Origin of the sequence: Streptomyces lateritius (assembly GCF_014649715.1) — a bacterium.
Taxonomy (GTDB): domain Bacteria; phylum Actinomycetota; class Actinomycetes; order Streptomycetales; family Streptomycetaceae; genus Streptomyces; species Streptomyces lateritius.
The window spans coordinates 412117-458903 of the sequence record NZ_BMTO01000001.1 but is presented as its reverse complement, the minus strand read 5'-3'; the positions used below and the strand labels follow the sequence as shown (position 1 = coordinate 458903).

The following is a 46787-nucleotide window of genomic DNA, read 5'->3' as shown; positions in this document are numbered from 1 at the left end:
GCCCGAGCGGCGGGGGGCGGAGGCCGCGGACGAGGGGCGGCCGCCGGTGGCCGAGCGGCCGCCGGTGGACGTGCGGCCGGTGCCGGTGGTCGTGCGGCCGGTGGTGGAGGTCGTGCGGGAGCGGCCCGCGCTCGCGGCGCCGCCGTTGGCGCCGCGGCGGGAGCGGCGGGCGCCGGTGGAGGCGGCGGGCTGGGGCGGCTGGGGGACCTCGATGACGACCGCTATGCCGGACGGCTCCCGCGCGCCGGTGAGCCGGGTCAGCTCCTCGTCGCTGGACTTGATCTGGGCCGTACGCGGGGTGATCCCGGCGTTCGACATCAGACGGCTCATGTCCCGCTTCTGCTCGGGCAGCACGAGGGTCACGACGCTGCCGGACTCGCCGGCCCGGGCGGTGCGGCCGCCACGGTGCAGGTAGTCCTTGTGGTCGATCGGCGGGTCGACGTTCACGACGAGGTCGAGGTCGTCGACGTGGATGCCGCGGGCCGCAACGTTGGTCGCGACCAGCACGGTGACCTGGCCGGTCTTGAACTGGTCCAGGGTGCGGTTGCGCTGGGGCTGGGAGCGGCCGCCGTGCAGACCGGAGGCCCGTACACCGCTGGCGAGGAGCCGCTTGACCAGCCGGTCCACGGCCCGCTTGGTGTCCAGGAAGAGGATCGTGCGGCCGTCGCGGGCCGCGATCCGGGTGGTGACGGCCTTCTTGTCGGTCTCGTCGGCCACGTAGAGCAGGTGGTGCTCCATCGTCGTCACCGCGCCGGCCGAGGGGTCGACGGAGTGCACGACCGGGTCGGTGAGGAACATCTTCACCAGGCGGTCGATGTTCTGGTCGAGGGTGGCCGAGAACAGCATCCGCTGACCGTCCGGCTCGACCTGCTTGAGCAGCGCGACGACCTGCGGCATGAAGCCCATGTCGGCCATCTGGTCGGCCTCGTCGAGAACGGTGATCGCGACCTGGTCGAGTCGGCAGTCGCCGCGCTCGATGAGGTCCTTCAGCCGGCCGGGGGTGGCGACGAGGACCTCGGCGCCGCGGCGCAGGGAGTTGGCCTGCTTGGTGATGGACATGCCGCCGACGACGGTCGCCACCCGCAGCTGCACCGAGGTGGCGTACGGGGTGAGGGCGTCGGTCACCTGCTGGGCGAGCTCGCGGGTGGGCACGAGGACCATGGCGAGCGGCGCCTTGGGCTCGGCGCGGCGGCCCGCGGTGCGGGCGAGCAGGGCGAGGCCGAAGGCGAGGGTCTTGCCGGAGCCGGTGCGGCCGCGGCCGAGGATGTCCCGGCCGGCGAGCGAGTTCGGCAGGGTGGCGCCCTGGATCGGGAACGGCTCGGTGACGCCCTGGGCGGCGAGCGTCTTGACGAGCGCCGCGGGCATGTCGAGGGCGTCGAAGGACTCGACGGAGGGCAGGGCCGGCGTCAGCGTCTCGGGCAGGGTGAACTCACGCGGCGGCGGAGGCGTGGCCGGCCCTCGGCCGCGTCCGGCACCCCCCTTGCCCCGGGCCGGGCCGGAGCCGCGGCGCGCGCCGCCGTTTCCGCCGGCGTTACGGGTGCTGGTGCCGCCCGAGCCGTCGCGGGCGCCCGAGCCGCGCGCGGGGCGGCCCGATCCATTTCCGGACGGGGTGCCGGAAGTGGAGTCCGCGGCCCGACGGGGCCGCCTTTCGGAGCGAGTCATAAGGGGAGATGCCTTCCTGGCCTGAGCACAGCGCGAGCCGGGACCCGCACCTGCGCGGTGCGGGTCCCGGCTGCGAGAAAACGCGTTACGGCAATCAGGCGGGGAGGATGTTCTCCGCCTGCGGGCCCTTCTGGCCCTGCGTGACGTCGAAGGTGACCTTCTGGCCTTCCTGCAGCTCACGGAAGCCGGAGGTCGCGATGTTCGAGTAGTGGGCGAAGACGTCGGCGCCGCCGCCGTCCTGCTCGATGAAGCCGAAGCCCTTTTCCGAGTTGAACCACTTCACGGTTCCAGTAGCCATGTGAATCTCCTGAATAGGTAGGGTCCCCATCCCGGAGAGTCCGGAAAACAAAATTGCGCCTGAAGGAACATTCCCGTCAGGCGCACATAAAGTTCATGGGTACCAAAACTAGCAACAGGGAAAGACTAGCACGCTGTCCCGCCCGTTCGGGCGGGACAGCGACGAGGATCACAGTCGCTCGATGATCGTGACGTTGGCCTGGCCGCCGCCCTCACACATGGTCTGGAGCCCGAACCGGCCGCCGGTGCGCTCGAGTTCGTGCAGGAGGGTCGTCATCAGCCGTACTCCGGTCGCGCCGAGCGGGTGGCCGAGGGCGATCGCGCCGCCGTTCACATTCACCCGATCGGGGTCCGCGCCGGTCTCCTTCAGCCAGGCGAGGACGACCGGGGCGAAGGCCTCGTTGATCTCGACCAGGTCGATGTCGTCGATCGACATGCCGGTCTTCTTCAGGGCGTGGGCGGTCGCCGGGATCGGTGCGGAGAGCATCCGGATGGGATCCTCGCCGCGGACCGAGAGGTGGTGGACGCGGGCGCGGGGGGTCAGTCCGTGCGCGGCGACCGCGCGCTCGCTCGCGAGGAGCATGGCGGCGGCGCCGTCGGACACCTGGGAGGAGCAGGCCGCGGTGATGGTGCCGCCGTCGACGACCGGTTTCAGGTTCGCCATCTTCTCCAGGGTGGTGTCCCGGCGCGGCCCCTCGTCCACGGTCACGTCGCCGTGGGCCACGGTCTCGCGGGCGAAACGGCCCTCGCCGATCGCGCGCAGCGCCCGCCGGTGGGAGCGAAGGGCGTATTCCTCCTGGTCACGGCGGGTGATGCCCCATTTCGCGGCGATCAGTTCGGCGCCGTGGAACTGGTTCACGGGCGCGTTCGCGTACCGGGCGCGCCAGCCCTCGGAGCCCCCGTAGGGACCGTCGGTCAGGCCGAGGGGTTCGGCGGCCTGCCGGGAGGCGAAGGCGATGGGGATCATGGACATGTTCTGGGTGCCGCCCGCGACGACGAGGTCCTGGGTGCCGGACAGGACGCCCTGCGCCGCGAAGTGCACGGCCTGCTGGGAGGAGCCGCACTGGCGGTCGATCGTGACGCCGGGCACCTCTTCGGGGAGGCCTGCCGCGAGCCATGCCGTACGGGCGATGTCGCCGGCCTGCGGGCCCACCGTGTCGAGGCAGCCGAAGACCACGTCCTCGACGGCGGAGGGGTCGATGCCGGAGCGTTCGACGAGCGCCTTCAGTACATGGGCGCCGAGGTCGGCGGGGTGGACGGCGGCCAGGCCGCCCCTGCGGCGGCCCACCGGGGTGCGGACCGCTTCGACGATGTAGGCCTCGGCCATGACTGCTCCTCCATACGGTCAGGGACGTACGGCGATTCCGTCCAGGACCATCGACAGGTACTGGCGGGCGATCTCGTCCGGGCTGTGCTGTCCGCCCGGGCGGTACCAGGACGCGGCGACCCAGACGGTGTCGCGCACGAACCGGTAGGTGAGCCGGATGTCGAGGTCGGCCCGGAAGACCCGGGCCCGGACCCCGCGCTCCAGCGTGCCGAGCCACGCCTTCTCGAACTTCTGCTGCGAGTCGGAGAGGTAGTGGAAGCGGGGCTGGGCGGCGAGGTGCTTGGACTCCTTCTGGTAGATGGCGACGGCGGCGCGGTGCCGGTCGATCTCCCGGAAGGACTCGGTGACGAGGGCCTCGATGGTCTCCCGGGGGCCGAGACCGGCGGCGAGGACGGCGTCGTACCCCTCCCACAGCTCGGTCAGGAAGGTGGAGAGGATCTCGTCGAGCATCGATTCCTTGGAATCGAAGTGGTAGTAGAGGCTGCCGGCGAGCATGCCGGCGGCGTCGGCGATCTTGCGGACGGTGGTGGCGTTGTACCCCTGGGCGGCGAACACCTCGGCCGCCGTGTCGAGGAGTTCTCGACGCCGCTCGGGCGAGGCGGTCACCTGGGTCTTCTTCTTGCTGGGGGTCTGGGCAGTGTTCGGCACACGTCCATTCTGGTCCTACGCGTGCTGGCTGCTGACCGAGACGGTCTCGCCGGTCATGTAGGAGGAGTAGTCGCTGGCGAGGAAGACGATGACGTTGGCGATCTCCCAGGGTTCGGCGTACCGGCCGAAGGCCTCGCGTTCGGTGAGTTCGGCGAGGAGTGCGGCGGAGGTGACCTTGACCAGGTGGGGGTGCATGGCCAGCGAGGGCGAGACGGCGTTGACGCGGACCCCGTGGGGGGCCGCCTCGATCGCGGCGCAGCGGGTGAGCGCCATGACGCCGGCCTTGGCGGCGGCGTAGTGGGCCTGGCCTGCCTGGGCGCGCCAGCCGACGACCGAGGCGTTGTTCACGATCACGCCGGGGTCGCCGGAGTCCTTGAAGCACCGCAGGGCGGCCCGGGTGCAGCGGAAGGTGCCGTTGAGGGTGACGTCGAGGACGCGGGTCCACTGCTCGTCGGTCATGTCGACGAGTTCCGCGGTGCCTCCGAGTCCGGCGTTGTTGACGACGACGTCCAGGCCGTCGTGGAGCCGTAAGGCGGTGTCGAAGAGCCGTCGTACCTGGGTCTCGTCGGTGACGTCGCAGGGAAGCGCGGCGATCCGGCCGTCGCCGAACTCGGCGGCGAGGGCGGTGGCGGTCTCCTCGAGGCGGCGCTCGTGGGCGTCGCTGACGAGCACCCTGGCGCCCTCCTCCAGGAATCTGCGGGCGGTGGCGCCGCCGATGCCGGCTCCGGCGGCGGCGGTGACGACGGCGCTGCGGCCGGTCAGCAGCCCGTGTGCCTTGGGGTACGGAGGCGGTGTCACGGGCGCGGCTCCTTGGGGAGGCCGAGCACCCGCTCGGCGACGAGGGTGCGCTGGATCTCGCTGGATCCGGCGTAGATCGTGTCGGCGCGGGAGAAGAGGAACAGCCGCTGCCACGCGTCGAGTTCGTACGGTTCGCCCGCGGCGAGCGTGGCGGCGGCGCCGCGGATGTCCATGGCGAGTTCGCCGAGGTCGCGGTGCCAGTGGGACCGGTACAGCTTGGCCACGGAGGGGTCCGTGCCGCGCAGGGCGCTCGCCCGCATGACTTCGAGGCCGGTCCAGGAACGGGCGAGCCGGTCGCGGATCAGGGGGTCGTCGAGGGCTCCGGTGCGGCGGGCGAGAGCGAGCAGCCCTTCGAACTCGCGGCGGAATCCGACCTGTTGGCCGAGGGTGGAGACACCGCGCTCGAATCCCAGGGTGGCCATCGCGATCCGCCAGCCGTCGCCGGGTGCGCCGACGACATGGCCGGCGTCGGTCCGGGCGCCGTCGAAGAAGACCTCGTTGAACTCGCTGGTGCCGGTGAGCTGGACGATCGGCCGGACCTCGACGCCCGGCTGGTCCATCGGCACGAGGAGGTACGAGAGTCCCGCGTGCCGGCGCGATCCGGGCTCGGTGCGGGCCAGGACGAAGCACCACCGGGACTCGTGGGCCAGCGAGGTCCAGATCTTCTGGCCGGTCACCACCCAGGCGTCGCCTTCGCGAGTCGCGCGGGTGCGGACGGCGGCGAGGTCGGAGCCGGCGCCGGGTTCGCTGTAGCCCTGGCACCAGAGCTCCTCGACGGCCCGGATCGGGGGCAGGAAGCGGGCCTTCTGCTCCTCCGTGCCGTGGGCGAGGAGGGTGGGGCCGAGGAGCTGTTCGCCGATGTGGTTGACGCGGGCGGGGGCGTCGGCGAGGGCGTACTCCTCGTGGAAGGCGATCTGCTCCTCGAGGCTCGCGCCGCGTCCGCCGTACTCCTTCGGCCAGCCGACGCAGGTCCAGCCGTGCGCCGCCAGGTGCCGTTCCCAGGCGAGGCGTTCGGTGAACGCCTCGTGTTCCCTGCCCGGGCCGCCGAGGCCCTTGAGGCGGGCGTACTCGCCGCCGAGGTGAGCCTTCAGCCACTCCCGTATCTCGGCGCGGAACTCCGGGACGCTGTTCGCGGGGCGGCCTGCGGTACCGGCCGGGGCGCTGTCCGTGGCGCTGCTCATGGCCGTACGTTAACCTACCAAACACTTGTTAGGGAAGGATGCTCCCATGGATCTGACGCACACCGCCCAGGAGGAGGACTTCCGCGCGGAGGCCCGGGCCTGGCTGCGCGCCCACGTCCCGGCCGAGCCGCTGCCGTCCCTGGAGACCGAGGAGGGCTTCGCGGCCCATCGGGCCTGGGAGGCGGAGCTCGCCGCCGACCGCTGGTCGGTGGTGTCCTGGCCCGAGCGGTACGGAGGGCGGGGCGCGGACGTCTTCCGCTGGCTGGTGTTCGAGGAGGAGTACTACGCGGCGGGGGCGCCCGGCCGCGTCTCGCAGAACGGCATCAACCTGCTCGCCCCGACCCTCTTCGACCACGCCGCCGAGGAGCAACGGGCGCGGGTGCTGCCCTCGATGGCGACCGGCGAGGTCGTCTGGGCGCAGGCGTGGTCGGAGCCGGAGGCCGGCTCGGACCTGGCCGCGCTCAGCTCGCGGGCGGTACGGACGCCGGGGGGCTGGCTGCTGTACGGGCAGAAGACCTGGTCCTCCCGGGCCGCCTTCGCCGACCGGGCCTTCGGCATCTTCCGCACCGACCCGGCGGCCGACCGCCCGCACCGGGGGCTGACGTATCTGATGTTCGACCTGCGGGCGCCCGGTGTGACCGTCCGGCCCGTCGGGCGGCTCGACGGGAAGCCCGCCTTCGCCGAACTCTTCCTGGACGAGGTCTTCGTGCCCGACGAGGACGTGATCGGGGCGCCTGGCCAGGGCTGGCGGATCGCGATGTCCACGACGGGCAACGAACGCGGTCTGACGCTCCGCTCCCCCGGCCGCTTCCTCGCGGCGGCCGAGCGGCTCGTACGGCTGTGGCGCGCGACCGGCGAGGACCGGGGGCTGCGGGACCGGGTGGCGGACGCGGTGATCGGCGCGCGGGCCTACCAGCTCTTCACGGCGGCCGGTGCCTCGCGCTTCGCGGCGGGGGCGACGATCGGGGCGGAGTCGAGCCTCAACAAGGTCTTCTGGTCGGAGTACGACATCGCGCTGCACGAGACGGCGCTGGACCTGCTGGGCGGCGAGTGGGCGGAGTCCGGGGCGGGCGGCTGGTCGGACGGCGAGTGGGCGGACGGGGCATGGGCCGAAGGGTTCCTCTTCTCCCTCGCGGGCCCGATCTACGCGGGTACGAACGAGATCCAGCGCGACATCATCGCCGAGCGGCTGCTCGGCCTGCCGAAGGGACGCCGCTGATGAGGTTCCGGCTCACCGACGAACAGCGGGACTTCGGACGGTCGCTGGACGCCCTGCTGACGGCCGCCGACACCCCGGCGGCGATACGGTCCTGGGGCGCGGGTGACCCGGGCCGGGGGCTCGCCCTGTGGGCGCGGCTCGCGGAGGCGGGGGTCTTCGCGCTCGCGGTGCCACAGGCGTACGAGGGGGCGGGCGCCGGGTCCGTGGAAGTGGCCGTCGCCCTGACGGAGCTGGGACGTCACGGGGTACCCGGCCCGGCGGTGGAGACGGTGGCCGCGTCGGCCCTGCTCACCGAGCTGGCCCGGCGGGGCGAGGCGGACCCTGCCGAGCGCCTGCTGCCGGGCATCGCCTCGGGCGAGACCGTGACGACACTGGCGATACCCGCGAGCACGGCCACGTCCACGTCCACGCCCTCGCCCGGCGCGGGCGGCACATCGGGTACCTCGGGGACGACCCCGGGCACCCCCTCGGCCCGACTCCGTGCGGGAGCCGCTTCGGGCACCCCCCCGCCCCGGCCCGGCGCGGGCGGCACATCGGCGTCCCCAGCACCGCGGGGCTTCGGCCCGCGCCCCGGGCGCGGAGAGGCGGTGGACTCCACTGCGTACGCGCTGGACGCGGACGTCGCCGGGCTCACGCTCGTCGTCGCGGGCGACGAGCTGCGGATCGCCCGCGGGCACGGGCCCGTACGGGTGTCGGCGGATCCCGCGCGACGGTTCGCCCGGCCAGGCGGCGGGGAGCTGCTGGCCGCCGGGCCCGCCGTCGTGGCCGCCGCCGAGCACGCCGCCCGCTGGGCGATGCTCGCGACCGCCGCCCAGTCGCTCGGGGTCGGCCTCACCCTGCTCGACCGGACCGTGGCGTACGCGAAGCAGCGCACTCAGTTCGGGACGGCGATCGGCTCGTTCCAGGCGGTGAAGCACCGGCTGGCGGACACTCTGATCGGCCTGGAATTCGCCCGGCCTCTGCTCTTCGGAGCGGCGCTCACCTTCGAGAGCACCGATCTAGCCGCGGCGAAGGTCGGTGCGGGCGAGGCGGCCTACGCGGCCGCCCGCACCGCCCTGCAGATCCATGGCGCCGTCGGCTACACCGAGGAGCTGGACCTCTCCCTCTGGCTGCGCAAGGCACGGCCCCTGCGGGATGCCTGGGGCACTCCGTCCAGGTGCCGTGCCCTGGTCCTCGGCGCGTCGTGACCCATCATCAGGAGTCCTCGCGCGGCGGGCTGTCGTCGTTGCCGCGCCGGATCGTCCTCACCGGCCGTCCGGGCGCCCAGCTGCGCACGACCAGCTCGTCGTTCTCGACGCTGGTGCGGACGACCTCGGTCGGCTCCACCAGGAAGAGATGGAACGGCGGCGGCGCGCCGACCTCCTTGGCGAACCGCTCGAACGTCTCCGGGTCGGTCACCTCGACCGCCCGTCCGGAGATCCGGACGTCCCCGCCGTCCATGTCCGTCCCGCCGCCCGGATTGGCGAGCAGCGAGAGCCGCGGATCGCGCAGCAGGTCATGCGCCTTGCGGGAGTTCGGCATCATCGCGAGCCACAGCTCGTCGAGGCGGAAGTTCACCTCGAGGCCGGTGAGCCGCGGCGAGCCGTCCTTCCGGACGGTCGCCAGGACGTGGTGCGTGTAGCGGCCGAAGCGCTCCCGCACGGTGGCGGCGAGATCGGGCTCGGCGGCGGCGAAGCCGGACCAGGTGTACGTGAGGGCGTCTTCGGCGTGCGGGGCGTGTGCGGCGTCTCCGGTGTTTCCCATGGTTCAAGGAAACACCGGATACCCGACACCTTCCGTCCGGATTACTCCGGGCGCTCGGAGACGGAACGCTCGACGCAGAACTCGTTACCCTCCGGGTCGGCCATCACCGCCCACCCCCTGCCGTCCGGGGTCCGCCGGTCGTCGACCAGGGTGGCCCCCAGCTCGAGGAGTCGCTCGACCTCCTCGTCGCGCGTGCGGTCCTGCGGCTGCAGGTCGAGGTGGACCCGGTTCTTGACCGACTTCTTCTCGGGCACGGTCACGAAGAGGAGGCCGGCGCCGGGCGTCTCGACGAGCGCGTCCTCGTCACCCGGCTGGTCCTCGTCGGACACCTTGGCGTCAAGGACCTTGGCCCAGAAGGTGGCCAGGGCGTACGCGTCGGAGCTGTCGATCGTCACATGTCTCACCAGGGATCCCATGGCGCCACTATCACCCCCGCACCGCCCGCGCTGCCAGCCGATATGTGTCAGGAGCGCACGATGCCCCGCGCCCGGGCGGCCGCCAGCCAGGCGGGGAACTGGGAGACGATCCGGTCGTAGAGCTCCGCGTCCGGGACCCGGCGCGGGTCCTTCCCGGCGTGGAAGAATCCGGCGTTGTCGACCGGACGCTTGTCCGGGACGGCCAACTCGTCCAGTTTGCGCAGGAATTCGAACTGGCGGCTGTCCGGGTCGCCGAAGCCGATGAACTGCCAGAAGATCGGAAGCTTCGCCGCCTTGCACACGTAGCGTTCGGCGGCCGGCTTGTTGATCGGTCCGCCGTCCGTCTGGAAGACGACCAGTGCGGGGGCGGAGGCGCCGCTGTCGATGTAGTGGTCGATGACGGCGTCCATGGCCAGGTGGTAGCTGGTCTTGCCCATGTGACCGAGCCCGGCGACGATCCGGTCGATCCGCCCCTCGTGGCCGGCGAGCGAGATGTCTGTCTCGGCGTCGATGTCGGTGGAGAAGAAGACCACCGGCACCCGCCCGTCGTCGTCCAGGTTGGCTGAGAGCCCCAACACCCGGTCGGCCAGGGCCTGGACGCTGCCGTCCTGGTAGTACGGCTTCATCGACCCGGAGTAGTCGAGGACCAGGTACACGGCGACGCGCTGATCGCCCATGCCGTGCTTCCGCAGGGACACCCCCGCCGACTTGTAGAGACTCACCAGCGCGGGCGCGGACTCCTCGACCTTGCGCAGACTCAGGGCCACGGACGGCTCCCCTCCCTCATCCCGTACGGAATGCCGAGGGTACGTGATCGCCGGCGAGGGACGCCCTGGAAGACTGACCGGCATGCGTCTCGGCTCACGTCTCGGCCCGCGTGCCGGCACACCGGCCCTGACGCCGGGCCGTCCGGGGCCGGTGGACATGACGGCGACGATCGAGTGGCTGGAGCGGCTGCGCACCGGCCGGTACGCGACGCCCGGCGCGCCGACGGCCGTCGACGGTTCGGTGGGCGGGCCGCTGCTGTGGCCGGTGGACGAGGCGTGGCCGATGTGCGCGGAGCACGGCCGGGTGGCAGGGGTACGGCCGGAGCGGGCGCGGGTGTACTGCGCCGTCTGCGGTGCCGGGATACGGCTGCCGCTCACCCTCGACGCCGGTCCCGGCGCCCGCGGTTGGCGGCCGTTCGACGAAGGGCACGACACCCGGGACGGCACGCGGCCACCCTCCCTCCACGGGCCGGCCGGGATCAGCGCGGCGCGTGACGAGTACCTGGCCTTCGTCTGCCCGGCGGGCCCCTCGCACCCGCACCGGACGAGCAGCCGGTAGCTCCGGCAGGACGCGCCGCGGCGCCCACCCAGTCGTCCGGTCGGGGACATTCGGGGGGCGCCGCGCTCAGTTCCGTACGTCGTTGTACGGGACGTCTCAGGGTGGTGCGGGTCGGACCGCCGGCCGGTTCGGGCCGGCGGGTCGGTCAGGCCGTCAGGGCACGGTCCGTCGGACGGATCGGGGCGGGGAGCTCGCTCTCCCCCGTGAGGAAGCGGTCGACCCCGCGCGCCGCCGAGCGGCCCTCGGCGATCGCCCAGACGATCAGCGACTGACCGCGACCCGCGTCGCCGGCCACGAACACGCCGCCGACGTTGGTGGCGAAGTCCGCGTCCCGGGCGATGTTGCCACGCTCGTCGAGCTCCAGACCGAACTGCGAGACGAGACCGTTCTCGACGTCCGTGCCGGTGAAGCCCATCGCCAGGGTGACCAGCTGGGCGGGGATCTTGCGCTCCGTGCCCGGCTTCTGGGTCAGCTTACCCTCGACGAACTCGACCTCGACCAGGTGCAGGAACTGGACGTTGCCGTCCTCGTCGCCCTCGAAGTGGGTGGTGGAGACGGAGTAGACCCGCTCGCCGCCCTCCTCGTGGGCCGAGGTGACCTTGTAGAGCATCGGGAAGGTCGGCCAGGGCTGGCCGGCCGTCCGCTCCTCGCCCGGACGCGGCATGATCTCCAGCTGCGTGACCGAGGCCGCACCCTGACGGTGGGCGGTGCCCACGCAGTCCGCGCCCGTGTCGCCGCCGCCGATGACCACGACGTGCTTGCCCTCGGCCGTGATCGGCGGGGCCACGAAGTCACCCTCGACGACCTTGTTGGCGAGCGGCAGGTACTCCATCGCCTGGTGGATGCCGTTCAGCTCCCGGCCCGGGACGGGCAGGTCGCGTGCGGTGGTGGCACCGGCCGCGATGACCACGGCGTCGTACCGCTTGCGCAGGTCGGTCGCCGTGATGTCGCGGCCGATCTCCACCCCGGTGCGGAACTTGGTGCCCTCCGCGCGCATCTGCTCGATGCGGCGATTGATGTGCCGCTTCTCCATCTTGAACTCGGGGATGCCGTAGCGCAGCAGGCCGCCGATGCGGTCGGCGCGCTCGAACACGGCGACCGTGTGGCCGGCCCGGGTCAGCTGCTGGGCGGCGGCGAGACCCGCCGGGCCCGAGCCGATGACGGCGACGGTCTTGCCGGACAGGCGCTCGGGAGCCTGCGGCTTGACGTCGTTGCTGTCCCACGCCTTGTCGATGATGGAGACTTCGACGTTCTTGATGGTGACGGCCGGCTGGTTGATGCCGAGCACGCACGCGGCCTCGCACGGAGCCGGGCACAGGCGGCCGGTGAACTCCGGGAAGTTGTTCGTGGCGTGCAGCCGCTCGGAGGCCTGCGCCCAGTCCTCGCGGTAGGCGTAGTCGTTCCACTCGGGGATGAGGTTCCCCAGCGGACAGCCGTTGTGGCAGAACGGGATGCCGCAGTCCATGCAGCGGCCGGCCTGCTTGCTGATGATCGGCAGCAGGGAGCCGGGAACGTAGACCTCGTTCCAGTCCTTGACTCGCTCGCCCACCGGGCGGGTCTTGGCGACCTCGCGCCCGGTGGTCAGGAAGCCCTTGGGATCAGCCATGGGTCGCCGCCTCCATCATCTTCTCGGTGGTCTCCTGCTCGGAGAGACCGGCGAGCTCAGCGGCGTCCTTGGCGGCGAGCACTGCCTTGTACGTGGTGGGGATGATCTTGCTGAAGCGGTCCACGTTCGCGGACCAGTCGGCGAGGAGCTTCTCGGCGACGGTCGAGCCGGTCTCCTCGTGGTGGCGGCGCACGACGTCGTGCAGCCACGCCCTGTCGGTGTCCGACAGGGCCTCGATCGCCTCCAGGTTCCCGGAGTTGACGTTGTCCCGGTCGAGATCGACGACGTAGGCGACGCCGCCCGACATGCCGGCCGCGAAGTTGCGGCCGGTCTCGCCGAGGACGACCGCCGTGCCACCGGTCATGTACTCGCAGCCGTGGTCGCCCACGCCCTCCGAGACGACCAGCGCGCCGGAGTTGCGGACGCAGAAGCGCTCGCCGGTGCGGCCGCGCAGGAACAGCTCGCCGCCGGTCGCGCCGTACGCGATGGTGTTGCCCGCGATGGTGGAGTACTCCGCCAGGTGGTCGGCGCCCCGGTCGGGGCGGACGATCACGCGGCCGCCGGAGAGGCCCTTGCCGACGTAGTCGTTGGCGTCGCCCTCCAGGCGGAGGGTGACACCGGCCGGCAGGAAGGCGCCGAAGGACTGGCCGGCGGAGCCGGTGAAGGTGATGTCGATGGTGTCGGCGGGCAGACCCGCGCCGCCGAACTTCTTCGTCACCTCGTGGCCGAGCATGGTGCCGACCGTGCGGTTGATGTTGCGGATCGCGACCTGGGCCCGGACCGGCTGCGCCTCCTCGGCGGTGGCCGCGCCCAGCGCCTCGGCGGCGAGCTCGATCAGCTCGTTGTCGAGGGCCTTCTCCAGACCGTGGTCCTGCTCGATCAGGGCGTGACGGACCGCGCCCTCGGGCAGCTCGGGTACGTGGAAGAGCGGGGCCAGGTCAAGGCCCTGCGCCTTCCAGTGCGTGACCGCGCGGCTGGTGTCGAGCAGCTCCGCGTGGCCGACGGCCTCTTCGAGCGTACGGAAGCCCAGCTCGGCGAGGAGCTCGCGGACCTCCTCGGCGATGAACTCGAAGAAGTTGACGACGTACTCGGCCTTGCCGGAGAACCGGTCGCGCAGGACGGGGTTCTGGGTGGCGATGCCGACCGGGCAGGTGTCCAGGTGGCAGACGCGCATCATGACGCAGCCGGATACGACGAGCGGCGCGGTCGCGAAACCGAACTCCTCGGCGCCGAGGAGCGCGGCGATAACGACGTCACGGCCGGTCTTGAGCTGGCCGTCGGTCTGGACGACGATCCGGTCGCGCAGGCCGTTGAGCAGCAGGGTCTGCTGGGTCTCGGCGAGGCCGAGCTCCCAGGGGCCGCCCGCGTGCTTGAGGCTCGTCAGGGGAGACGCGCCCGTACCGCCGTCGTGGCCGGAGATGAGGACGACGTCCGCGTGCGCCTTGGAGACACCGGCGGCGACCGTGCCGACGCCGACCTCGGAGACCAGCTTCACGTGGATGCGGGCCGCCGGGTTGGCGTTCTTGAGGTCGTGGATCAGCTGGGCCAGGTCCTCGATGGAGTAGATGTCGTGGTGCGGCGGCGGCGAGATCAGACCGACACCCGGGGTGGAGTGCCGGGTCTTGGCGACCCACGGGTAGACCTTGTGGCCGGGCAGCTGGCCGCCCTCGCCGGGCTTGGCGCCCTGCGCCATCTTGATCTGGATGTCGTCCGCGTTGACCAGGTACTCGCTGGTCACACCGAAGCGGCCGGAGGCGACCTGCTTGATGGAGGAGCGGCGCGCCGGGTCGTACAGGCGCTCCGGGTCCTCGCCGCCCTCGCCGGTGTTGGACTTGCCGCCCAGCTGGTTCATGGCGATGGCGAGGGTCTCGTGCGCCTCGCGGGAGATGGAGCCGTAGGACATGGCACCGGTCGAGAACCGCTTGACGATCTCGGAGACCGGCTCGACCTCGTCGAGGGGGATCGAGGGGCGGTCGGAGGTGAAGCCGAAGAGGCCGCGGAGCGTCATCAGGCGCTCGGACTGCTCGTTCACCCGGTCCGTGTACTTCTTGAAGATGTCGTACCGCTTGTTGCGCGTGGCGTGCTGCAGGCGGAAGACGGTCTCCGGGTCGAACAGGTGCGGCTCGCCCTCGCGGCGCCACTGGTACTCGCCGCCGATGTCGAGGGCGCGGTGCGCGGAGGGAACGCCGGAGGCGGGGTACGCCTTGGAGTGGCGGGCCGCGACCTCCTTGGCGACGACGTCGAGCCCGGCGCCGCCGATCTTGGTGGCGGTGCCGTTGAAGTACTTCGCGACGAAGGCCTCGTCGAGGCCGACGGCCTCGAAGACCTGGGCGCCGCGGTAGGAGGCGACGGTCGAGATGCCCATCTTCGACATGACCTTGAGGACGCCCTTGCCGAGGGCGTAGATCAGGTTGCGGATGGCCTGCTCGGGCTCCAGGCCCTCGATGAAGGTGCCGGCGCGGACCAGGTCCTCGACCGACTCCATCGCGAGGTACGGGTTGACGGCGGCGGCGCCGTAGCCGATGAGGAGCGCGACGTGGTGGACCTCGCGGACATCGCCGGCTTCGACCAGCAGACCCACCTGGGTGCGCTGCTTGGTGCGGATGAGGTGGTGGTGGACGGCCGCGGTGAGCAGCAGCGACGGGATCGGCGCGTGCTCGGCGTCGGAGTGCCGGTCGGACAGGACGATCAGGCGGGCGCCGCCCTCGATCGCCGCGTCGGCCTCGGCGCAGATCTCCTCGATGCGGGCGGCGAGCGCGTCGCCGCCGCCGGAGACCCGGTACAGGCCGGAGAGGGTGGCGGCCTTCATGCCGGGCATGTCGCCGTCGGCGTTGATGTGGATGAGCTTGGCCAGCTCGTCGTTGTCGATCACCGGGAACGGCAGGGTGACCGAGCGGCAGGAGGCCGAGGTCGGCTCGAGCAGGTTGCCCTGGGGGCCCAGCGAGGAGCGCAGCGAGGTGACGAGTTCCTCGCGGATGGCGTCCAGCGGCGGGTTCGTGACCTGAGCGAAGAGCTGGGTGAAGTAGTCGAAGAGCAGCCGGGGGCGCTCGGAGAGGGCCGCGATCGGGGAGTCCGTACCCATGGAGCCGAGCGGCTCGCCGCCGGTGCGGGCCATCGGGGCGAGGATGACGCGGAGCTCTTCCTCGGTGTAGCCGAAGGTCTGCTGGCGGCGGGTGACCGAGGCGTGGGTGTGGACGATGTGCTCGCGCTCGGGAAGGTCCTCGAGCTCGATCTCGCCGGTCTCCAGCCATTCGGCGTACGGCTTCTCGGCGGCGAGGCCGGCCTTGATCTCGTCGTCCTCGATGATCCGGTGCTCGGCGGTGTCGACGAGGAACATCTTGCCGGGCTGCAGGCGGCCCTTGCGGACGACCTTGGCGGGGTCGATGTCGAGGACGCCGACCTCGGAGGAGAGGACGACGAGGCCCTCGTCGGTGACCCAGTAGCGGCCGGGGCGCAGACCGTTGCGGTCGAGGACCGCGCCGACCTGGACGCCGTCGGTGAAGGTGACGCAGGCCGGGCCGTCCCAGGGCTCCATCATCGTGGAGTGGTACTGGTAGAAGGCGCGCCGGGCCGGGTCCATCGTCTCGTGGTTCTCCCACGCCTCGGGGACCATCATCAGGACCGAGTGCGGCAGCGAGCGGCCGCCGAGGTGGAGGAGCTCCAGGACCTCGTCGAAGGAGGCGGAGTCCGAGGCGTCCGGCGTACAGACGGGGAAGATGCGGTCGAGCTTGCCCTCGCCGAACAGCTCGGAGGACAGCTGGGACTCGCGGGCCACCATCCAGTTGCGGTTGCCCTTGACCGTGTTGATCTCGCCGTTGTGCGCGACGAAGCGGTACGGGTGGGCGAGCGGCCAGCTCGGGAAGGTGTTGGTGGAGAACCGGGAGTGGACCAGGGCCACGGCGGTGGCGCAGCGGCGGTCCGACAGGTCCGGGAAGAAGGGCTCCAGCTGGCCGGTGGTCAGCATGCCCTTGTAGACGATGGTGCGGGCGGAGAGCGAGGGGAAGTACGTCCCGGCCTCGCGCTCGGCGCGCTTGCGCAGCAGGAACGCCTTGCGGTCCAGTGCGATGCCCTCGCTGCTGCCGTCGGCGACGAAGAGCTGCCGGAAGACGGGCATGGTGGAGCGGGCGGAGGCGCCGAGCAGCTCGGGGGCGACGGGGACCTCGCGCCAGCCGAGGACGGTCAGGCCCTCTTCGCCGGCGATCGCCTCGATCCGCTCGACGGCCTGTGCGGGGCCGTCGGCGGGAAGGAAGGCGATACCGACGGCGTACGCGCCGGCGGCGGGGAGCTCGAAGTCGGTGACCTCGCGCAGGAAGGCGTCCGGGACCTGGAGCAGGATGCCCGCGCCGTCTCCGGAGTCGGGCTCGGAGCCGGTGGCGCCGCGGTGTTCGAGATTGCGCAGTACGGTCAGCGCCTGCTCGACCAGTGCGTGACTGGCTACACCGGTGAGGGTGGCCACGAACCCGACACCACAGGCGTCGTGTTCGTTACGGGGGTCGTACATCCCCTGCGGAGCGGGGCGACCGTCCATGGGCGACCAGGCGTCGGAACGCATCGGCACTCCCGTCGTCGTCGTGGCATATGCAGCAGCCGAGGGACGACGTTGGCCCTCCGCGAAATTTCGTGCAGGTTACATGATGGCTGGCTTCTCGCAGGACGGATAGCGCATTCCAGCATGCGGACACCGCTGATACGGAGCGGTGGCGATGGTTCACGTGTGGACAGGTCGATCTTGTGCGATTCGAGCGGATTCGACGACCCGTCGCGGAGCGAGCCTCATTGCCCGCAGCGCTTACGCCTCATGCCCGATGGTTAAGGATTCGAAACCAGCGAGTAACGGCTAGATATGTAGCGCTGCGCATAGTGTCTCACCGGAGCGGCGGATCCGCCCAGGGATATACGTCACAGCAGCGTCGGCCAGACCCGGACACATGCCCCAAGAATGCCCGAAAGGCCCCCGGCATGCGACGGGGGCCTTGAGGGGGAACGAATGCGGCGATGGCGGACCGCGGCGGTACCGGGGGCTACGCAGCGGGCCGGGCCGGGGCTACAGCGCGGCTCCGAAGGCCATCCCGAGGCCGTACGTGACGGCCGCGGCCGCGCCACCGAGGACGAGCTGGCGCACTCCGCTGAACCACCAGCTGCGGGCGGTCACCCGGGCGACCAGCGCGCCGCAGCCGAAGAGCCCGACGAGCGCGAGGAGCACGGCGGGCCACAGCGCGGTGGCGCCGAGCAGGTACGGCAGGACGGGCAGCAGCGCGCCGAGCGCGAAGGAGGCGAACGAGGAGACCGCGGCGATCGTCGGCGACGGCAGGTCGTCCGGGTCGATGCCCAGCTCCTCGCGGGCGTGGATCTCCAGCGCCTGCTCGGGGTCCTTGGAGAGCTGCATCGCCACCTCGCGGGCGAGGGCGGGCTCGACGCCCCGGGACACGTACAGCGCGGCGAGCTCCTCCATCTCGTCGACGGGGTGCTTGCGCAACTGCCGGCGTTCGACGTCCAGTTCCGCCTGGACGAGCTCGCGCTGCGAGGCGACCGAGGTGTACTCGCCGGCCGCCATGGAGAAGGCGCCGGCCGCGAGCCCGGCGAGGCCGGTGATGACGATGGCCTGCTGGGAGACCGCGCCACCGGCGACACCAGTCATCAGGGCCAGGTTGGAGACCAGGCCGTCCATGGCACCGAAGACCGCCGGGCGCAGCCAGCCGCCGTTCACATCGCGGTGCGTGTGGTTGTCGCGGTGGGCCTCGTGAAGTGGCGCCTCGGTTTCGATGATGGACATGCTTCTCCCCTGTCGTTCCGGCGGGTCGGGCCGACCCCGCCGCCGCCCTCAACATCCTCGAAAATACGCGCGATGTAAGGGGTGCGCCAGCAAGGCAGGCCGTACTTACTAAGGTCCACCTGACCTTTCCGCTGCGGCGTCAGCCGGGTGACAGAGACGTTTCTTCGCACGGTTCGCGCTCTCGCGTGGCACAGATCCAGGAACCGGGAAAGGGAGCGAGATGGTGAGCGAGACCGAGTCGATCGCTTGCGACACGCGCGAGCGGGCCAGGGGCGCGCTGCTCGGCCTCGCGGTCGGCGACGCGCTCGGCGCCCCCGCCGAGAACATGCGTCCCTCGGAGATCCGCCGCCGCTGGGGCCGGATCGAGGGCTTCGTGGCGGACCGTCCGGCCGGCACGGACGACACGGAGTACGCGATCTTCTCCGGGCTGCTGCTCGCCCGCCACGGCTCCGCGCTGACCGTCCAGCATGTGGAACGGGCCTGGCACCACTGGATCGCCGACCTGGACGAGGGCCCGTTCAGGGGGGCCGGATTCAGCGAGCGCGGCACGCTGGAGAACCTCCGCCGGGGCCTGGCCGCCCCCATCTCCGCCCAGCACCGGCACGCCTGGTCGGACGGCCTGGCCATGCGGGCGGCCCCGTTCGGGGTGTTCGCGGCGGGCCGTCCGTCGGAGGCGGCCCGCCTGGTCGCCATCGACGGCAGCGTGAGCCACGACGGCGAGGGGATCTACGGCGGCCAGGCGGTCGCGGCGGGCGTCGCGGCGGCGATGGGCGGAGCCTCGGTCACCTCGGTCATCGCGGCGGCGCTCTCGGTCGTGCCGATGGACTCCTGGACGGCCCGCTCGATGCGCCGCGCGGTGGTGGCGGCCCAGCGCGTCCAGCCGGACGCCCTGACCAGGGAACGCACGGTCCGCTCGGCGGTGGTCATCGGCGGCTACCCGTGGACGGACCTGGCCCCGGAAGCGGTGGGCCTCGCCTTCGGCGCCTTCGCGGCGGCCCGCGGCGACTTTCGTACGGCGGTCCTGACCGCGGTCAACATGGGCCGCGACGCGGACACCACGGCGGCGGTGGCGGGTGCCTTGGCCGGGGCGGTGGCAGGCGCGTCGGCGATCCCGGAGGAATGGTCGACCGCCATCGGCCCGGTAAGGGGCAGCTGCCTCCCGTCGATGCGGGGCTACCACGTCCTGGACATCGCGGACCTCCTCACCACGGACGACGAGGAGGCGGCATGACCCCCACCAACCCCACCCACCAAGCCTTCGGCTCCACCCCCGTCACCCCCGCCACCGGGCCGAACACCCCGGCCACCGCGACAAGCCCGGGTGAGCCGGGCGGGCCGGCCACCCCGACCGGCCCGGGTGAGCCGGGCGGGCCTGCGCGGCCGGCTGCCCCCGTCGTACCGACCACGCCGGCAGGCCCGGCTGGGCCCGGGGTGCCCGCGTTGCCTGATGTGCCCACGCTGCTCGACGGGCCTGCCCGCCCGACGGCCCCCGCCACGCCGCCCACGCCGGCGAGCCCAGCCTGGCCGGCCGCGGGAACCCGCTCCGCACCCGCTGCTGCTGCCGCTGTGGGCAATCGTTCCGCAGAGGTGGGGTCACCTCCCGGGCGAAGCTCCGGGGCAGGGTGGGCACAGCCCACGGGACATGGTGGCCGTGACAAGGGCGGCGCCCACACGGGCCTGGCGGCCGCGCACGGGGTCGGCCCCGCGCAAGGGGACCTGCGGGTGGCGCCGGGACCGGGCGCCCGTACCGCCAAGATCGAGGGCCTCCTCCTCGGCCTCGCCGCAGGCGACGCCGCCGGCTGGCCCGCGGCCAGACACAGAGCCGCCCGCATGCCCGAGTGGACCCGCCGCCTCACCCGCGAACTCGACACCTTCGCCGAGCAGAACGCCACCACCACCCTCCCCGTCCCCATCGCCCTCAACCAACCCCCCGAACCCCTCCGCCTCGGCCCCTCCGACGACGCCGAGTGGGCCGTCTTCACCGCCGAGGCCTTCCTCGCCGCCTCGGGCCCGCTCTTCACCTCCCTCTCCCCCGAGCGCCGCCTCCGCGCCGCCGTCGACATGGCCTGGAACTCCCTCGCGAGCCAGATCGCCGCCGCCGCCGACCGCGCCCCCGAGGTCGAGTCCGCCGTCCTCCCCCTCCGCGCCCGGATCTCCGTACGGGCGGGGCTCGGCAATCTCGCCACCGGCCTGCGTCCGCCCGCGACGGGGCACGACAACCCGCACTACTTCGACGACGCCGCCTGCGGCCGGGCCGCCGTCCTCGCCCTCGCGCACCCGGGAGACCCCGTCGCCGCCGCCGAACTCGCCGAGTTCGACGCCCGCTACACCCAGGACGGGGACGGCGTACACGGCGCCCGCGCGATGGCCGCAGCCGTCGCCGCCGCGCTCGGCGGGGCGACGGTCGACGACGCCGTCGCCGCCGCGCTCGCCCAGCTCCCGCCCGCCACCGAGATCGGCCGCAACGCCCGCCAGGCCGTGAAGATGGCCGAGGAGGCCGCGACCGCCTTCGAGCTCGTCCCCCTCCTGGAGCACCAGATCGTCGACCACGTCTACAGCTACGGCATCGCCGCGGCCGAGACCGTGCCCGTCGCCCTCGCCCTCGCCACCGCCGCACGGGGCGAGGTCTCCGCCGCCGTCCCGGCCGCCGCCTGCCTCTCCCGTGTCGCGGACTCCGCCCCGGCGCTCGCGGGCGCGCTCACCGGCACGCTCGGCGGTGGCGACTCGGTGCCCGCCAGCTGGCGCGAGGCCTGCCGTACGCTCGCCGGCTGCGCGCTTCCCCGCCTCGCCGGCACGGACCTCGTCGAACTCGCCGAACTTCTCGGAAACACGGAACTGGCCGCCCCGGGTGGACAATTCCGACATGACACCCACACTGGATGACCGGATCGCCGGCAGCCTCATCGGTGCCGCTGTCGGCGACGCCCTCGGCGGCCCCGTCGAGGGCTACACCCCGGAGCAGATCGTGGAACGCCACGGCGGCCGCGTCACGGGGATCGTCGGCCCCTGGAACGGCGAGGCCTGGCGCACGGCCCGCCCCATCGCCCCGTACCACAAGGGCGACGGGCACGTCACCGACGACACCTTGATGACCCACGCCCTGATCAGAGTGTACGAGAAGGTCCGCGACCACCTCGACGCGCACGCGGTGGCGGACCACCTGGTCCCCGACCTCATCGGGAACCCCGTCTGGATTCCGGAGCTGGAGACCGAAGCCCTCCCCCTCCAGCGGATCTTCCTCGCGGAGAAGTGGATCGTCACCCGGCTCCACTACGGCCATGTCGACCCGCGCGAGGCGGGCAGCGGAAACATCGTCAACTGCGGTGCGGCGATGTACATGGCTCCGGTGGGGCTGGTCAACGCGGCGAATCCGGCGGGCGCCTACGCGGAGGCGCTGGACGTCGCGGGCGCCCACCAGTCCTCGTACGGAAGGGAGGCGGCGGGCGTCCTCGCCGCGGCGGTGGCGGCGGCGTGTAAGCCGGGCGCGACGCCGGAATCGGTGGTCGACGCCTCTCTCTCCCTCGCCAAGGACGGCACCCGCTCGGCGATCGAGGCCGTCGCCGAAGTGGCGGCTCGCCACTCGGACTTCGAGTCCGCGCTGATCCCGCTGCGGAGCGCGGTGGCTCCCTTCGACACGGTAGGCCCCGACTACCGCGCCCCGTCCCTGGGCGCCCGCCGCCCGTCCCGGCTCCACGCGATCGAGGAACTACCCGTCGCCCTGGGCATGCTGCTGGTCGGCGGGGGCGACTACCGGCGTACGGTGCTCGGCTCGGTCAACTACGGCCGTGACTGCGACTCGATCGCGACGATGGCGGGGGCGTTGGTGGGTGCGCTCCGGGGGGAGGCGGCCGTTCCCTCCGAATGGTCGAAGCAGGTCGCCGAGGCGAGCCGTCTGGACCTGCACGCCCCGGCGGCGGCGCTGACCGCCGTCGCGCACGAGGTCTTCGCCCGCGACACGGCACGGCGCCGCGCGCACGAGGCGGCGTACGCGGCCCTGACGCGCGCGGCCCGATGAACCTGCGCGTCACCTGGGTCCAGCCGGAGGACCTCCTCGGCCACGAACTCCGCCAGGCGGCCGAGGACGGCCGCGACGCCTCCGTGATCGCCGCCCGCTGGCGAGCGGCGGGCGGCCTGCCCGCCCCCGGGGCGGCCGGCGCCTCCCCCGACCCGGCGCCCCCGCACCTGCGGGCGCTCGCGTGGACCCTGCTGGACGAACTGTCCGCCCTCCCCCGCCCACTGACCGCCGACGAACCCACCTCCCTACCCGCCCTCCAGGCCGGCGCCCCCCACCTGCCGCCCGTGGACGTGGCGCCCGGTCTGTACGACCGGCTGCACGCCGCCTGGCTCGGCCGCGCCGCCGGGTGTCTGCTGGGCAAACCCGTCGAGAAGCTGCCCCTGCCCGCCATTCGCGTCCTCGCCGGCGCCGCCGGCAACTGGCCCCTCTCCTCCTGGTTCACCGCCGTGGGCGTGCCCCCCGCGCTGCTCGCCGCCCATCCCTGGAACCGCCGGTCCGCCACCACCTCCCTCGCCGAGAACATCGACGGGATGCCCGAGGACGACGATCTCAACTACCCCCTCCTCAACCTCCTCCTGCTCCAGCGGTACGGCCGCGACTTCACCACCGCCGACGTCGCCCGCCTCTGGCTCGACGAACTCCCCGCCGGCCGCACCTTCACGGCCGAGCGCGTCGCCTACCGCAACCTCCTCGACGGCATCGAGCCGCCGCTGACCGCCGTCCACCGCAACCCCTTCCGCGAGTGGATCGGCGCCCAGATCCGGGCCGACGTCCACGGCTGGACCCACCCCGGCGATCCGGTGGCCGCCGCCGCGCAGGCGTACCGGGACGCGGCGCTCACCCACACCGCCAACGGGATCTACGGCGCCATGTTCGTCGCCGCCACCCTCGCCACGGCCGCGACCGGCACCGCCGACGTCCACCAGGCCCTCGCCGCCGGGCTCGCCGTGGTCCCCCCGCGCTCGCGGCTGGCCCGGGCCGTCCGCCTCGGCATCGGTTCGGCCCGCACCACCCCCGACTTCGACCTCGTCGTGGACCGGCTCCATGCCGCGCTCGGCGGGTATCACTGGGTCCATGCCGTCCCCAACGCCGCCCTCCTCGCCGCCGCGCTCACCCACGCCGACGGCGACTTCTCGCGCTCCATCTGCGCGGCGGTCTCCGGCGGCTGGGACACCGACTCCAACGGCGCCACCGCCGGTTCCGTCGCCGGTCTCCTCTCCGGCCGGCCCGACCGGCTGCCCGAGCGCTGGACCTCCCCCCTCAAGAACCGCCTCTCGACCTCGATCCCGTCCTTCGACGGCACGGGCTTCGACACCCTCGCCGAACTGACGCACATGGAGGCAGTACGCCCATGACCAGCATCGTGGTGCTCGGCAGCACCAACATGGACCTCGTCGCCTTCGTGCCCCGGGCCCCCGGGCGCGGAGAGACCGTCACCGGCCGGGAGTTCCGGACGATCCCCGGCGGCAAGGGCGCCAACCAGGCCGTCGCCGCCGCCCGGGCCGGTGCCGAGGTGGCGATGATCGGCGCGGTCGGCACCGACGACTTCGGCGTACGCCTCCGGGCCGCCCTGGACGGCGCCGGCGTCGACACCGACCTCCTGCGCACCGCCGAAGGCGCCTCCGGCACCGCGCACATCGTCGTCGACGACGAGGGCGGCAACGCGATCGTCGTCGTCCCCGGCGCCAACGGCACCGTCACCTCCCTCACCCACGGCGACGAGGCCCTGATCGGCACCGCCGACACCCTGCTCCTCCAGCTCGAAATCCCCCTCCCCGTCGTGACCGCCGGCGCTGTCACCGCCCGCCGGCTCGGCGTCCGTACCGTGCTCACCCCGGCCCCCGCCCGGCCCCTGCCCGCCGAACTCCTCGCCGCGACGGACCTGTTGGTCCCCAACGAGCACGAGGCCACCGCCCTCACCGGGATCGCCGACCCGTACGAGGCGGCGGCGGCGCTGCTGCGGGACGTGCCCGAGGTGGTCATCACCCTCGGCGCGGCCGGCTGTCTCCACGCCGCCCGCGGCGGCGAACCGTTCACCGTGCCCGCCCCGCGGGTCCGGACCGTGGACACCACGGCCGCGGGCGACACCTTCGCCGGTGCGCTCGCCGTCGCCCTCGGCGAGGGCCGCCCCGTCCGCGAGGCCCTGGCCTGGGCCTCGACCGCCGCCGCCCTCTCCGTCCAGCGCGAGGGCGCCTCCTCCTCCATGCCGTACCGCTCGGAGATCGACGCGGCCCACGGCTCCCTCACCACCGGCCAGGAGGTCGACGCCGTATGAGCCGTCCCGCCACCGACTCCGCCGCTCCTCCCCTCCAGGGTCTGCGTGTCCTCGATCTCGCCACGCTCTTCGCCGGGCCGCTCGCGGCCATGATGCTCGGCGACTTCGGCGCCGACGTCGTCAAGATCGAGCACCCCCGCAAACCCGATCCCTCCCGCGGCCACGGCCCCGCGAAGGACGGGGTCGGTCTGTGGTGGAAGGTCCTGGGCCGCAACAAGCGGACCATCACCCTCGACCTCTCCACCCATGGCGGCCGCGACACCCTGCTGCGCCTCGCCGCCGACGCCGACGTGATCGTGGAGAACTTCCGCCCCGGCACCCTCGAACGCTGGGGTCTGGGCTGGGAGGAACTCTCGACCGTCAACCCGAAGCTCGTCCTCGCCCGGGTCACCGGCTTCGGCCAGTTCGGCCCGTACTCCCACCGCCCCGGCTTCGGCACGCTGGCCGAGGCGATGAGCGGCTTCGCCTCGATCACCGGGGAGCCCGACGGCCCGCCCACCCTGCCCCCCTTCGGCCTGGCCGACTCGATCGCGGCCCTGGCGACGGCGTACGCGGTGATGACCGCGCTCACCGCCAGGACCGCCACCGGACGCGGCCAGGTCGTCGACATGGCGATCATCGAACCGATGCTCTCCGTCATCGGGCCCCACCCCCTCTGGTACGACCAGCTCGGCTACGTCCAGCCCCGGACCGGCAACCGCTCCCGCAACAACGCCCCACGCAACACCTACCGCACCGCCGACGACTCCTGGGTCGCCGTCTCCACCTCCGCCCAGTCCATCGCCGAACGCGTGATGCGGCTGGTCGGCCGCCCCGAGCTGATCGACGAGCCCTGGTTCGCCGACGGAACCGGCCGGGCCGCGCACGCGGACGTCCTCGACGAGGCGGTCGGCTCCTGGATCGCCCGCCACACCCGCGACGAGGCCCTGGCAGCCTTCGAGAAGGCGGAAGCGGCGATCGCCCCCGTCTACGACGTCCGGGACGTGATGACCGATCCGCAGTACCGCGCCCTGGACACCATCACCGAGGTCCCGGACCCCGAACTGGGTCCGATCCGTATGCAGAACGTCCTCTTCCGGCTCTCCGAGACTCCCGGCGCGATCCGCTGGACCGGTCGGCCGCACGGCGCGGACACGGCCCAGGTCCTCGCCGAACTCGGCCTCACTCCTGCCGAGATCGGAGCCCTACGGGGCGAAGGAGCCGTATGACCTTCCCCCTCACCTGGCTGTACGCCCCCGGGGACCGCCCCGCCGTCGTCCGCAAGGCCCTGGTCTCGGGCGCGGACGTGGTGATCGTCGACCTGGAGGACGCGGTGGCCCCTGACCGCAAGGCCTACGCCCTGGCCGCCACCGCCGATCTCCTCGCCGACACCCAGCCCGTACCGGTCCATGTGCGCATCCACTCGCCGCGCGACATCCCATGCCTGGCCCCCCTCCCCGGCCTGTCCGGTTTCCGTGTTCCCAAGGTGACACACGCCACTGACATCCACCGGATCGCCCAAGCCGTCCCGGGCATCCCGCTCTTCCCGCTCCTGGAGAACGCCCTGGCGGTCGAGCACGCCTACGCCATCGCCACCGCCCACCCGTCGGTGCGCGGCATCGCCCTCGGCGAGGCGGACCTCCGCGCCGATCTCGGGGTACGGGACGACAGCGGCCTCGACTGGCCGCGCAGCCGAGTCGTCGTCGCCGCCCGCGCGGCGGCCCTCCCGCCCCCGGCCCAGTCGGTCCACCCCGACATCCGGGACCTGGACAGCCTGGCGGCCAGCTGCGCACGGGGCCGCGCCCTGGGTTTCCTCGGCCGGGCGGCGATCCACCCCCGCCAGCTCCCGGTCATCGAGCAGGCGTACCTCCCCACCCCTGACGAGGTCGCCGCCGCGGAGGAGGTCGTCAAGGCGGCGGAGACGGAGGAGGGCGCCCTGGCCCTCCCGGACGGCCGCTTCGTCGACGCGGCGGTCGTGGAGGGCGCCCGTCGCGTCCTGACCCTCGCGACGAGGGGCTGAGGCACACCGGCACGCGGACGGGGGCGGTCCGGACCTCTCGGTCCGGGCCGCCCCCGGCGCAGATGTGCGGGACGTCCCCGGTCAGCCCTTGCCGGCGCCGTTCCCGGCCCGCTCGTCGTCCGGACTCCGCGGCCGGTCCACAGGCTCGTCGGCAGGCTCGTCGACGGCCTCGTCCGCCGTGGCGGAACCGGCCTCGGTGTCGTCCGCGGGCTCCGAGTCGCCCTCGTCCTTCGCGTCCCCGGCCGGCTTGTCGGCCGCCCGCGCCGCCGGCTCCACGACCTCTTCCCGGCCCGGACGGACCCGCGCGGAGATCACGATGTAGGCGACGGCCAGGACGAAGACGACGATCGCCGTCCATACGTTCAGCCGCAGGCCGAGCACGTGGTGCGCCTCGTCGACGCGCATGTACTCGATCCACGCGCGGCCCGCGCAGTACGCGGCGACGTAGAGCGCGAAGGCCCTCCCGTGGCCGAGCTTGAACCGGCGGTCCGCCCAGACGACGAGCAGCGCGACACCGATGCACCACAGCGACTCGTACAGGAAGGTCGGGTGGTAGAGCCCCGCCTCGCGGTTCGGGCCCTCCGTGATCTTCAGCGCCCACGGCAGATCGGTGGGCCTGCCGTACAGCTCCTGGTTGAACCAGTTGCCCCAGCGGCCGATGGCCTGGGCGAGGGCGATGCCGGGCGCGATGGCGTCCGCGTACGCCGGCAGCGGGATGCCGCGGCGGCGGCATCCGATCCAGGCGCCCACCGCACCGAGCGCGATGGCGCCCCAGATGCCGAGGCCGCCCTCCCAGATCTTGAAGGCGTCGACCCAGTTCTCACCTTCGCTGAAGTAAAGCTGGTAGTCGGTGATCACGTGGTAGAGGCGGCCGCCGACGAGACCGAAGGGCACCGCCCAGACGGCGATGTCGGCCACGGTGCCGGCTTTGCCGCCCCGGGCGAGCCAGCGCTTGTTGCCGTACCAGACGGCGACGAAGACACCGATGATGATGCAGAAGGCATAGCCGCGCAGCGGAACCGGTCCGAGGTGGAGGACGCCGGTCGACGGGCTGGGAATGTAGGCAAGGTCCATGGCAGGACCGACGCTACCCTGCCGGGCGGGCGCGGCGGCAGCCCACCCGGCAACGTCTGCGTAACTACCGCTCTCAGCCGCCGGACGCCGGTGAGGCGGTCCCCGCCTTCTTGCCCTTGTTGGCCTCGGCGACCCACTTCTTGAGGTTCTCCGGGGAGATCTGCTCGTTCTCCTTCTGCGGGAAGATCGATTCTCCGTTGAGGAGGACCGACGGAGTGCCGCGGAATTCTCCCTTCCGGAAGGCGTCGTTGGACTTCGCGATCCAGCTGTCGTGCGTGCCGCCCTCGACACAGCTGCGGAAGGCGGGCGTGTCGAGCCCCGGCACCTTCCCCGCCAGCTCCAGCAGCTTGTCGTTCTTCGCGAAGGCGTCGTCCGTCTCCGCGGGCTGGTTCATGTAGAGCACGTCGTGGTACGGCGTGAACTTTCCGGCGTCCTGGGCGCACGCGGCGGCGTTCGCCGCACGCAGGGAGCCGCTGCCGCCCATGTTCCCGTCGATGATGGTGACGAGGTGGTACTCGGCCTTGAGGGCGCCGGTCGCCTCCAGCTCGTGGATGGTGTCCCGGAACGCGTTCTCGAAGGAGGCGCACGCCGGGCAGCGGAAGTCCTCCCAGATGGTGAGCGTCGACGGGGCGTCCGGCTTGCCCGTGGGGACGGCCGGCTTGTCGTCTCCGACGGCACCGCTCGGAGCGACCACGGGACCCGCCTTGTCGGAGCCGCCGTCCTTGCCGCTGTTCGCGGCGATCACGCCGACCACGGCGGCCAGTCCGAGGACGCCGACCACCGCCGCCGACACGATCAGGACGCGTCGCTGCTTCTCCCGTGCCTTCTCTCGCTCGCGCTGCTGCTGGAGGCGCTCGCGCGCGCTCCGATTACCGTCACGGTTCTTCTCGCTCACGCCCTCAGCAACGAACCGGGGAGGCGCGTCCGCGCCTCCCCGGTCCCAGAACCACCCGATCGGACTACGAAACGCGGCGCACGCCCTCGGCGAGTTCGCCCGCCAGTTCCCTTACGGCGGCGAGCCCGGCGGCCTCGTCCTCCGCGTCGAGCATCCGCTTGACGAAGGCCGAGCCGACGATGACGCCGTCGGCGAAGCTCGCGACCTCCTTGGCCTGCTCGGCGTTGGAGACGCCGAGTCCGACGCAGACCGGGAGGTCCGCGGTGGCCCGGGTACGGCGGACGAGATCGGCGGCCTGCTCGCCGACCGACTCGCGCGTACCGGTGACGCCCATCAGGGAGGCGGCGTAGACGAAGCCGGAACCGGCGGCGGTGATGGTGGCGAGCCGCTCGTCCCTGCTGCTCGGCGCGACGACGAAGACGGTCGCGAGACCGTGCTTGTCGGCGTGCTCACGCCAGGTCGCGGACTCCTGGACCGGCAGGTCGGGCAGGATGCAGCCCGCACCGCCGGCCGCCGCCAGCTCCTCTGTGAACCGCTCGATGCCGTAGCGGTCGATCGGGTTCCAGTACGTCATGACCAGCACCGGCTTTCCGGTGGCGGCGTGCGCCTCGCGGACCGTGCGCATGACGTCGGCGATCCTGACGCCGCCGCGCAGGGCGATGTCGTCGGCGGTCTGGATGACGGGGCCGTCGAGGACCGGGTCGCTGTGCGGCAGGCCGACCTCGACGATGTCGGCGCCGCCGTCGAAGACGGCCTTGATCGCCTCGATGCCGCCGTCCACGGTCGGGAACCCGGCCGGGAGGTAGGCGATGAGGGCGGCGCGGTTCTCGGCCTTGGCCTCGGCCAGGGTGTCGCTGAGGAGTTGGCCCTTGCTCTTCATCGGTACAGCCCCGCTCACTTGGTGTCCCTCTGGATCTCGGCGGCGCCGTTCTCCGCGGAGGCGTCGGCCTCGACCCGGGCGGTTTCGGCGTCGGCGTCGTACAGGCCGAAGTACCGGGCGGCCGTGTCCATGTCCTTGTCTCCGCGCCCGGACAGGTTGACGACGAGCAGCCCGTCCTTGCCGAGCTCCTTGCCGACCTCGATCGCGCCGGCCAGCGCGTGCGCCGACTCGATGGCCGGGATGATGCCCTCGGTACGGGAGAGCAGCCGCAGCGCCTGCATGGCCGCGTCGTCGGTGACGGCGCGGTACTCGCCCCGGCCGGTGTCCTTGAGGTACGAGTGCTCCGGACCGATGCCCGGGTAGTCCAGACCGGCCGAGATGGAGTACGGCTCGGTGATCTGGCCCTCGTCGTCCTGGAGGACGTACGACCGCGAGCCGTGCAGGATGCCGGGCTCACCGGCGGTCAGGGTGGCGGCGTGCTCGCCGGTCTCGACGCCGTGCCCGGCCGGCTCGCAGCCGATCAGACGGACGTCGGCGTCCGGGATGAAGGCGTGGAAGAGGCCGATGGCGTTGGAGCCGCCGCCGACGCAGGCGATGGCCGCGTCGGGGAGGCGTCCGGCGCGCTCCAGGATCTGGCGGCGGGCCTCGACGCCGATGACGCGGTGGAAGTCGCGCACCATGGCGGGGAAGGGGTGTGGTCCGGCGACCGTGCCGAAGAGGTAGTGGGTGCGGTCGACGTTGGCGACCCAGTCGCGGAACGCCTCGTTGATGGCATCCTTCAGGGTGCGGCTGCCGGAGGCAACGGGGATCACCTCGGCGCCGAGCATGCGCATCCGGGCGACGTTCAGCGCCTGGCGCTGGGTGTCGATCTCGCCCATGTAGATGGTGCATTCGAGCCCGAAGAGGGCGCAGGCGGTGGCGGTGGCGACGCCGTGCTGACCGGCTCCGGTCTCGGCGATGACCCGGGTCTTGCCCATGCGCTTGGTGAGCAGGGCCTGGCCGAGCACGTTGTTGATCTTGTGCGAGCCGGTGTGATTGAGGTCCTCGCGCTTGAGGAAGACCCGGGCGCCACCGGCGTGTTCGGCGAACCTGGGCACCTCGGTGAGGGCGCTGGGACGACCGGTGTAGTGGACCATGAGCTCGTTGAGCTCACGGGCGAACTCGGGGTCGGCCTTGGCCTTGTCGTACTCGACGGCGACCTCGTCCACGGCGGCGACGAGGGCCTCGGGGATGAACTTGCCGCCGTAGGCACCGAAGTAGCCCTCGGCGGTGGGGACCTGACTTTCGGGGTCCGGAATGAAGAACTCGCTGGACATGCGACTGCTCCTCGCGGGGCGGGGCGCCCCGGATGACGTTGCGGTTGATGGTCACGATATGCGCGCGGTCTCGTCGCGTACGGCAACGCCCAAGCCCGGCCTCTGCCCGTGTGGCATCGTCCGCACGGCCTGACAGGCCCGGATTTCGTCCGTGGGCGTTCGTTCCGCCAGGGCCCCCAGGGCGAAGCTCTGGGAGGAGGAACGGGTGGGCACGCGGGACGCGCCCTCGCGGGTGCTTCCGCTCCTGGTACCCGGTGCCCACGAGGGCGGCCGCTCGTCACGTTCCTGAGAGGTCCCCCACCACGTGGCGGGGCAGGCACAGGGGCGGAACGCGCCCGCAAGGGCGTCGTCCGTCGGGCCCACCTGTTCCTGCCCGGAGCTTCGCCCTGGGCCCTCGAACGGAACGAATGCCCACAACGGAGCTGGTCAGGCGGCGGTGGCGTTCGTGAAGGTGCGCGCGGGGCGCGGGCGCCATCGCATGCCGTTGACCTGACCGGGCTCGCTGCCGATCACGTACCGCACCCGGCGGCCGTGGACCCGCCGGGCGGGCGCCCGGCAGCCGCGCGGCCGGCACCCGCGGGCCAGCGGAGCGTGCGGGTCGCGCGCGGGCGCGGCGACCGCGGTCGCCGCGCGCACGCCGGAGCGCCCCCGGGCGGAGCCCAGGGGGGTCGGCGTGGTGCGGCGGGCGGGCATGGGGCGGGTCAGCTCCGGCCGTGACGGAGGGCCGGGTGGGCGCCTGCGGCGACCAGGTCCGCGACGGCCGCCTTCGGGTCGCGGCCGGTCACGAGCGACTCGCCGACCAGGACCGCGTCGGCGCCGGCGTTGGCGTACGCGATGAGGTCGTGCGGGCCCCGGACGCCGGACTCGGCGACCTTGACGATGCTCGCGGGGATCTCGGGGGCGACCCGCTCGAACGTGGAGCGGTCGACCTTGAGGGTCTTGAGGTTCCGGGCGTTGACGCCGATGATCCGGGCGCCCGCGTCGACCGCGCGCTCGACCTCGTCCTCGTCGTGGACCTCGACCAGCGGCGTCAGGCCGATGGACTCGGCGCGCTCGATGAGGGAGACCAGGGCCTCCTGCTCGAGCGCGGCGACGATCAGGAGCGCCAGATCGGCTCCGTACGCCCGCGCCTCCCACAGCTGGTACGCCGTGACGATGAAGTCCTTGCGCAGGACGGGGATGTCGACCCGGGACCGTACGGCCTCCAGGTCGGCGAGGGAGCCGCCGAAGCGGCGCTCCTCGGTGAGCACGGAGATGACGGCGGCGCCGCCCGCCTCGTAGTCCGCGGCGAGCCCGGCCGGGTCGGCGATCGCGGCGAGCGCGCCCTTGGACGGGCTGGAGCGCTTGACCTCACAGATCACCTTGACGCCGTCCCCGCGCAGTGCGGCGACACCGTCCTTGGCCTGCGGCGCCTTGGCGGCGCGCTCCTTGAGCTCGTCGAGGGAGACCCGCGCCTGCCGCTCTGCGAGGTCGGCGCGCACGCCTTCGATGATCTCGTCGAGCACACTCACGCGAGAGGCCCCCTTCCGGGAGGGTGATGGTGACGGTGGTGAAGATGAAACAGGTTCAGCCATGTCGATGGTATCCGCAGGACGGCGTGGGGCCCGCATCCGGCTGACGTGCGTCCCACCTGCTGGGACTTCACGGCGCGAGGGCTGAGCCGAAGGGCAGGTTCCGCACCAGGGTGAAGAGAGCCAGGACGGCGGCCAGGCCCCATCCCCAGACCGGCGTGATCACGAGTCTCATGGGCGTGCCGCGTACGGCGCGAACCAGCCAGACGGTCATGAGGAGGGCGAAGAGTCCGTAGCCGAGGACGGCGAGGGCGTTGGCGCCGAGCGCGGCGCCGAGATCGCCGTGGACGAAGGCGTGGGCGCTGCGCAGTCCGCCGCAGCCGGGGCAGTAGACGCCGGTGAAGCGCAGGAGGGGGCAGACCGGGTAGTGGCCGGGTTCGTTCGGGTCGACGGCGCCGACGTACGCGAAGGCGGCGGCGACGCCGACGAGCGTGCCGAGGGGCGCGACCAGCCGCCTTGCGAGGCGGCGCGGCGCCGGCGCGGCGCCCCACGCCGGGTGCCCGGGGTGCCCGGCACCATCCCGGCCTCCCGCCGTGGGGGCGACCCCGGAGCCGACGGCCGAGGCGGGCTCCGTCGAACCGGAGGGACCGGAGGGAGCCGAGGGACCGGAGGGAGCGCCGGGAGCGTCAGACCTGTCCGACGGGGCCGGCGCGGCAGGTACGCCTGCCGCGCCGGAAGCAGGTGGCACGGCCGAACCACCCGCCTCGTCAGACACGTCCGGCACAGCGGGCGCGCCCGCCCCGGCGGGCGCATGCAGCCCAGCAGACAGGTCCGGCTGGGCCGATACGCCGGCCTCGACAGGGACGGCGGGCACCGCCGGTCCCCCGGCCTCGGCGGACCGGGTTGGCGCAGCGGGTACGCCACATACGCCAGGTGCGGCAGAGACAGCAGGTACGCCGGTCTCACCCGGTACCTCCCGTGCGGCGGGCAGCTCCGGCACCTCCGGGCCGCCCTCCCCCGCACGTGCGGCAAGCGCGTCCGGGGCCCCGGAGGCGGGCGGGGCGGCGGGCACGGTCGCGGGCGGCGGCTTCGCGTTCACGCGGTGATTCTCGCCCGTGACGCGCGAAGGCGCAGCCCGGCCGTGCCGGGCTGCGCCTTCGCGCGTGTCGTGGGTCAGCCCCGCGCCTTCGCGGACGCCGCCGCGCGCGCGGAGGCCACCTCCTCCGACTCCTTCGGCATGCCCAGGCCCGCGACCTTCATCGCGAGGCCGACGGCACCGCCGAGGGCGATGACGGCCATGCCGGCCCAGAAGCCGGTCACGTTGGCCGCCACCATGAAGACTCCGGCGATGCAGAAGCCGATGAAGGAGATGATGACACCGGTCCAGGCGGCCGGGGTGTGTCCGTGGGCGCTGCCCGCCATGAGTTGCTCCTCGTTGCTGTTGCTCGGTGGTGGCTCGGGTGAGGTCTCGCATGCGAGGACGCTCGTGGCCACATTGTCCCGCACATGGCCCCGCGAGGATGAATCGGGGGTGGCGCGGTCCCGCACATGGCCCCGCGAGGATGAATCGGGGGTGGCGCGACGATCACGCGTCGTTCGCGCGCTCCGCCGGCCCGCTCCCGCTCAGTCCTCGTGCGTCGGGTCCTCGCCGCGGTCCAGGGCCTTCCACAGGTCCTCCGGACGGTCGGAGGCGGCCGCCGCGGACGCCTTGCGCTCCGGGCGGGGCGACGCGGAACGCTCGTAACGCCCGCCCATCGCCGGCCAGCTCCGGCCGAACCGCAGGGCGAGGAGGCCGGCGGCGAGGATGAGCAGCGCTCCGGCGGCGGTGACGTACGGCCAGGGGGTGTGGGTCAGGTGCGCGACGGAGGCGGCGGAGTCGCCGGTGATGCGGGCGGCCTCCGTGTCCAGGGCGGCGTCGTCGGACGCGCCGAGGAAAGCGGCGAGCGCAGCGCCCGCGCCGCTGAGCGCGAGGAGCCCGGAGACGAGGGTGCGTCCGGCGCGGCGGACGGCGAAGACGGCGACGAGCGCGGCGAGGCCGACGATGGCGAGCGCCGTCGGCACGCCGGTGACGGTGCCGCCGTCGGCCTCGACGGGCACGGCGCCGCCGCCGACCGACGCGGTGCCCTCGGCCCAGGTCTGGCCCGTGGACAGCAGCACGACGGTGGCACCGAGGGCGCCGAGCAGAAGGGCCGCCGCCAGGCTGCGACGGCCGCCGGAAACGGTGGCCGCGCCGCCCGCGCGCGCGGCTCGGGGCTGGGGTACGGGAACAGCACTCACGTACCCCACTATCCCTTACGTCCTCATGCGCCGTTCATCCGGTTGGCGGTGTGGACGGCGCGCAGGACGGCGGCCGCCTTGTTCCGGCACTCGTTGTCCTCGGCGACGGGGTCGGAGTCGGCGACCACACCGGCTCCCGCCTGCACGTACGCGGTGCCGTCGCGGAGCAGGGCCGTACGGATGGCGATGGCGGTGTCGGAGTCGCCGGCGAAGTCGAGATAGCCGACGCACCCGCCGTACAGTCCGCGCCGGGACGGCTCCAGCTCCTCGATGATCTGCATGGCGCGCGGCTTCGGCGCGCCGGAGAGCGTGCCGGCGGGGAAGCAGGCGGTGAGGACGTCGAAGGCGGTCTTCCCCTCCGCGACCCGCCCGGTCACCGTCGACACGATGTGCATGACGTGCGAGTACCGCTCGATCGACATGAAGTCGACGACCTCCACCGACCCCGGCTCGCAGACCCGTCCGAGGTCGTTGCGGCCCAGGTCGACGAGCATCAGGTGCTCGGCCCGCTCCTTGGGGTCGGCGAGCAGCTCCTCCGCGAGGTCGTTGTCCTCCTGCGGGGTGGCGCCGCGGTGCCGGGTGCCGGCGATGGGGTGGACCATCGCGTGCCCGTCCTCGACCTTCACCAGGGCCTCGGGGCTGGAGCCGACGACGTCGAAGCCGTTCTCGAAGCGGAAGAGGTACATGTACGGGGACGGGTTGGTGGCCCGCAGGACGCGGTAGACGTCGAGGGCGGAGGCGCGGCAGGGCGTCTCGAAGCGCTGCGAGGGCACCACCTGGAAGGCCTCGCCGGCCCGGATCCGCTCCTTGACGTCCTCGACGGCGTCCTGGTAGGCAGGGCCGCCCCACAGGGCGGAGAACTCCGGCAGCTCGGAGGCGGGGAGGGCGGCGGGGGCGGTGGCGACCGGGCGGGCCAGGTCGGCCTCCATCGCGTCGAGGCGGGCGACGGCGTCGGCGTACGCCTCGTCGACACCGGTCTCCAGGTCGTTGTGGTTGATCGCGTTGGCGATCAGCAGGACCGTGCCGTCCCAGTGGTCCAGGACGGCGAGGTCGCTGGTGAGCAGCATGGTCAGCTCGGGGAGTTTCAGGTCGTCCCGGGTGGAGTCCCCGATCCGCTCCAGGCGGCGGACGATGTCGTACCCGAGGTAGCCGACCATGCCGCCGGTGAAGGGCGGCATTCCGGAGGCGAGGTCACGGGGGGTGTGGAGGGCTTCGACGGTGGCGCGCAGGGCCTGGAGGGGGTCGCCGTCGACGGGGACGCCGACGGGCGGGGTGCCGAGCCAGTGGGCCTGCCCGTCCCGCACGGTCAGGGTGGCGTCGCTGCGGACGCCGATGAAGGAGTACCGGGACCAGGAACGGCCGTTCTCCGCGGACTCGAGGAGGAAGGTGCCGGGGCGTTCGGCGGCGAGCTTGCGGTAGAGCCCGACCGGGGTGTCGCCGTCCGCGAGGAGGCGGCGGCTGACAGGGATCACGCGGCGGTCGGCCGCCAGCTTGCGGAAGGTCTCGAGGTCCATGGCGGCTGACCTTACTGGGAGAGCGGGAGCACGTCGGCGTCGAAACAGGTGCGGGCGCCGGTGTGGCAGGCGGCGCCGACCTGGTCGACCTTGACGAGCACGGTGTCGGCGTCGCAGTCGAGGGCGACGGACTTGACGTGCTGGAAGTGGCCCGAGGTGTCGCCCTTGACCCAGTACTCCTGACGGCTGCGCGACCAGTAGGTGCAGCGGCCGGTGGTGAGGGTGCGGTGCAGGGCCTCGTCGTCCATCCAGCCGAGCATCAGCACCTCACCGGTGTCGTACTGCTGGGCGACGGCCGGGACGAGGCCGTCCGGGCCGCGCCTGAGGCGGGCGGCGATGGCCGGGTCGAGAGCGCTGGACGTGCGGGGCGGGCCGGGCGTGCTGGTCATGGGGCCATTGTGCCGTGGAAGCGGCGGGTGTCCGGCGGAGCGTCCACTGGGCGGACCGGTCTCCCCGGTCGTACGCTGGCGGACATGTCGACCCATGCCAAGCGTGAACGCCTTCTGCTCGCCGATCTGTTGGAGGCCGCCGGGCCCGACGCTCCGACGCTCTGCGAGGACTGGCGGACCCGGGACCTCGCGGCCCATGTGGTGGTGCGTGAGCGCCGTCCGGACGCGGCGGCCGGGACGCTGGTGCCCGCGCTGAAGGCCCGGCTCGACCGGGTGCAGGCCGAATTCGCCGAGAAGCCGTACGAGGAGCTGATCCAGCTCATCCGTACGGGCCCGCCGCGGATGTCGCCGTTCACCATCAAGCAGGTGGACGAGGGGGCGAACATCGTGGAGTTCTACGTCCATGCCGAGGACGTCCGCCGCGCCCAGCCCGACTGGTCGCCGCGCGAGCTGGACCCGGTCTTCTCGGAGGCCCTCTGGTCCCGGCTGGAGAAGGGCGCCCGCCTGCTCGGCCGCCGGGCCCCGGTGGGTCTGGTCCTGCGCCGTCCCAACGGCCAGACGGCGGTGGCGCACCGCGGCACCCCGGTGGTGACGGTCTCCGGGGAGCCGGGCGAGCTGACGATGTTCGTCTTCGGCCGCCAGGACGCGGCGAAGGTGGAGCTGGACGGGGAGCAGGACGCGATCGAGCGGCTCCATCGGACGAAGCAGCTGGGGATCTAGACGGCGCGCGGGCGGGCCCTATGACGCCCCCTGCGTCGCCGTACGGGGCGTACGAGGGGCGCCGGGCAGTTCCGCGCGCCGCAGGGGCCCTACGCAGAGTCCGTACACGCCCCCGGTCACGCAGATCGCCGCGCTGGCGACAAACACCGGCCCGAGTCCCCACAGGCCCACGGCGGCGCCGGTGAAAGGAAAGCTCAGAGGGGCGACGCCCAGGCTGAAGAAGCTGGACACGGCCGTCACCCGGCCGAGGTAGGCGGGGTCGCACTCGGTCTGGGTGAGCGCGCCGCACAGGGCGCCGCTGAGGCCGGCGAGCAGGCCGACGGAGAGCGACACGGCGACGGCCACTGGCAGCAGCGGTACGTACGCGAGGGCGGCGATCGAGCCCGCGCCGAGGGTGATGGTCCATCCCATGACGGCCCCGGCGCGCGGTATCCGGCCCCGGACGGTCAGCAGCAGCGAGGCCGCTGCCGCACCGGTCCCGAAGCCGGCGAGGATCCAGCCGATGCCCGCGGCGCCCCAGCCGCGCGCGTCGGCGAGGAGCGCGAGGCCGACGTTGAGGGGGCCGACGAAGCCGAGGTCGGTAAGGGCGACGACGATCATCAGCGGTCCCAGGACCCGGTGGCGGCGGATGTAGCGCAGGCCGTCGGCGAGGTCGCGCAGGGCTGTGCCGTCGCGGGACGACGTGTCGCCGGGCAGCGGGGTGAGCCGGAGCGTCAGGAGCAGTGGCAGGGAGAACGCGAAGAGGAGTCCGGCCGCCCCGAACGCCGCGGCCGCCCCGCCGAGGGCGACGGCGAGGCCGCCGAGCGGGGCCCCGAGGACGAGGCCGGCGCGGTAGGCGAGTCCGCGCATGCCCTGGACCCGGGCGAGCTGTTCGCGCGGGGCGATCCGGGGCGGCAGGGCGCCGACCGCGGGCAGGAAGAGGGCGTCGACCGCGCCGAAGACGAGGGCCAGGGCGGCGAGGGCCACCAGGCCGGGCGAGGTCAGGAGCAGGAGGGCGGCCACGCCGAGGACGACGAGGCAGCGGACGGTGTCGGAGACGAGGACGACCCGGCGGGGGCCGAACCGGTCGGCGACCACTCCCCCGCCGAGCATCAGCAGGGCGCGTGGCACGGCGCTGACGGCCATGACGAGCCCGGCCTCGGCGGGGGTGCCGCCGCGCACGGCGGCCCAGGAGAGGGCCAGGTGGTAGACGCTGTCGCCGAGGGTGGAGGCGGTGTAGGCGCCGAGCCAGCGCAGGACGTTGCCGTCGCGGTGTGCGGGGCGGGCGGCGGGGGTGCTGCCCCCGGGGCCGCTGACCGCCGGACCGGTGACCGCCGGACCGGTGGCGGAGCCGGTAGCCGTCATGAGCGGTAGGGGAAGCCGTGGAGGTGGACGGCGACGTTCTCGCGGCCTTCCGTGTCTCCGGCCTTCTCGGCGGCGCGGGCCCGCTGGTCGTACTTCTGGACGACGGCTTCGAGCTCTGCGCCGAGTGCGGCGAGCTCGGCGGCGGTGAGGCGGGGCAGCCACTCGGAGCTGATGGAGGCGGAGCGCCACTCGTCGGACCAGGTCAGGCGTTCGTCGAGGAAGCGGCTGTGGAGTTCGGTGCGCTGTTCGTCGACGGTGCGGCCGAAGGCGGCGCTCGCGGCCAGCAGCTCGGGGGCGTCGCGGACGTCCTCGTCCCGGATGCTGAACCCGTAGGAGCTGGGCTGCCACCAGCGTTCGCGGCCGTCCGCCGACCGGGTCTCGGCCTCCTCGATGAGGCCGTGGTCGGCGAGCTTGCGCAGGTGGTAGCTGACGAGCGAGACGGCCTCGTCGACCTGATCGGCGAGCTGGGAGGCCGTGGCGGTGCGGGCCACGAAGAGGGCGCGGTAGAGACGCATCCGCAAGGGATGCGAGATGGCCTTGAGGGTGCCGAGGTCGGTGATCCGGCGGTTGTCGGGCGAGGGCATGCCCCGACCCTAGATGCGAAGGAAAACTTGCGCAATATCGATTGCGCAAATAATCCTGCACATCTGGTCGGGAGAAAGGCCCCCGGGTTGGGGGCCTTTCCGAGCGCGAGGTTCAGCGGACCGGGTGGCCCGCTCCCCGCAGTGCGTCCTTGACCTGGGAGATCCGCAGGTCGCCGAAGTGGAACACGGAGGCGGCGAGCACCGCGTCGGCACCGGCCGCGATGGCCGGCGGGAAGTCGGAGAGCTTGCCCGCGCCACCACTCGCGATCACCGGCACGGTCACGTGCTTCCGCACGGCCGCGATCATCTCGGTGTCGTAGCCGTCCTTCGTGCCGTCCGCGTCCATCGAGTTGAGCAGGATCTCGCCCGCTCCCAGCTCGGCGGCCCGGTGCGCCCACTCGACGGCGTCGATGCCGGTGCCCTTGCGGCCGCCGTGGGTGGTGACCTCGAAGGACCCCGACGCCGTCCGGCGCGCGTCGACCGAGAGCACCAGCACCTGGCGGCCGAAGCGCTCCGCGATCTCACGGATCAGCTCGGGCCGGGCGACGGCGGCGGTGTTGACGCCCACCTTGTCCGCGCCCGCGCGCAGCAGCTTGTCGACGTCCTCCGCCGCGCGCACGCCGCCGCCGACCGTGAGCGGGATGAAGACCTGCTCGGCGGTGCGGCGCACCACGTCGTAGGTGGTCTCCCGGTTACCGGAGGAGGCGGTGATGTCGAGGAAGGTCAGCTCGTCGGCGCCCTCGGCGTCGTACAGCTTCGCCATCTCGACCGGGTCCCCGGCGTCCCGCAGGTTCTGGAAGTTGACGCCCTTGACGACCCGGCCGTTGTCCACGTCCAGGCAGGGGATCACGCGTACGGCGAGACTCATGCCGTCTCACCGCCTCGGTACGCCTCGACCTCGACCTCGACGACCAGGCTCGGGTCCACGAAACCGGAGACGATGACCATGGACGCGGCCGGGCGGACCGCGTCGAACAGCTCCTTGTGGGCGCGGCCGACCTCGTCCACGTCCCGGGCGTGCGTGATGTACATCCGGGTCCGTACGACGTGCTCCACGCCCAGGCCGAGCTGCTTCAGCGCGGCGAAGGCCACGTTGAAGGCGTTGACGGCCTGTTCGTGGGGACCGCCGCCGGCGATCTGGCCGTCGACGATCGAGGTGCAGCCGGAGACCAGGACCAGACCGTTCGGGAGCTCCACCGCGCGGGAGTAGCCGAACTGCTCCTCCCAGGGAGCGCCGGTCACCACCTTGCGTACGGAGTCGGTCATACGGAAGCCACCGCCTCCAGCGCCTCTTCCAGGGTGAACGCCTTGGCGTAGAGCGCCTTTCCGACGATCGCGCCCTCGACGCCCTGGGGGACGAGACCGGACAGCGCGCGCAGGTCGTCCAGGGACGACACACCGCCGGAGGCGACGACGGGCTTGTCGGTGGCGGCGCAGACGTTCTTCAGGAGCTCAAGGTTGGGGCCCTGGAGCGTGCCGTCCTTGGCGATGTCGGTGACGACGTAGCGGGCGCAGCCCTCGGAGTCGAGGCGGGCCAGCGTCTCGTACAGGTCGCCGCCGTCGCGGGTCCAGCCGCGGCCGCGCAGGGTCGTGCCGCGGACGTCCAGGCCGACGGCGATCTTGTCACCGTGCTCGGCGATGACCTTGGCGACCCACTCGGGGGTCTCCAGCGCGGCGGTGCCCAGGTTGACGCGGGTGCAGCCGGTGGCGAGGGCGGCGGCGAGCGAGGCGTCGTCGCGGATGCCGCCGGACAGCTCGACCTTGATGTCCATGGCGCGGGCGACCTCGGCGATCAGCTCCCGGTTGTCCCCGGTGCCGAAGGCGGCGTCGAGGTCGACCAGGTGCAGCCACTCGGCGCCGGAGCGCTGCCAGGCGAGGGCGGCCTCCAGCGGGGAGCCGTAGGAGGTTTCGGTACCGGACTCGCCGTGCACGAGGCGGACGGCCTGGCCGTCGCGGACGTCGACGGCGGGGAGGAGTTCAAGCTTCTGAGCCATGATCAGAGGGTCTCGATCCAGTTGGTGAGGAGCTGGGCGCCGGCGTCGCCGGACTTCTCGGGGTGGAACTGGGTCGCCCACAGGGCGCCGTTCTCGACGGCGGCGACGAACGGCTCGCCGTGGGTGGCCCAGGTGACCTTGGGGGCGCGGATCTTGGGGTTGCCGACCTCCAGGGTCCACTCGCGCACCGCGTAGGAGTGCACGAAGTAGAACCGGGCGTCGGCGTCGAGCCCCGCGAACAGCTCGCTGTCCTGCGGTGCGTCGACCGTGTTCCAGCCCATGTGGGGCACGATCGGGGCCTTCAGCGGCTCGACCGTACCGGGCCATTCGTCGAGGCCCTCGGTCTCCACGCCGTGCTCGATGCCACGGGCGAAGAGGATCTGCATGCCGACGCAGATGCCCATGACGGGGCGGCCGCCGGAGAGGCGGCGGTCGACGATCCATTCGCCGCGCGCCGCCCTGAGGCCCTGCATACAGGCGGAGAAGGCTCCGACGCCGGGGACGAGGAGTCCGTCGGCGTTCATGGCGGTGTCGTAGTCGCGGGTGATCTCGACGTCGGCGCCGACGTGGGCGAGGGCCCGCTCCGCGGAGCGGACGTTGCCGAATCCGTAGTCGAAGACGACGACCTTCTTCTGCGGCTTGGTAGCGCTCATTCCCAGATTCCCTGAATCCGCAGGACGCCGGCGACCAGGCACATCACGGAGGCGATGGCGAGGACGGCGATCACGCCCTTGGGCAGCTTCTGCTTGGAGAAGGAGTACACACCGCCGGCGAGGAAGAGCCCGACGACGATGAGGATGGTGGAGAGGCCGGTCATGGGGTTAGAGGGCGCCCTTCGTGGACGGCAGGATGCCGGCCGCGCGCGGGTCGCGCTCGGAGGCGTAGCGCAGGGCCCGGGCGAGCGCCTTGAACTGGCACTCCACGATGTGGTGGGCGTTGCGCCCGTACGGCACGTGGATGTGGAGCGCGATCTGCGCCTGCGCCACGAAGGACTCGAAGATGTGCCGGGTCATCGTCGTGTCGTAGGAGCCGATCATCGGCGCCATGTTCTCGGGCTCGGTGTGGACCAGGTAGGGGCGGCCTGAGAGGTCGACGGTCACCTGGGCGAGCGACTCGTCCAGCGGGACGGTGCAGTTGCCGAAGCGGTAGATGCCGACCTTGTCGCCGAGCGCCTGCTTGAAGGCGGCGCCGAGGGCGAGGGCCGTGTCCTCGATGGTGTGGTGGGAGTCGATGTGCAGGTCGCCGTCGGTCTTGACGGTGAGGTCGAACAGGCCGTGGCGGCCGAGCTGGTCGAGCATGTGGTCGTAGAAGCCGACGCCGGTGGCGACGTCGACCTTGCCGGTTCCGTCGAGGTCGATCTCGACGACGACGGAGGTCTCCTTGGTGGTGCGTTCGACCCGTCCTACGCGGCTCATGAACTCTGCTCCTTCTTCAAAGCGCGTACCGCATCGAGGAACGCGTCGTTCTCTTCGGGGGTGCCGGCGGTGACCCGCAGCCAGCCCGGTACGCCGTTGTCCCGGACCAGGACGCCCCGGTCGAGGATCTTCTGCCAGGCCGCGTGGGAGCCCTCGGCTCCGTCGAAGTGGCCGAACTGGACGAAGTTGGCGTCGGACTCGGTGACCTCGCAGCCGATCGCCCGCAACTCGGTGACGAGGCGGTCCCGCTCGGCCTTGAGCTGTTCGACGTACCCGAGGAGGGTGTCGGTGTGCTCCAGGGCGGCGAGCGCGGTGGCCTGGGTGACGGCGGAGAGGTGGTACGGCAGGCGTACGAGCTGCACGGCGTCGACCACGGCGGGGTGGGCGGCGAGGTAGCCGAGGCGGAGCCCGGCGGCCCCGAAGGCCTTCGACATGGTGCGGGAGACGACCAGGTGGGGCCGGCCCTCGATCAGCGGCAGCAGCGAGTCGCGGTGGCTGAACTCGACGTACGCCTCGTCGACCACCACCAGCGAGGGCTTGGCGGCCTGGGCGGCCTCGTACAGCGCCAGGACGGTCTCGGCCTCGACGGCCGTGCCCGTCGGGTTGTTGGGCGAGGTGATGAAGACGACGTCCGGACGGTGCTCGGCGATCGCCCGCTCGGCCGCCTCCACGTCGATGGTGAAATCGGCGTTGCGCGGTCCGGAGATCCAGCCGGTGCCGGTGCCGCGTGCGATGAGGCCGTGCATCGAGTACGAGGGTTCGAAGCCGATGGCCGTACGGCCGGGGCCGCCGAAGGTCTGCAGCAGCTGCTGGAGGACCTCGTTGGAGCCGTTGGCGGCCCAGACGTTCTCGACGGCGACCGGGTGCTTTCCGGTACGGGTGAGGTAGCGGGCGAGCTCGGTGCGCAGCTCGATCGCGTCCCGGTCGGGGTAGCGGTTGAGGCCGCGGGCGGCCTCGGCGACGCGCTCCGCGATCCGGGCCACGAGGGGCTCGGGCAGCGGGTAGGGGTTCTCGTTGGTGTTGAGCTGGACGGGGACTTCGAGCTGCGGCGCGCCGTACGGGGACTTGCCGCGCAGCTCGTCGCGGATGGGGAGGTCGTCGATGCGGAGGGAGTCGACGGTGTCGGTCATGCCTGCGGAACCTTCCATCCGAACCGGGCCTTGAGCGCGGCTCCGTGTGCGGGCAGGTCCTCCGCCTCCGCGAGCGTCACCACGTGGTGGGTGACATCGGCGAGGGCGTCGCGGGTGTAGTCCACGATGTGGATTCCGCGCAGGAAGGACTGCACGGACAGGCCCGAGGAGTGGCAGGCGCAGCCGCCGGTGGGCAGGACGTGGTTCGACCCGGCGCAGTAGTCGCCGAGGGAGACCGGTGCCCAGGGGCCGACGAAGATCGCGCCGGCGTTGCGGACCCGGTCCGCGCGGGCGGCGGCGTCGGCGGTCTGGATCTCCAGGTGCTCGGCGCCGTACGCGTCGACGACCTTGAGGCCGTCCTCGAGGTCGCTGACGAGGACGATCGCGGACTGCTTTCCGGCCAGCGCCGGGACGATCCGGTCCTCGATGTGCTTGGAGGCGGCGACCTGGGTCTTCAGCTCGGCCTCGGTGGCCCGGGCCAGCTCCTCGGAGTCGGTGACCAGGACGGCGGCGGCCATCGGGTCGTGCTCGGCCTGGCTGATGAGGTCGGCCGCGACGTGGACGGGGTCGGCGGTGGAGTCGGCCAGGATCGCGATCTCGGTCGGGCCCGCCTCGGCGTCGATGCCGATGCGGCCCTTGAGGAGGCGCTTGGCGGCGGCGACGTAGATGTTGCCGGGGCCGGTGACCAGGTTGACGGGAGCGCAGCCGGGCGCGTCCTCGGTGCCCTCGGTGCCGTACGCGAACATGGCGATGGCCTGGGCACCGCCCGCGGCGTACACCTCGTCGACGCCGAGCAGCGCGCACGCGGCGAGGATCGTCGGGTGGGGCAGGCCGCCGAACTCCTTCTGGGGCGGCGACGCGATCGCGACGCCCTCGACGCCGGCCTCCTGGGCGGGGACCACGTTCATGACGACGGACGAGGGGTAGACGGAGCGGCCGCCGGGGACGTAGAGCCCCACGCGCTCGACCGGGACCCACTTCTCGGTGACCGTACCGCCGGGCACGACCTGGGTGGTGTGGGTGGTGCGGCGCTGCTCGCGGTGGACGATCCTGGCCCGGCGGATGGACTCCTCCAGGGCGGCCCGGACGGCCGGGTCCAGCTCGTCGAGGGCGCGGGCGATCGTCTCGGCCGGGACGCGCAGGTCGGTGACGCGGACGCCGTCGAACTTCTCGCCGTAGTCGATCACTGCGGCCGCGCCATGATGCCGTACGTCCTCGCAGATGGGCCGCACCTTCTCCAGGGCGGCTTCCACGTCGAACTCGGCACGGGGCAGCAGGTCGCGCAGTGCGCCACCCTCGGGGAGGGCGTCGCCGCGCAGGTCGATACGAGAGATCACGGGTCAATTCTCGCAGACGCCCCACAAGCGTCGGTCGTCCGTATCACTGGCTGATACGCGCCACAGTGGCGTCTTGTCGCCACAGCTGACCGTTAGCGTTCAGTCCGTCACTCAGCGGGAAGAACGGCTGTACGAATCCAGGGAAGCGGGTTCGTGGAAAGCGAGGGGGCGGCAGTGACCGAGCCGCACGAGGACGGTATGCCGGACGGTCTCACGGGTCCCGAGCGGATCATGTGGCGGGCGTTCCGGATCGGCAGGACCTGTGATCTGAGCGAGGGAGACGCGGCGCGGGACGATCCGTTCGGACAGCACCCGTGGGGGGACGAGCGCAGTGTGCGCGCCGAGGTGCTGGGGCTGCTGCTGCTCGACGGGCCGTCGCCGCAGGCCGGGCGGGTCGCGGCGCTCAAGCTGCGCGGGGTGCGGATCACGGGGGTCCTGGACCTGGCGGGCGGGGCGATAGGGCCGTACGTGGAGATGAACCGCTGCCGTTTCGACCAGGAGATCGTGCTGCCGGAGGCGCACTTCGGAACGCTGCGGATGGTCGAGTGCGCGATACCCCGCCTGGAGGCGGCGCGGCTGCACACGCAGGGCGATCTCCACCTGCCGCGCTGCCGGGTGGAGCGCGGCATACGGCTGACGGACGCGCAGATCGGCACGGACCTCCTGATCAACCAGATCCAGGTCTGGCCGGACCGGCGCGGCCGGGCGATCACCGCCGACGGCCTGGTGGTGGCTCAGGATCTCCAGGCGGAGCTGATCGAGGCCCACGGGGAGCTGAGCCTGCGCGGGGCGAAGGTGGGGGTGTCGCTGAGCCTGCGCGGCAGCGTGCTGCGCGGCGCGCAGCAGCGCCGGGCGTTGAACGCGCCGCAGCTGACGGTGGAGCGTTCGCTCTATCTGAACGCGGCGTGGGTGTACGAAGGGTCGGGGAACGCCACGGCCACTCCCCCGTACGGCATCGGGTACACCCCGATGAGCGGGGCGCGGCGCAAGCCGGTCGAGTGCCACGGCGGGGTGCGGCTGGACGACGGGCGGTTCGGTGACGCGGTGGACCTGCACTACGCCCGGTTCGTGCTGAACGGGGCGCTCCGCGAGGAGGTGTCGCTGCGCCGGATCGTGACGCCCGAGCTGCGGTTCAACGGGGAGCCGCCCGAGGAGGGCCGGGTGGTGCTCAACGGCGCGAAGGTGGTGACGCTGATCGACCTCTCCACCAGCTGGCCGGGCCCGGGAGGTCTGTCCATGAACGGCTTCGTCTACGAGAACCTGGTGCCGTACGGCCACTTTCCGCTGGCCCGCCGCCTGGAGTGGGTGGCGGCGGCGACCCCGGAGTACGCCCCGGAGCCGTACGAACGGCTGGCGACGGTGCTGCGCACCAGCGGGGAGGACGCGGACGCCCGGGTGGTGCTGCTCGCCAAGCAGCGCCGGCGCCGGGAAACGCTGCCGGTGGCGGGCAAGCTGTGGGGCTACCTCCAGGACTGGACGGTGGCCTACGGCTACCGGCCGGGCCGGGCGGCCCTGTGGATGGCGGTGCTGTGGGCGGCCGGTGCGGTGGCGTTCTCCCGCTACGACCCGGTCCCGCTGAAGGCGGAGGAGTCCCCTCGGTGGAACGCCCCGCTGTACGCGCTCGATCTGCTGCTGCCGGTGATCAACCTGGGCCAGGACGGCTACTGGCGTCTGGAGGGCCTCTGGCAGTGGGCCGCGACGGTGCTCATCCTCCTGGGATGGGTGCTGGCGACGACGGTGGCGGCGGGGGCGTCGAGGCTGCTGCGGCGGGGGTGACGGGAGGGTCGCAAGGGGGTCCGATCCTGCTCGACCCCCACCGCTTTCTTTACCCTGTCTTGACCTCGTGCAGGACAACTTTCCCGCCGCCACCAAAGCTTCACAGTCCCCCACTGGCGCCGCCCTCACCTGCGGTTTTCAATGGTCCGCACCATGTCATTCCTCCGCGCCCTGATCGGGAACGCCCGCACGGTCCGGCACGCTCCGCGGCTCGCCGCCGCCATGCCGCCGGACGACGACGTGCTGCTCGACGCGCCGGACGAACGGCTCGCCCCGGCACTGGTGGCGGCCGCCCTCGCCGACCACGAGCCGGCGGCCGAGCTGCTCGCGACGACCCGGGACGCCG

Annotated in this window: 46 protein-coding genes (1 of these 46 running past the window's edge); 13 read left to right on the top strand and 33 right to left on the bottom strand. The window is 72.6% G+C overall.

What is annotated here, in order from left to right:
• The 6 genes from IE136_RS02165 to IE136_RS02140 form a co-directional block, all read right to left on the bottom strand.
• On the bottom strand, window positions 1-1662 hold a 1662-nt coding region (locus IE136_RS02165; RefSeq protein ID WP_189599241.1), incomplete at its 3' end, for a DEAD/DEAH box helicase.
• A 94-nt stretch (window positions 1663-1756) separates the two neighbouring features.
• Window positions 1757-1960, bottom strand: coding sequence for a cold-shock protein (locus tag IE136_RS02160; RefSeq protein WP_005318814.1), 204 nt, complete (start codon window positions 1958-1960; stop codon window positions 1757-1759).
• A gap of 168 nt (window positions 1961-2128) precedes the next feature.
• Window positions 2129-3286: an acetyl-CoA C-acetyltransferase gene (locus IE136_RS02155; protein WP_189599240.1), complete on the bottom strand. Its 1158-nt coding sequence runs from the start codon at window positions 3284-3286 to the stop codon at window positions 2129-2131.
• 18 nt (window positions 3287-3304) lie between these two features.
• Complete coding sequence (locus IE136_RS02150) at window positions 3305-3934, bottom strand: TetR/AcrR family transcriptional regulator (RefSeq protein WP_158986366.1); 630 nt, start codon at window positions 3932-3934, stop codon at window positions 3305-3307.
• A 15-nt stretch (window positions 3935-3949) separates the two neighbouring features.
• Window positions 3950-4732: an SDR family oxidoreductase gene (locus IE136_RS02145; protein WP_158986368.1), complete on the bottom strand. Its 783-nt coding sequence runs from the start codon at window positions 4730-4732 to the stop codon at window positions 3950-3952.
• Window positions 4729-5913: an acyl-CoA dehydrogenase family protein gene (locus tag IE136_RS02140; protein ID WP_158986370.1), complete on the bottom strand. Its 1185-nt coding sequence runs from the start codon at window positions 5911-5913 to the stop codon at window positions 4729-4731. Before IE136_RS02140 ends, IE136_RS02145 begins: the two co-directional genes overlap by 4 nt.
• Before the next feature lie 46 nt (window positions 5914-5959).
• Here IE136_RS02140 and IE136_RS02135 point away from each other — a divergent pair, with 46 nt between their 5' ends.
• Together IE136_RS02135 and IE136_RS02130 are read left to right on the top strand one after the other, a co-directional pair.
• Entirely contained in the window at window positions 5960-7132 is a 1173-nt protein-coding gene (locus IE136_RS02135) for an acyl-CoA dehydrogenase family protein (RefSeq protein WP_189599239.1), read from the top strand.
• A complete protein-coding gene (locus IE136_RS02130) occupies window positions 7132-8319 on the top strand; it encodes an acyl-CoA dehydrogenase family protein (RefSeq protein ID WP_189599238.1) in 1188 nt (395 codons plus the stop codon). Before IE136_RS02135 ends, IE136_RS02130 begins: the two co-directional genes overlap by 1 nt.
• 7 nt (window positions 8320-8326) lie before the next feature.
• Here the strand turns inward: IE136_RS02130 and IE136_RS02125 are convergent, their stop codons facing one another.
• The 3 genes from IE136_RS02125 to IE136_RS02115 are packed head-to-tail and all read right to left on the bottom strand — an operon-like array spanning window position 8327 to window position 10058.
• Entirely contained in the window at window positions 8327-8875 is a 549-nt protein-coding gene (locus IE136_RS02125; RefSeq protein ID WP_158986376.1) for a pyridoxamine 5'-phosphate oxidase family protein, read from the bottom strand.
• A 41-nt stretch (window positions 8876-8916) separates the two neighbouring features.
• Window positions 8917-9291 carry a VOC family protein gene (locus IE136_RS02120; protein WP_158986378.1) on the bottom strand — a complete coding sequence of 125 codons (375 nt, stop codon included), beginning with the start codon at window positions 9289-9291 and terminating at the stop codon, window positions 8917-8919.
• A 47-nt stretch (window positions 9292-9338) separates the two neighbouring features.
• Window positions 9339-10058, bottom strand: a complete 720-nt coding sequence (locus IE136_RS02115) for a vWA domain-containing protein (RefSeq protein WP_229818593.1) — start codon at window positions 10056-10058, stop codon at window positions 9339-9341.
• Window positions 10059-10140: 82 nt separating this feature from the next.
• Between IE136_RS02115 and IE136_RS02110 the strand changes: the two genes are divergently transcribed.
• On the top strand, window positions 10141-10617 hold the full coding sequence (locus tag IE136_RS02110; RefSeq protein WP_189599351.1) for a hypothetical protein: 477 nt from the start codon (window positions 10141-10143) through the stop codon (window positions 10615-10617).
• Window positions 10618-10762: 145 nt separating this feature from the next.
• Here the strand turns inward: IE136_RS02110 and IE136_RS02105 are convergent, their stop codons facing one another.
• The 3 genes from IE136_RS02105 to IE136_RS02095 form a co-directional block, all read right to left on the bottom strand.
• Window positions 10763-12223: a glutamate synthase subunit beta gene (locus IE136_RS02105; protein ID WP_189599237.1), complete on the bottom strand. Its 1461-nt coding sequence runs from the start codon at window positions 12221-12223 to the stop codon at window positions 10763-10765.
• The gene (gene gltB / locus IE136_RS02100) at window positions 12216-16775 is read right to left on the bottom strand and encodes a glutamate synthase large subunit (protein ID WP_158986386.1); all 4560 of its coding nucleotides are present in this window, start codon (window positions 16773-16775) and stop codon (window positions 12216-12218) included. Before gltB ends, IE136_RS02105 begins: the two co-directional genes overlap by 8 nt.
• Window positions 16776-17267: 492 nt before the next feature.
• Window positions 17268-17996 carry a VIT1/CCC1 transporter family protein gene (locus IE136_RS02095; protein WP_158986388.1) on the bottom strand — a complete coding sequence of 243 codons (729 nt, stop codon included), beginning with the start codon at window positions 17994-17996 and terminating at the stop codon, window positions 17268-17270.
• A 220-nt stretch (window positions 17997-18216) separates the two neighbouring features.
• Between IE136_RS02095 and IE136_RS02090 the strand changes: the two genes are divergently transcribed.
• The 7 genes from IE136_RS02090 to IE136_RS02055 are packed head-to-tail and all read left to right on the top strand — an operon-like array spanning window position 18217 to window position 26285.
• Window positions 18217-19227, top strand: a complete 1011-nt coding sequence (locus IE136_RS02090; RefSeq protein ID WP_158986390.1) for an ADP-ribosylglycohydrolase family protein — start codon at window positions 18217-18219, stop codon at window positions 19225-19227.
• Window positions 19224-20879 (top strand): ADP-ribosylglycohydrolase family protein, encoded by a 1656-nt coding sequence (locus IE136_RS02080; protein ID WP_373308972.1) that lies wholly within the window; start codon window positions 19224-19226, stop codon window positions 20877-20879. The genes IE136_RS02090 and IE136_RS02080 overlap by 4 nt, the downstream gene beginning before the upstream one ends.
• Entirely contained in the window at window positions 20860-22011 is a 1152-nt protein-coding gene (locus IE136_RS02075) for an ADP-ribosylglycohydrolase family protein (RefSeq protein WP_158986394.1), read from the top strand. Before IE136_RS02080 ends, IE136_RS02075 begins: the two co-directional genes overlap by 20 nt.
• A complete protein-coding gene (locus IE136_RS02070; RefSeq protein WP_189599236.1) occupies window positions 22008-23366 on the top strand; it encodes an ADP-ribosylglycohydrolase family protein in 1359 nt (452 codons plus the stop codon). Before IE136_RS02075 ends, IE136_RS02070 begins: the two co-directional genes overlap by 4 nt.
• A complete protein-coding gene (gene rbsK / locus IE136_RS02065) occupies window positions 23363-24286 on the top strand; it encodes a ribokinase (protein WP_158986398.1) in 924 nt (307 codons plus the stop codon). The genes IE136_RS02070 and rbsK overlap by 4 nt, the downstream gene beginning before the upstream one ends.
• Window positions 24283-25494 (top strand): CaiB/BaiF CoA transferase family protein, encoded by a 1212-nt coding sequence (locus IE136_RS02060; RefSeq protein ID WP_189599235.1) that lies wholly within the window; start codon window positions 24283-24285, stop codon window positions 25492-25494. The genes rbsK and IE136_RS02060 overlap by 4 nt, the downstream gene beginning before the upstream one ends.
• Window positions 25491-26285, top strand: a complete 795-nt coding sequence (locus tag IE136_RS02055; RefSeq protein ID WP_189599234.1) for an HpcH/HpaI aldolase/citrate lyase family protein — start codon at window positions 25491-25493, stop codon at window positions 26283-26285. Before IE136_RS02060 ends, IE136_RS02055 begins: the two co-directional genes overlap by 4 nt.
• Window positions 26286-26366: 81 nt before the next feature.
• Here IE136_RS02055 and lgt read toward each other — a convergent pair whose 3' ends face one another.
• From lgt to hisI, 11 genes are all read right to left on the bottom strand, one after another.
• A complete protein-coding gene (lgt, locus tag IE136_RS02050; RefSeq protein ID WP_158986404.1) occupies window positions 26367-27359 on the bottom strand; it encodes a prolipoprotein diacylglyceryl transferase in 993 nt (330 codons plus the stop codon).
• A 73-nt stretch (window positions 27360-27432) separates the two neighbouring features.
• Window positions 27433-28254 carry a DsbA family protein gene (locus IE136_RS02045; protein ID WP_189599233.1) on the bottom strand — a complete coding sequence of 274 codons (822 nt, stop codon included), beginning with the start codon at window positions 28252-28254 and terminating at the stop codon, window positions 27433-27435.
• 64 nt (window positions 28255-28318) lie between these two features.
• Window positions 28319-29134 carry a tryptophan synthase subunit alpha gene (gene trpA / locus IE136_RS02040; RefSeq protein ID WP_158994160.1) on the bottom strand — a complete coding sequence of 272 codons (816 nt, stop codon included), beginning with the start codon at window positions 29132-29134 and terminating at the stop codon, window positions 28319-28321.
• A 14-nt stretch (window positions 29135-29148) separates the two neighbouring features.
• A complete protein-coding gene (gene trpB / locus IE136_RS02035) occupies window positions 29149-30450 on the bottom strand; it encodes a tryptophan synthase subunit beta (RefSeq protein ID WP_189599232.1) in 1302 nt (433 codons plus the stop codon).
• 426 nt (window positions 30451-30876) lie between these two features.
• Entirely contained in the window at window positions 30877-31143 is a 267-nt protein-coding gene (gene trpM / locus IE136_RS02030) for a tryptophan biosynthesis modulator TrpM (RefSeq protein ID WP_229818592.1), read from the bottom strand.
• 8 nt (window positions 31144-31151) lie between these two features.
• The gene (gene trpC / locus IE136_RS02025; RefSeq protein ID WP_158986410.1) at window positions 31152-31961 is read right to left on the bottom strand and encodes an indole-3-glycerol phosphate synthase TrpC; all 810 of its coding nucleotides are present in this window, start codon (window positions 31959-31961) and stop codon (window positions 31152-31154) included.
• Window positions 31962-32091: 130 nt separating this feature from the next.
• A complete protein-coding gene (locus IE136_RS02020; RefSeq protein ID WP_158994164.1) occupies window positions 32092-32472 on the bottom strand; it encodes a DUF2752 domain-containing protein in 381 nt (126 codons plus the stop codon).
• Window positions 32473-33134: 662 nt separating this feature from the next.
• The gene (locus tag IE136_RS02015) at window positions 33135-33383 is read right to left on the bottom strand and encodes an HGxxPAAW family protein (RefSeq protein WP_158986413.1); all 249 of its coding nucleotides are present in this window, start codon (window positions 33381-33383) and stop codon (window positions 33135-33137) included.
• Window positions 33384-33584: 201 nt separating this feature from the next.
• Window positions 33585-34247 (bottom strand): TIGR02234 family membrane protein, encoded by a 663-nt coding sequence (locus tag IE136_RS02010; RefSeq protein ID WP_158986415.1) that lies wholly within the window; start codon window positions 34245-34247, stop codon window positions 33585-33587.
• Window positions 34248-34261: 14 nt separating this feature from the next.
• Window positions 34262-35752: an anthranilate synthase component I gene (locus IE136_RS02005; RefSeq protein ID WP_189599231.1), complete on the bottom strand. Its 1491-nt coding sequence runs from the start codon at window positions 35750-35752 to the stop codon at window positions 34262-34264.
• 11 nt (window positions 35753-35763) lie between these two features.
• Window positions 35764-36141, bottom strand: a complete 378-nt coding sequence (hisI, locus tag IE136_RS02000; RefSeq protein ID WP_158986419.1) for a phosphoribosyl-AMP cyclohydrolase — start codon at window positions 36139-36141, stop codon at window positions 35764-35766.
• An 84-nt stretch (window positions 36142-36225) separates the two neighbouring features.
• Here hisI and IE136_RS01995 point away from each other — a divergent pair, with 84 nt between their 5' ends.
• Window positions 36226-36861: a TIGR03085 family metal-binding protein gene (locus IE136_RS01995; protein ID WP_158986421.1), complete on the top strand. Its 636-nt coding sequence runs from the start codon at window positions 36226-36228 to the stop codon at window positions 36859-36861.
• An 18-nt stretch (window positions 36862-36879) separates the two neighbouring features.
• Here the strand turns inward: IE136_RS01995 and IE136_RS01990 are convergent, their stop codons facing one another.
• The 10 genes from IE136_RS01990 to hisD form a co-directional block, all read right to left on the bottom strand.
• Window positions 36880-38205, bottom strand: a complete 1326-nt coding sequence (locus tag IE136_RS01990; protein ID WP_158986423.1) for an MFS transporter — start codon at window positions 38203-38205, stop codon at window positions 36880-36882.
• Window positions 38202-38789, bottom strand: a complete 588-nt coding sequence (locus IE136_RS01985) for an ArsR/SmtB family transcription factor (RefSeq protein ID WP_158986425.1) — start codon at window positions 38787-38789, stop codon at window positions 38202-38204. The genes IE136_RS01990 and IE136_RS01985 overlap by 4 nt, the downstream gene beginning before the upstream one ends.
• A 112-nt stretch (window positions 38790-38901) precedes the next feature.
• Window positions 38902-39657: an imidazole glycerol phosphate synthase subunit HisF gene (gene hisF, locus IE136_RS01980; RefSeq protein WP_189599230.1), complete on the bottom strand. Its 756-nt coding sequence runs from the start codon at window positions 39655-39657 to the stop codon at window positions 38902-38904.
• Complete coding sequence (locus IE136_RS01975) at window positions 39654-40055, bottom strand: RidA family protein (protein ID WP_158986430.1); 402 nt, start codon at window positions 40053-40055, stop codon at window positions 39654-39656. The genes hisF and IE136_RS01975 overlap by 4 nt, the downstream gene beginning before the upstream one ends.
• Window positions 40052-40783: a bifunctional 1-(5-phosphoribosyl)-5-((5-phosphoribosylamino)methylideneamino)imidazole-4-carboxamide isomerase/phosphoribosylanthranilate isomerase PriA gene (priA, locus tag IE136_RS01970; protein WP_158986432.1), complete on the bottom strand. Its 732-nt coding sequence runs from the start codon at window positions 40781-40783 to the stop codon at window positions 40052-40054. The genes IE136_RS01975 and priA overlap by 4 nt, the downstream gene beginning before the upstream one ends.
• 2 nt (window positions 40784-40785) lie before the next feature.
• Window positions 40786-41436: an imidazole glycerol phosphate synthase subunit HisH gene (hisH, locus tag IE136_RS01965; RefSeq protein WP_158986434.1), complete on the bottom strand. Its 651-nt coding sequence runs from the start codon at window positions 41434-41436 to the stop codon at window positions 40786-40788.
• Window positions 41433-41600, bottom strand: a complete 168-nt coding sequence (locus tag IE136_RS01960) for a CG2302 family histidine operon protein (protein ID WP_189599229.1) — start codon at window positions 41598-41600, stop codon at window positions 41433-41435. Before IE136_RS01960 ends, hisH begins: the two co-directional genes overlap by 4 nt.
• A 4-nt stretch (window positions 41601-41604) precedes the next feature.
• The gene (hisB, locus tag IE136_RS01955) at window positions 41605-42198 is read right to left on the bottom strand and encodes an imidazoleglycerol-phosphate dehydratase HisB (RefSeq protein ID WP_158986436.1); all 594 of its coding nucleotides are present in this window, start codon (window positions 42196-42198) and stop codon (window positions 41605-41607) included.
• Window positions 42195-43328: a histidinol-phosphate transaminase gene (locus IE136_RS01950; RefSeq protein ID WP_158986438.1), complete on the bottom strand. Its 1134-nt coding sequence runs from the start codon at window positions 43326-43328 to the stop codon at window positions 42195-42197. The genes hisB and IE136_RS01950 overlap by 4 nt, the downstream gene beginning before the upstream one ends.
• A complete protein-coding gene (hisD, locus tag IE136_RS01945; protein WP_158986439.1) occupies window positions 43325-44665 on the bottom strand; it encodes a histidinol dehydrogenase in 1341 nt (446 codons plus the stop codon). Before hisD ends, IE136_RS01950 begins: the two co-directional genes overlap by 4 nt.
• A gap of 174 nt (window positions 44666-44839) precedes the next feature.
• Here hisD and IE136_RS01940 point away from each other — a divergent pair, with 174 nt between their 5' ends.
• Together IE136_RS01940 and IE136_RS01935 are read left to right on the top strand one after the other, a co-directional pair.
• Window positions 44840-46441, top strand: coding sequence for an oxidoreductase (locus IE136_RS01940; RefSeq protein WP_158986441.1), 1602 nt, complete (start codon window positions 44840-44842; stop codon window positions 46439-46441).
• Between the two features lie 141 nt (window positions 46442-46582).
• On the top strand, window positions 46583-46787 hold the start of the coding sequence (locus tag IE136_RS01935; protein WP_158986443.1) for a hypothetical protein. Its footprint extends 857 nt past the window's final position; 205 of the gene's 1062 nt are visible here — the first part of the coding sequence; its start codon is at window positions 46583-46585; its stop codon lies beyond the right edge, outside the window.

Bases quoted from the DNA above. Each gene is read 5' to 3' on its own strand.
- IE136_RS02160 (WP_005318814.1), bottom strand. From the start codon at position 1,960: ATGGCTACTGGAACCGTGAAGTGGTTCAACTCGGAAAAGGGCTTCGGC.
- IE136_RS02155 (WP_189599240.1), bottom strand. From the start codon at position 3,286: ATGGCCGAGGCCTACATCGTCGAAGCGGTCCGCACCCCGGTGGGCCGC.
- IE136_RS02140 (WP_158986370.1), bottom strand. From the start codon at position 5,913: ATGAGCAGCGCCACGGACAGCGCCCCGGCCGGTACCGCAGGCCGCCCC.
- IE136_RS02135 (WP_189599239.1), top strand. From the start codon at position 5,960: ATGGATCTGACGCACACCGCCCAGGAGGAGGACTTCCGCGCGGAGGCC.
- IE136_RS02130 (WP_189599238.1), top strand. From the start codon at position 7,132: ATGAGGTTCCGGCTCACCGACGAACAGCGGGACTTCGGACGGTCGCTG.
- IE136_RS02125 (WP_158986376.1), bottom strand. From the start codon at position 8,875: ATGGGAAACACCGGAGACGCCGCACACGCCCCGCACGCCGAAGACGCC.
- IE136_RS02120 (WP_158986378.1), bottom strand. From the start codon at position 9,291: ATGGGATCCCTGGTGAGACATGTGACGATCGACAGCTCCGACGCGTAC.
- IE136_RS02110 (WP_189599351.1), top strand. From the start codon at position 10,141: ATGCGTCTCGGCTCACGTCTCGGCCCGCGTGCCGGCACACCGGCCCTG.
- IE136_RS02105 (WP_189599237.1), bottom strand. From the start codon at position 12,223: ATGGCTGATCCCAAGGGCTTCCTGACCACCGGGCGCGAGGTCGCCAAG.
- gltB (WP_158986386.1), bottom strand. From the start codon at position 16,775: ATGCGTTCCGACGCCTGGTCGCCCATGGACGGTCGCCCCGCTCCGCAG.
- IE136_RS02095 (WP_158986388.1), bottom strand. From the start codon at position 17,996: ATGTCCATCATCGAAACCGAGGCGCCACTTCACGAGGCCCACCGCGAC.
- IE136_RS02090 (WP_158986390.1), top strand. From the start codon at position 18,217: ATGGTGAGCGAGACCGAGTCGATCGCTTGCGACACGCGCGAGCGGGCC.
- IE136_RS02080 (WP_373308972.1), top strand. From the start codon at position 19,224: ATGACCCCCACCAACCCCACCCACCAAGCCTTCGGCTCCACCCCCGTC.
- IE136_RS02075 (WP_158986394.1), top strand. From the start codon at position 20,860: ATGACACCCACACTGGATGACCGGATCGCCGGCAGCCTCATCGGTGCC.
- IE136_RS02070 (WP_189599236.1), top strand. From the start codon at position 22,008: ATGAACCTGCGCGTCACCTGGGTCCAGCCGGAGGACCTCCTCGGCCAC.
- rbsK (WP_158986398.1), top strand. From the start codon at position 23,363: ATGACCAGCATCGTGGTGCTCGGCAGCACCAACATGGACCTCGTCGCC.
- IE136_RS02060 (WP_189599235.1), top strand. From the start codon at position 24,283: ATGAGCCGTCCCGCCACCGACTCCGCCGCTCCTCCCCTCCAGGGTCTG.
- IE136_RS02055 (WP_189599234.1), top strand. From the start codon at position 25,491: ATGACCTTCCCCCTCACCTGGCTGTACGCCCCCGGGGACCGCCCCGCC.
- lgt (WP_158986404.1), bottom strand. From the start codon at position 27,359: ATGGACCTTGCCTACATTCCCAGCCCGTCGACCGGCGTCCTCCACCTC.
- trpA (WP_158994160.1), bottom strand. From the start codon at position 29,134: ATGAAGAGCAAGGGCCAACTCCTCAGCGACACCCTGGCCGAGGCCAAG.
- trpB (WP_189599232.1), bottom strand. From the start codon at position 30,450: ATGTCCAGCGAGTTCTTCATTCCGGACCCCGAAAGTCAGGTCCCCACC.
- trpM (WP_229818592.1), bottom strand. From the start codon at position 31,143: ATGCCCGCCCGCCGCACCACGCCGACCCCCCTGGGCTCCGCCCGGGGG.
- IE136_RS02015 (WP_158986413.1), bottom strand. From the start codon at position 33,383: ATGGCGGGCAGCGCCCACGGACACACCCCGGCCGCCTGGACCGGTGTC.
- IE136_RS02005 (WP_189599231.1), bottom strand. From the start codon at position 35,752: ATGGACCTCGAGACCTTCCGCAAGCTGGCGGCCGACCGCCGCGTGATC.
- hisI (WP_158986419.1), bottom strand. From the start codon at position 36,141: ATGACCAGCACGCCCGGCCCGCCCCGCACGTCCAGCGCTCTCGACCCG.
- IE136_RS01995 (WP_158986421.1), top strand. From the start codon at position 36,226: ATGTCGACCCATGCCAAGCGTGAACGCCTTCTGCTCGCCGATCTGTTG.
- IE136_RS01990 (WP_158986423.1), bottom strand. From the start codon at position 38,205: ATGACGGCTACCGGCTCCGCCACCGGTCCGGCGGTCACCGGTCCGGCG.
- IE136_RS01985 (WP_158986425.1), bottom strand. From the start codon at position 38,789: ATGCCCTCGCCCGACAACCGCCGGATCACCGACCTCGGCACCCTCAAG.
- hisF (WP_189599230.1), bottom strand. From the start codon at position 39,657: ATGAGTCTCGCCGTACGCGTGATCCCCTGCCTGGACGTGGACAACGGC.
- IE136_RS01975 (WP_158986430.1), bottom strand. From the start codon at position 40,055: ATGACCGACTCCGTACGCAAGGTGGTGACCGGCGCTCCCTGGGAGGAG.
- priA (WP_158986432.1), bottom strand. From the start codon at position 40,783: ATGGCTCAGAAGCTTGAACTCCTCCCCGCCGTCGACGTCCGCGACGGC.
- hisH (WP_158986434.1), bottom strand. From the start codon at position 41,436: ATGAGCGCTACCAAGCCGCAGAAGAAGGTCGTCGTCTTCGACTACGGA.
- IE136_RS01960 (WP_189599229.1), bottom strand. From the start codon at position 41,600: ATGACCGGCCTCTCCACCATCCTCATCGTCGTCGGGCTCTTCCTCGCC.
- hisB (WP_158986436.1), bottom strand. From the start codon at position 42,198: ATGAGCCGCGTAGGACGGGTCGAACGCACCACCAAGGAGACCTCCGTC.
- IE136_RS01950 (WP_158986438.1), bottom strand. From the start codon at position 43,328: ATGACCGACACCGTCGACTCCCTCCGCATCGACGACCTCCCCATCCGC.